Origin of the sequence: Streptomyces sp. NRRL S-340 (assembly GCF_000720185.1) — a bacterium.
Classification (GTDB): domain Bacteria; phylum Actinomycetota; class Actinomycetes; order Streptomycetales; family Streptomycetaceae; genus Streptomyces.
Genome location: NZ_JOIY01000013.1, coordinates 1 through 57,671, shown reverse-complemented (window position 1 = coordinate 57,671; position 57,671 = coordinate 1). Strand labels below are relative to the sequence as shown.

Annotated in this window: 43 protein-coding genes and 1 pseudogene (1 of these 44 running past the window's edge); 20 read left to right on the top strand and 24 right to left on the bottom strand. The window is 73.6% G+C overall.

The features are described from left to right. Window positions 1-804, bottom strand: the 5' portion of a protein-coding gene (locus IG64_RS12545; protein WP_037855091.1) for an amino acid permease. The gene continues 615 nt to the left of window position 1, outside the view; the window shows 804 of its 1,419 coding nt (coding positions 1-804); its start codon is at window positions 802-804; its stop codon lies off the left edge, out of view. Window positions 805-1,310: 506 nt separating this feature from the next. Here IG64_RS12545 and IG64_RS12540 point away from each other — a divergent pair. Further along, window positions 1,311-2,372, top strand: coding sequence for an ABC transporter permease (locus tag IG64_RS12540; protein ID WP_199811575.1), 1,062 nt, complete (start codon window positions 1,311-1,313; stop codon window positions 2,370-2,372). Between the two features lie 150 nt (window positions 2,373-2,522). Beyond that, a complete protein-coding gene (locus tag IG64_RS12535) occupies window positions 2,523-2,885 on the top strand; it encodes a DUF1330 domain-containing protein (protein WP_037855088.1) in 363 nt (120 codons plus the stop codon). 197 nt (window positions 2,886-3,082) lie between these two features. Here IG64_RS12535 and IG64_RS12530 read toward each other — a convergent pair whose 3' ends face one another. Further along, a complete protein-coding gene (locus tag IG64_RS12530; RefSeq protein ID WP_078883947.1) occupies window positions 3,083-4,096 on the bottom strand; it encodes a LysR family transcriptional regulator in 1,014 nt (337 codons plus the stop codon). A 186-nt stretch (window positions 4,097-4,282) separates the two neighbouring features. On the opposite strand from IG64_RS12530, the gene snpA reads away from it, so the two are divergent. Both snpA and IG64_RS12520 read left to right on the top strand, forming a co-directional pair. Beyond that, complete coding sequence (gene snpA / locus IG64_RS12525; RefSeq protein ID WP_037855086.1) at window positions 4,283-4,984, top strand: snapalysin; 702 nt, start codon at window positions 4,283-4,285, stop codon at window positions 4,982-4,984. Between the two features lie 243 nt (window positions 4,985-5,227). Beyond that, window positions 5,228-5,926, top strand: coding sequence for a class I SAM-dependent DNA methyltransferase (locus IG64_RS12520; RefSeq protein ID WP_037855085.1), 699 nt, complete (start codon window positions 5,228-5,230; stop codon window positions 5,924-5,926). 16 nt (window positions 5,927-5,942) lie between these two features. Here IG64_RS12520 and IG64_RS12515 read toward each other — a convergent pair whose 3' ends face one another. After that, window positions 5,943-6,680 carry an SAM-dependent methyltransferase gene (locus IG64_RS12515; RefSeq protein ID WP_037855084.1) on the bottom strand — a complete coding sequence of 246 codons (738 nt, stop codon included), beginning with the start codon at window positions 6,678-6,680 and terminating at the stop codon, window positions 5,943-5,945. A 184-nt stretch (window positions 6,681-6,864) separates the two neighbouring features. Between IG64_RS12515 and IG64_RS12510 the strand changes: the two genes are divergently transcribed. Next, complete coding sequence (locus tag IG64_RS12510; protein ID WP_037855083.1) at window positions 6,865-7,449, top strand: TerD family protein; 585 nt, start codon at window positions 6,865-6,867, stop codon at window positions 7,447-7,449. Between the two features lie 36 nt (window positions 7,450-7,485). Here the strand turns inward: IG64_RS12510 and IG64_RS12505 are convergent, their stop codons facing one another. The 6 genes from IG64_RS12505 to IG64_RS12480 all read right to left on the bottom strand — a co-directional run bounded on the left by IG64_RS12505 (window position 7,486) and on the right by IG64_RS12480 (window position 15,277). Further along, window positions 7,486-8,103, bottom strand: coding sequence for a DinB family protein (locus tag IG64_RS12505; protein WP_037855081.1), 618 nt, complete (start codon window positions 8,101-8,103; stop codon window positions 7,486-7,488). 197 nt (window positions 8,104-8,300) lie between these two features. Further along, window positions 8,301-10,628 (bottom strand): GH92 family glycosyl hydrolase, encoded by a 2,328-nt coding sequence (locus tag IG64_RS12500; RefSeq protein WP_037855080.1) that lies wholly within the window; start codon window positions 10,626-10,628, stop codon window positions 8,301-8,303. A 362-nt stretch (window positions 10,629-10,990) separates the two neighbouring features. Then, window positions 10,991-11,971 (bottom strand): hydroxyacid dehydrogenase, encoded by a 981-nt coding sequence (locus IG64_RS12495; RefSeq protein ID WP_037855180.1) that lies wholly within the window; start codon window positions 11,969-11,971, stop codon window positions 10,991-10,993. Window positions 11,972-12,087: 116 nt separating this feature from the next. Continuing rightward, window positions 12,088-12,969, bottom strand: coding sequence for a carbohydrate ABC transporter permease (locus IG64_RS12490; protein ID WP_037855079.1), 882 nt, complete (start codon window positions 12,967-12,969; stop codon window positions 12,088-12,090). Beyond that, window positions 12,966-13,940, bottom strand: a complete 975-nt coding sequence (locus IG64_RS12485) for a carbohydrate ABC transporter permease (protein WP_234438484.1) — start codon at window positions 13,938-13,940, stop codon at window positions 12,966-12,968. The genes IG64_RS12490 and IG64_RS12485 overlap by 4 nt, the downstream gene beginning before the upstream one ends. Further along, entirely contained in the window at window positions 13,937-15,277 is a 1,341-nt protein-coding gene (locus IG64_RS12480) for an ABC transporter substrate-binding protein (protein WP_037855078.1), read from the bottom strand. The genes IG64_RS12485 and IG64_RS12480 overlap by 4 nt, the downstream gene beginning before the upstream one ends. 298 nt (window positions 15,278-15,575) lie before the next feature. On the opposite strand from IG64_RS12480, the gene IG64_RS12475 reads away from it, so the two are divergent. Continuing rightward, window positions 15,576-17,528: a DUF2264 domain-containing protein gene (locus tag IG64_RS12475; protein ID WP_037855076.1), complete on the top strand. Its 1,953-nt coding sequence runs from the start codon at window positions 15,576-15,578 to the stop codon at window positions 17,526-17,528. Between the two features lie 41 nt (window positions 17,529-17,569). Here IG64_RS12475 and IG64_RS12470 read toward each other — a convergent pair whose 3' ends face one another. Continuing rightward, window positions 17,570-19,090 carry a right-handed parallel beta-helix repeat-containing protein gene (locus IG64_RS12470; RefSeq protein ID WP_037855074.1) on the bottom strand — a complete coding sequence of 507 codons (1,521 nt, stop codon included), beginning with the start codon at window positions 19,088-19,090 and terminating at the stop codon, window positions 17,570-17,572. 201 nt (window positions 19,091-19,291) lie between these two features. Here IG64_RS12470 and IG64_RS12465 point away from each other — a divergent pair, with 201 nt between their 5' ends. The 3 genes from IG64_RS12465 (at window position 19,292) to IG64_RS12455 (ending at window position 22,515) form a co-directional block, all read left to right on the top strand. Then, window positions 19,292-20,359 carry a substrate-binding domain-containing protein gene (locus IG64_RS12465; protein WP_037855073.1) on the top strand — a complete coding sequence of 356 codons (1,068 nt, stop codon included), beginning with the start codon at window positions 19,292-19,294 and terminating at the stop codon, window positions 20,357-20,359. 235 nt (window positions 20,360-20,594) lie between these two features. Beyond that, the gene (locus IG64_RS43070; RefSeq protein WP_051812758.1) at window positions 20,595-20,870 is read left to right on the top strand and encodes a hypothetical protein; all 276 of its coding nucleotides are present in this window, start codon (window positions 20,595-20,597) and stop codon (window positions 20,868-20,870) included. A gap of 166 nt (window positions 20,871-21,036) precedes the next feature. Further along, window positions 21,037-22,515 carry a purine-cytosine permease family protein gene (locus IG64_RS12455; protein ID WP_037855072.1) on the top strand — a complete coding sequence of 493 codons (1,479 nt, stop codon included), beginning with the start codon at window positions 21,037-21,039 and terminating at the stop codon, window positions 22,513-22,515. 118 nt (window positions 22,516-22,633) lie between these two features. On the opposite strand, the gene IG64_RS12450 is transcribed toward IG64_RS12455, so the two are convergent. Next, a complete protein-coding gene (locus IG64_RS12450) occupies window positions 22,634-24,262 on the bottom strand; it encodes a phosphodiester glycosidase family protein (RefSeq protein WP_037855070.1) in 1,629 nt (542 codons plus the stop codon). Window positions 24,263-24,764: 502 nt separating this feature from the next. Here IG64_RS12450 and IG64_RS12445 point away from each other — a divergent pair. The 5 genes and pseudogenes from IG64_RS12445 to IG64_RS12425 all read left to right on the top strand — a co-directional run bounded on the left by IG64_RS12445 (window position 24,765) and on the right by IG64_RS12425 (window position 31,309). Further along, window positions 24,765-26,291, top strand: a complete 1,527-nt coding sequence (locus IG64_RS12445; RefSeq protein ID WP_051812757.1) for an MFS transporter — start codon at window positions 24,765-24,767, stop codon at window positions 26,289-26,291. Window positions 26,292-26,411: 120 nt separating this feature from the next. Beyond that, window positions 26,412-26,903, top strand: a complete 492-nt coding sequence (locus IG64_RS12440) for a MarR family winged helix-turn-helix transcriptional regulator (RefSeq protein WP_037855068.1) — start codon at window positions 26,412-26,414, stop codon at window positions 26,901-26,903. Beyond that, window positions 26,900-28,981, top strand: a complete 2,082-nt coding sequence (locus IG64_RS12435; RefSeq protein ID WP_078883946.1) for an MFS transporter — start codon at window positions 26,900-26,902, stop codon at window positions 28,979-28,981. The genes IG64_RS12440 and IG64_RS12435 overlap by 4 nt, the downstream gene beginning before the upstream one ends. 102 nt (window positions 28,982-29,083) lie before the next feature. After that, window positions 29,084-30,287: pseudogene (locus IG64_RS12430) on the top strand (cytochrome P450 family protein). Between the two features lie 230 nt (window positions 30,288-30,517). Continuing rightward, a complete protein-coding gene (locus IG64_RS12425; RefSeq protein WP_037855066.1) occupies window positions 30,518-31,309 on the top strand; it encodes a polysaccharide lyase family 7 protein in 792 nt (263 codons plus the stop codon). A 49-nt stretch (window positions 31,310-31,358) separates the two neighbouring features. Here IG64_RS12425 and IG64_RS12420 read toward each other — a convergent pair whose 3' ends face one another. Continuing rightward, window positions 31,359-32,591, bottom strand: a complete 1,233-nt coding sequence (locus tag IG64_RS12420) for an aminotransferase class V-fold PLP-dependent enzyme (protein WP_037855064.1) — start codon at window positions 32,589-32,591, stop codon at window positions 31,359-31,361. Between the two features lie 268 nt (window positions 32,592-32,859). Between IG64_RS12420 and IG64_RS12415 the strand changes: the two genes are divergently transcribed. The 3 genes from IG64_RS12415 to IG64_RS12405 all read left to right on the top strand — a co-directional run bounded on the left by IG64_RS12415 (window position 32,860) and on the right by IG64_RS12405 (window position 35,377). Further along, window positions 32,860-34,062 carry a cytochrome P450 gene (locus IG64_RS12415; protein WP_037855063.1) on the top strand — a complete coding sequence of 401 codons (1,203 nt, stop codon included), beginning with the start codon at window positions 32,860-32,862 and terminating at the stop codon, window positions 34,060-34,062. Beyond that, window positions 34,059-34,343 carry a ferredoxin gene (locus IG64_RS12410; RefSeq protein WP_037855062.1) on the top strand — a complete coding sequence of 95 codons (285 nt, stop codon included), beginning with the start codon at window positions 34,059-34,061 and terminating at the stop codon, window positions 34,341-34,343. The genes IG64_RS12415 and IG64_RS12410 overlap by 4 nt, the downstream gene beginning before the upstream one ends. A 428-nt stretch (window positions 34,344-34,771) precedes the next feature. Then, window positions 34,772-35,377: a TetR/AcrR family transcriptional regulator gene (locus tag IG64_RS12405; RefSeq protein WP_037855060.1), complete on the top strand. Its 606-nt coding sequence runs from the start codon at window positions 34,772-34,774 to the stop codon at window positions 35,375-35,377. A 405-nt stretch (window positions 35,378-35,782) separates the two neighbouring features. Here the strand turns inward: IG64_RS12405 and IG64_RS12400 are convergent, their stop codons facing one another. The 3 genes from IG64_RS12400 to IG64_RS12390 all read right to left on the bottom strand — a co-directional run bounded on the left by IG64_RS12400 (window position 35,783) and on the right by IG64_RS12390 (window position 38,585). Beyond that, window positions 35,783-36,763 carry a trypsin-like serine peptidase gene (locus IG64_RS12400; RefSeq protein WP_037855059.1) on the bottom strand — a complete coding sequence of 327 codons (981 nt, stop codon included), beginning with the start codon at window positions 36,761-36,763 and terminating at the stop codon, window positions 35,783-35,785. A 210-nt stretch (window positions 36,764-36,973) separates the two neighbouring features. Then, the gene (locus tag IG64_RS12395; RefSeq protein WP_037855058.1) at window positions 36,974-37,738 is read right to left on the bottom strand and encodes a glucose 1-dehydrogenase; all 765 of its coding nucleotides are present in this window, start codon (window positions 37,736-37,738) and stop codon (window positions 36,974-36,976) included. Window positions 37,739-37,799: 61 nt separating this feature from the next. Next, window positions 37,800-38,585 carry an SDR family NAD(P)-dependent oxidoreductase gene (locus tag IG64_RS12390; protein WP_037855057.1) on the bottom strand — a complete coding sequence of 262 codons (786 nt, stop codon included), beginning with the start codon at window positions 38,583-38,585 and terminating at the stop codon, window positions 37,800-37,802. Between the two features lie 162 nt (window positions 38,586-38,747). Here IG64_RS12390 and IG64_RS12385 point away from each other — a divergent pair, with 162 nt between their 5' ends. Further along, complete coding sequence (locus IG64_RS12385) at window positions 38,748-39,401, top strand: TetR/AcrR family transcriptional regulator (protein WP_037855056.1); 654 nt, start codon at window positions 38,748-38,750, stop codon at window positions 39,399-39,401. Window positions 39,402-39,689: 288 nt separating this feature from the next. On the opposite strand, the gene IG64_RS12380 is transcribed toward IG64_RS12385, so the two are convergent. The 4 genes from IG64_RS12380 to IG64_RS12370 form a co-directional block, all read right to left on the bottom strand. Then, window positions 39,690-41,027, bottom strand: coding sequence for a dicarboxylate/amino acid:cation symporter (locus IG64_RS12380; RefSeq protein ID WP_037855055.1), 1,338 nt, complete (start codon window positions 41,025-41,027; stop codon window positions 39,690-39,692). A 109-nt stretch (window positions 41,028-41,136) separates the two neighbouring features. Next, on the bottom strand, window positions 41,137-41,265 hold the full coding sequence (locus IG64_RS42830) for a hypothetical protein (RefSeq protein ID WP_267883403.1): 129 nt from the start codon (window positions 41,263-41,265) through the stop codon (window positions 41,137-41,139). Between the two features lie 85 nt (window positions 41,266-41,350). Continuing rightward, window positions 41,351-42,307 carry a serine hydrolase gene (locus IG64_RS12375; protein ID WP_037855054.1) on the bottom strand — a complete coding sequence of 319 codons (957 nt, stop codon included), beginning with the start codon at window positions 42,305-42,307 and terminating at the stop codon, window positions 41,351-41,353. Beyond that, the gene (locus tag IG64_RS12370) at window positions 42,304-43,296 is read right to left on the bottom strand and encodes a LysR family transcriptional regulator (protein ID WP_037855053.1); all 993 of its coding nucleotides are present in this window, start codon (window positions 43,294-43,296) and stop codon (window positions 42,304-42,306) included. The genes IG64_RS12375 and IG64_RS12370 overlap by 4 nt, the downstream gene beginning before the upstream one ends. Before the next feature lie 148 nt (window positions 43,297-43,444). Here IG64_RS12370 and bla point away from each other — a divergent pair, with 148 nt between their 5' ends. Next, entirely contained in the window at window positions 43,445-44,383 is a 939-nt protein-coding gene (bla, locus tag IG64_RS12365; protein ID WP_037855052.1) for a class A beta-lactamase, read from the top strand. A gap of 225 nt (window positions 44,384-44,608) precedes the next feature. Here bla and IG64_RS12360 read toward each other — a convergent pair whose 3' ends face one another. Continuing rightward, window positions 44,609-45,493 (bottom strand): alpha/beta fold hydrolase, encoded by an 885-nt coding sequence (locus IG64_RS12360; RefSeq protein WP_037855051.1) that lies wholly within the window; start codon window positions 45,491-45,493, stop codon window positions 44,609-44,611. A gap of 97 nt (window positions 45,494-45,590) precedes the next feature. Between IG64_RS12360 and IG64_RS12355 the strand changes: the two genes are divergently transcribed. Further along, complete coding sequence (locus IG64_RS12355; protein ID WP_037855050.1) at window positions 45,591-46,001, top strand: winged helix-turn-helix transcriptional regulator; 411 nt, start codon at window positions 45,591-45,593, stop codon at window positions 45,999-46,001. 22 nt (window positions 46,002-46,023) lie between these two features. Here IG64_RS12355 and IG64_RS12350 read toward each other — a convergent pair whose 3' ends face one another. The 4 genes from IG64_RS12350 to IG64_RS12335 form a co-directional block, all read right to left on the bottom strand. Beyond that, window positions 46,024-49,281 carry a family 78 glycoside hydrolase catalytic domain gene (locus IG64_RS12350; protein WP_037855049.1) on the bottom strand — a complete coding sequence of 1,086 codons (3,258 nt, stop codon included), beginning with the start codon at window positions 49,279-49,281 and terminating at the stop codon, window positions 46,024-46,026. A 58-nt stretch (window positions 49,282-49,339) separates the two neighbouring features. Next, window positions 49,340-52,696, bottom strand: coding sequence for a glycosylhydrolase-like jelly roll fold domain-containing protein (locus tag IG64_RS42825; RefSeq protein ID WP_267883402.1), 3,357 nt, complete (start codon window positions 52,694-52,696; stop codon window positions 49,340-49,342). Window positions 52,697-53,005: 309 nt separating this feature from the next. Further along, on the bottom strand, window positions 53,006-55,621 hold the full coding sequence (locus IG64_RS12340) for a beta-L-arabinofuranosidase domain-containing protein (RefSeq protein ID WP_037855047.1): 2,616 nt from the start codon (window positions 55,619-55,621) through the stop codon (window positions 53,006-53,008). Between the two features lie 415 nt (window positions 55,622-56,036). Beyond that, complete coding sequence (locus tag IG64_RS12335; RefSeq protein ID WP_037855046.1) at window positions 56,037-57,515, bottom strand: glutamate-cysteine ligase family protein; 1,479 nt, start codon at window positions 57,513-57,515, stop codon at window positions 56,037-56,039. Window positions 57,516-57,671: the final 156 nt, after the last annotated feature.

Sequence of the window (57,671 nt, the reverse complement as noted above, 5' to 3'; positions counted from 1 at the left end):
GGCCGCGCCCGCGGTACCGATGACGGTGGCCCGTCCGACGTTGCGCCGCGGGTTCCTCACCTCGCCCGCGCTGACGGCGGCGGACTCCACACCGAGGTAGGAGAAGAGCAGGATCGCCGCAGAGGCGGAGACGGCGCCGACCGCGCTGGTGCCGCTCGCGTTGAACGGGCCCAGGTTGTGCGGGTCGAAGAAGAACAGCCCGCCGACCGCGACCAGCAGCAGTGGCACGAACTTCAGCACCGTCGAGACGACCTGCACGGCGCCCACGTACCGGGTGCCCGCGAAGTTGGCGAGCGCGGGCAGCCACTGGATGGTGAGCGCGGCCAGGCAGGCGCTCCACCGGTGGCCGTTCACCGGGATCAGCACGTCGAGGTAGCCGACGGCGGCCACGGCGAGCGCGGCGTTCGACACCCAGGTGGTGATCCAGTACGCCCAGGCGGCCAGGAAGCCGGCGAAGTCACCGAAGGCCTCGCGGGCGTAGACGTAGGGGCCGCCGGTGCGCGGATCGCGCTGGGCGAGCCGTCCGAAGACCAGCGCGAGCGCGATGGCGCCGACGGTCAGGACGCCGAAGGCGACCAGGCTGACCGTGCCGAAGGGGGCGACGGACGCCGGGAGCAGGAAGATGCCGCCGCCGATGATGTTGCCCATGACCAGGGCGGTGGCGACGGGCAGCCCGAAGCGGCGGGCGTGCCTGCCGGCGGCGGGGTCCGGTACGCCGGCGGGGGTGTTCCCGGCCGGGAGGGCGGCCGTGGGGTTCTGCCCAGGGGCCGTGGCCGGCTGCGGGGCGGTCCCGGGGACGTGCATGGGGTGGTGCGCCTCTCGTCGAACAGCGCCCGGGATCGCCGGGCACGGCCCCATGGTCGGGCAGGGCCGGGCCTTCCTCCAAATCACACGCTTTTGTCCGGTATGAGCCCGCCTGTCGCCGGAAAAAGTGCACCCCGGCGCACTCCGGGGCGGGAATCGTACGGGAGGGCTGACAGGGGCGCTCACGAATGAAGTGCGGGCCGCCACCGGGAGGTGCGCGGAGGCGCGGCGCGGCACCCGGCGTGTGCCCGCAGGCGCGGACCGCCTCCGGGGGCGCGGCGCCCCAGGAAGTGCGGGCGGCCTTCCGGGGCGCGCTCGGCGGGGAAGTACGGGCCGCCCCCGGGAGGTGCGTCCGCAGACGCGGGCCGCCTCCGGGCCCTCGGAAGGGCGGGTCGCCCGCTGGGGTGCGCTCAGGAGGGCGGGGCGCCCGTTGGGGTGCCCTCAGGAGGGCGGGCCGGGCGCGCTCGGCGAGAGGAGTGGTGGTGGTATGACCTAGCGTGGTCGCCATGTCCGAACTGCCGCACGGTGAGCACGGTCGTCCGCCCACACCGGGAGAGCGCTGGGCCGCCTTCCGGAAGTCCCCCTTCCTGCCCGCGACCGTCCTCGCGCTGATCCTCGCCGCCGCGGCCGGGCTCTTCGCCGGCTCCTACACGTACGCCATGGCCAACCCCACCCCCCACACCATCCCCACCGCGGTCGTCGGCGCCTACGACCAGCCGAAGGGCCGGCGCTTCATCACCGGCATGGAGGAGGCGCTCGCCGCCTCGCTGAAGCTGCGCCCCTACGGCAGCCTGCCCGCGGCCCGGACGGCCGTGGACGACCAGAAGGTGTTCGCCGTGCTGGAGGTCCCCACCGGCGGCGGGCCCGTCGTCCTCGACGTGTCCGGCGCCTCGGGCGCGACCGTCGCCCAGGTCCTGGAGGAGTCGGCGCAGCAGGTGGGCCGGGCCACCGGCATCCCCGTGACCGTCCGCGATCTCAACCCGCTCCAGCACGGCGACCCGCGCGGTCTCGCGATCTTCTACATCTCGCTCGCCGCCGTGATCATCGGCTTCGTCGGCGCCATCCAGCTCAGTGTCCACGCCCGGGCACTGAACCCGCTGGAGCGCATCGCCTTCACCGTGGGCTACGCCCTGCTCGGCGGCTTCGTGATCGCGGCGGTGGTGGACTGGATGCTCGGCGCCCTGAATCTGCCGTTCGTCGAGTCCTGGCTGATCCTGGCGCTGACCATGTTCGCCTCCGGCATGGTCTTCACCATGTTCAACACCCTCTTCGGGCGCTGGGCCATGCTGCCGACGTGGGGCCTGATGGTGCTGCTGGGCAACCCCTCCTCGGGCGGCGCGGTCTCCTGGCCCCTCCTGCCCTCGCCCCTCGGCCAGATCGGCCGCTGGCTGCCTCCCGGCGCCTCGGTGAACGCCCAGCACACCGCCGTCTACTTCGCCGGGCACCAGCACGCTTTCCCCTTCCTCGTCCTCGCGGCCTGGGCCGTCGTCTCCTGCGCCGTCTTCTGGGGCTGGCGTCACCGCCACCCCGGCGGCCGCCAGGCACACCCGGCGCACGCGGCCGGCTGACGGACCGGGCTCCGGCGCACGCGGCAGGCCGGCGGGCGGGCGGCTCCGGTGCGCCGTTTACCTGACGGGTCATCGACCCCGTTCCGCCCCGGTGCGACGATCGTGGCCGTACACAGCACAGCCCGCAGGGCCGACCGACCGGAGGACGTCATGACCGCCTACGCCATCGCCCACCTGCGCGACGCCGCCCCGCACCCGGAGATCGCCGAGTACATCGAGCGGATCACCGCCACCTTCGCGCCGTACGGCGGCCGCTTCCTGGTGCACGCCACGCAGCACGAGGTGAAGGAGGGCGCCTGGCCCGGTCACGTCGTCGTCATCGGGTTCCCCGGGATCGGCGAGGCCAGGGCCTGGTGGGACTCGCCCGCCTACCAGGAGATCGCGCCCCTGCGCTCCCGCCACATCGAGGGCGACATCATCCTGGTCCCGGGCGTCCCCGAGGACTACGACCCGGCCGGCACCGTGCAGGCGATGCGCGAGGCCCTGCCCGCCGGGGGACCGGAGCGGAGCTAGCCGGACGGCGCCGGCCCGGCCGCGGGGTGTCACCGGGCGGGGTGCGCGACCCGTTCCGGGACCCCGGCCGCCGGTGCGGCCGTGCCCGGGAAGGACGGGGAAGCCGCGGCCCCCGGAGCTGCGAACAGGACGGGCGCCCGGCTCGCGACGCCCGGCCCGCACGCTCGCGGTGTCGCCGGAAGGCCCTGGCAGCTCCGCTACAAGGACCTTCCGGCGCCTTGCGCTCGCACGCACCGGACACCGCCCGCTGACCGGAACCCCCTGTTCGCAGCTCCAGGAGCTGCGTCCGCGCGGCTCAGCCACTCGCGGTACGCCGGAGCCTGGAAGGCCGCCTCCCAGTACGCCTCCTCCAGCTCGGCGTAACTGCCCTCCAGTTCCTCCTCCGCGCGGGCCACGAGCAGCAGCCGCACCCCGATCGGGTCTCCCTGGAGCGGCCGGATGGCGAGGTCCGCGCGGGGCAGCGCGGTCGGCTGGCTGACCGTCACCACCTCCCCGGTGGCGGCCAGCGAGTAGGCGGTGAGGTAGTCCCCGTGCAGCACGTCGGGCTGCAGCCCCGCCGCGCGCAGCACCCGGCACACGGCGTCCCACTCGCCGTCGACCGTCGAGTCGACCATCCAGCGGTCCGCCGCGAGATCGCACAGCCGCACCTCACGCCGCGCCGCCGCCGGATGGTCGGCGGCCAGGCAGACGAACTGCGGCTCGCGCTCCACCAGCACCCGCACGCGCAGACCGGGCGGCACGCGCAGCGGACTGCCCTCGACCTCGTGCACGAACGCCGTGTCGAGCCGGCCCGAGGCGACCATGCCCAGCAGGGCGTTCGCGGAGACGTCCATCTGCAGCGTCGGTTCGGTCCGGGGCGTACGGGCACGCAGCCGCCGCAGCCAGCCGGGCAGAGCGCGGCTCGCCGTGGCGCCGATGCGCAGGCGGCAACCCCCGACCGCGCGGGCGGCGGCCGCGCGGGTCTCGGTGACCAGCGCGCTCAGTTCGGTGACGAGGGGCCGGGCCCGGCTCAGGACCGCGTGACCCAGCGGTGTGGGCCGGCAGCCGGTGCGCGCGCGGACGAAGAGCTGACCGCCGAGCTCGTCCTCGATGCGGCGCAGCTGGGTGCTCAACGAGGGCTGTGCCATGCCGAGTTCGCGCGCCGCTCTGTGCAGACTGCCGGTGTCGGCGATGGCGCAGAGCACGCGCAGGTGCCTCACCTCGAGCTCCATGAGGGGGAGCGTAGGGCGGTGCGGCCGGACCGCACCAGATGTTCAAACCCCTACGGAACCGTACGAGTCGGCCCCCGATAGCTCCGCGCTATCCCCGGTTGCCATCATCCCGCGGGCGTTGGCCTGCCCGAGACTCGTGCGCAACCGATCGTTCACCCCACATCGAACGAGTAGGAGCCCCCCATCATGTCGCGTTCCACGACCGCCAAGTCCGCGAAGTCCTCCAGGAGACTCGTGGCCCTCGCGCTCGGACTCGGCCTGGCGTCCGCCGCGCTGGGCACCGCGATGCCGGCGAGTGCGGCCCCGGACACCGGGTCGGCCGCCTCCGCCACCACCGCCGTCGCCCGGTACACGGGCTCCGCCGGGCACGCCGCCGACAACCAGGCGTTCTTCGACGCCGTGCTGAAGTCGGTCGCCGAGAAGCAGGCCGCCCACCCGAACCTCAAGTCGGTGACCGTCTACTACAACGCCTCCCAGGCGCCGAGCTTCCGCTCGCAGATATCGAGCGCCGCCTCCATCTGGAACAGCTCCGTCTCGAACGTGAAGCTGGCGGCGACCTCGGGCCAGGGCGACTTCGCCTACTACGAGGGCAACGACCCGTCGAACGGGTCCTACGCCTCCACCGACGGCCACGGCAGCGGCTACATCTTCCTGGACTACTCGCAGAACCAGCAGTACGACTCGATCCGTGTCGTCGCGCACGAGACCGGGCACGTGCTCGGCCTGCCGGACCACTACAGCGGCCCGTGCAGCGAGTTGATGTCGGGCGGCGGCCCCGGCCCGTCCTGCACCAACCGCTACCCGAACTCCACCGAACGCGCCCGGGTGAACCAGCTGTGGGCGAACGGCCTGGCCAAGGCGCTGGAGAAGGCCGTCAGCGCGCGCTGACGCCCCGGCGGCGGCCAACCCCGCACGACCCGCGCGGACCGTGGCCCGGCCACGGTCCGCGCGGGCGTGTTGCGGCCACCACTCCTCCCGCGCGCGGTTGCGGCGGTACTGTCGCACCGTGCGGGCCCGCGGACGGTGCGGGCGGGCGCGGCGCACGGCCCGCAGCGGGGCGGCGCCGAGGGCGGGGCACGCACCCGCACCGCACGGCACGCCGCACGACCAGGCACGAGGGGGAGAGACCGCATGAACAGTCCTGCCGGCCGAAGCGGCCAGGGCACCGGGCCGCGCGACCGCACGGGTCAGGCCGAGGCCTTCGACTCCATCGGCGAGCGCTACGACGCGGCCTTCCCGCACAAGGACGGCCAGATCGAGGCGACGGACTGGCTCGTGGCGTCCCTGCCCGCCGGGGCCCGGGTCCTGGACCTGGGGTGCGGCACGGGTGTGCCGACCGCCCGGCGGCTGGCTCAGGCGGGCCTGGACGTCGTGGGCGTCGACCTGTCGGCCAGGATGGTCGCGCTGGCCCGTGCGCAGGTGCCCGGGGCGCGGTTCCATCAGGGCGACCTCGCGGACGTGCGGCCCCACGGCCCCCTCGACCTGGGCCGGTTCGAGGCGGTCGCGGCCTTCTTCTCCCTGCTCATGCTGCCCCGGGCGGAGATCCCGGGCGTGCTGTCCTCGGTCCGTGAACTGCTCGTGCCCCAGGGCCTGTTCGCGCTCTCGATGGTGGAGGCCGACGCGGACGACCTGCCCGTCGCGTTCCTCGGCAGCACGATCCGCGTCTCCGGTCATCCGCGGGGCGAACTGCGCGCGGTGGTGGAGCGGGCCGGCTTCGAAGTCGTGGAGGAGTCCTCGCGCTCGTACGCGCCCAGCGCCCCGGACCCTGCCGACGGCCCGGGAGCACCGCCCGAGGTGCAGCTCTTCCTGCGCTGCCGGCGGCTCGGTTGAGGCACCGGCCGCCGGTTCATCCCGACGTCGGGCGAAGGACCAGGCACACGAATCCGAAGCAGTCCCGGTAGACGCGCAGCCATTCCTCGCGGTGGGTGTCCGCGACCGCGAGGGCCTCGGCGCTGCCGGGGTCGGCGGGGTGGTCCAGCGCCCACGCGGCCAGCGAACCGGTCCACGCCCACTCGTAGGCGTCCAGCTCCCCGCGCGAGCTGATGTGCCCGCGGACGGGTGTCCAGCCCTCGGCCGTGACGGTGTCCATGACGGCCGGGAGTCCGCCGAGGTCCCCGAGCATCTCCACGGCCTCGGGGGAGGGCGCCCGCTCCCAGAAGCCGTCCCCGATCAGGAGCCGTCCGCCCGGCGCCAGATGGCGGCGCGCCGCCTCCAGGGTGGCGCGCAGCCCGCCGAAGGCGTGCGTGGCCCCCACGCTGAGCACCACGTCGAAGGCGTGCGCGGCGGTGAAGCCGGCCGCGTCCTCGTGGTGGAGCACCAGGCGGTCTTGCACACCGAGGGCGTGTGCGGCCTCCCGGGCGCGGGCCAGGGCGTCGCCGGAGACGTCCACCCCCTCGGCGCGCAGCCGGGGGTGCGCGGCGAGCGCGCGCAGCAGCCACTCGGCCCCGCCGCAGCCCAGGTCGAGCACCCGCGCGTCCTCGCGGGGCAGGACGCGGTCCAGCAGCAGGCGTACGGAGTCGTCGTCGAGCGGGGCGGCGATCGGATGGCCGGCGTGGGCGAGCAGCGAGATCTGAGCACGGTTCACCGGCCGAGCGTGACACGGGCCGCAGACCCGACGCATCCGCTTTTCCGGCGGCGGGCGGGCAGCGCACCGGCCGGGATGGACTTTCCCGGACGAAGGGGAGCAGGGCGGACCCGCCGTGGAACGCACCGGGCGTCCCAGGCACACTTTGGGTGTCGCACTCCCCCGACCAGAGGATGATCAACGGATGATTACGCTGACGAAGGAAGACGGCCCGGCGGACCTGGACGGTGTCACGCATCTGTCCATCGGAGTGTCCTGGGACCCCACGGCGGGCGCCAGCGGCGGCGTGATGGGCATGCTGCGCCGCAAGACGGGCACGGACCTGGACCTGATCGCCATCGCGATGCAGGGCGGGGACCCGGTGCGGCTGGCGGGTCTCGACTCCCTCGACCCCATGGGCAACGGGTCCCTGGTGCACAGCGGCGACAACCAGACCGGCCGGGGCGACGGCGACGACGAGACGGTGACCGTGGAGTTCGCCCGGATCCCGCAGCAGATCACCTCGATCGTCTTCGTGGCCGCCGCCTTCAAGAAGGGCAGCAGCTTCCAGAAGGCGCGCAACATCAGCTTCAAGGTGTACGACGCGACGGGCGGCAGCTCCCAGCAGGTCGCCGACATCTGGCCCAGCCTGCTCACCCAGGACAACGGCTGCGCCGTGGCCAAGGCGGTGCGCGTGGGCGGCTCGTGGAAGCTCGAGGTCATCAACGTGACCGGCAAGATCAAGCAGGGCGACGAGCACGCCCTGATGCGCTTCGCCGTGAGCAAGTGACCCCGGGGCCGGGACGCGGGCGCCCCGGCCGCCGGATCAGCACCGCCGGGCGCGGTGGAGATCGCGGATCAGGGCGATCTCGGCCCCGTGGTGCAGCACTTCCTGGTTGACCCACCACACGATGTCGATGAACGGCTCCTCGGGATCACTGCCGTGCGGGTAGGTGCAGTACCCCACGGTGCCGAGCGCGTCGTCGTCCACGCCCAGCAGTGCCCGCCGCCAGGCCGCGGCCGCGGCGTCGAAGGCCGCCACCGCCTCCGAGGCGCTCGCGGGGACCGGATGGACGTCCCGGTTCAGGGTGTGCGAGCCCGCCGTGTGATCGGCGCGCAGCGCCAGCATCTCGCCGAGGTGGCTCAGCCGCCAGGCGATGGTGGTGAACGGCGGCGGCCACGGGTGCGGGTACGGCGCGGCGTCGCGCCCCCACGCGCCGGCGCCGGCCAGCAGCGTGGCCCGCGGTCCGGGCCCGTCCGACCGCCGGCGCACCGACCAGCAGGCGGGCACCGGTTCCCAGAAGTACTCCTCGTCGGTCATGGGCGACACCTCGGTCCCCGTCCCGTCACCGCTGTCCACGACGGGACCCGCCAGCCGGGCGCTCAGACGCTCGCGCGCGAAGTCGAACTGTGCCAGCAGGGGGACGAGGCGGGGCGGGACCACGGGACACTCCTTGGGGGGGCGGGCCGCCCTCCGGCGAGGCGGCCGGCCCGCCACACTGTCACAGGCGGCCCGGGCGCGGCACTCGCTTTTCCACCGGCCCCGAGGACGGACCGGTGCGCCACCGGGACGGGCGCGCCGCCGGGCCGGTGTCCCGCGGTGCGCGGGCGGCCCCGCCGGTGACGGGGCCGCGCGAGCGGTCAGTTCAGCGCGGGAGGACCGGCCTGGGCGTCCGTGCCCCACGCCGAGGGCGTGCCGCCCACGGTGAACGCCAGCGACCGCATGTGCCGCAGGTCGTCCGTCGTGAGGTACGTGCGGCCGTACGCGGAGCCGTCGACACGCGCCGACTGGATGTAGTGCCGGGCGTCCGAGGTGCCCGGCGCCGTGACGGTCAGCGAACCGTGCGGGTAGTAACGCCGGTCGAGGGTCAGGTCCACCCGCTCGAAGACCGGGGTGGACAGGCCCCAGGTGTCATAGCCGGGCTGTACCGGGAAGACCCCGATCGACGAGAGCACGTTCCAGGCGGACATGGTGCCCAGGTCGTCGTTCCCGGTCATCCCGGTCGGGGTGTCCGTGAACAGGGTCAGGGCGGCGTGCACCACGTCGGTCGTCTTCCAGGGCTGCCCGGTCGACAGGTACGTGTAGGGCGCGATGAGGTCGGGCTCGTTCTGCGGGTTGTACTTGTCCGCGTTGTAGTAGTCGTACGGACCGTTCACCCACACCTCGCGGGCGGTCCCGGCCGGGTCCTTCACGAGCTGGTCGTAGGCGAAGAAGGAGTCCAGCCGGTCGTTGGCCGCCTGCTTGCCGCCGATCAGGCCGATCATGCCGGGCAGGTCCTGCGGCACCATCCACTGGTACTGCCACGCCGTGCCCTCGTGGAACCCTTCGCTCTGGGCCGGGTCGGCCGGTCCGGCGAAGGCGCCGGAGGCGTCGCGGGCACGGAAGAAGCCGGTCGAGGCGTCGAAGATCTTCCGGTAGTTCTGCGCCCGCGCGGCATAGCGCGCCGCGTCCGCGTCATGGCCGAGACCGCGGGCCATCTCGGCGAGCATGGCGTCCGACAGGGCGTACTCCAGTGTCGCGGACGGCCCGTGGTCGTAGTCGGAGTCGCCGGGCTTGGCGTGCGGGCGGCCCTTGACGTACGGCGCGAAGCCGTCGGCCAGGTACTCCTTGTTGGCCTCGCGGCCCACGGCCGGGGAGCCGGCGGGCGGGACGCCGTCGGCGTTCTTCTTCAGGGCCCGGTAGGCGCGGTCCTCGTAGCCCTTGAGGAGGCCCTGCTGGTAGGCGTTGGTCAGGAACGGGGTGACCGGGTCGCCGGTCATGATGTTCGTCTCGACCGTGCCGTAGCCCCACTTGGGCAGCCAGCCGCTCTCCTCGTCGATGTGGATGACGGAGATCGCCATGTCGCGCGCCTCACGCGGCGCGAGCAGTGACAGCAGCTGTGACTGGGTGCGGTAGGTGTCCCACAGCGACCAGTTCTGGTAGTAGGTGAAGCCCCGCGCGCGGTGCACGCGCTGGTCCCAGCCGGTGTAGCGCCCGTCGACGTCGCTGCCGACGTTGGGCGCGAGGAACGACCGGTACAGGGACGAGTAGAAGGTGCGGCGGAGCGTGTCGCCGCCGCCCCGCACCCGGACGTCGTCCAGCCGGTCCTCCCACGCGCGCTGCGCGGCCTCGCGCACCTTGTCGAAGGAACGGCCGCCCTCGGCGCGGAGGTTGAGGGCGGCTCCGCGCGCGTCGACGTAGGACAGGGCCGTCGTCGCCTCGACGGTACGGTCCTTCGTCGTGTCGAAGCGGACGTAGGCGCCGTCCTGCCCGGTCCGGGACCCGGCGGTCACGGTGGAGCCGTTCCAGGTGCCGTACGAGGTGAAGGGCCGGTCGAAGCGGGTGATCGTGTACACGGTGTACGGCTTGGTGTCCTGGCAGAAGCCGCTGCCCGTGATGGCGGTGCGCACGGTCCGGTTGTCGAGCACCTCGACCTTGGTGGAGAGCGTCCGGTGCAGCGACTGGCCCGCGTCGAGCAGGACGTTGGCCTTGTCGGTGGCCGGGAAGGTGTAGCGCTGCACGCCCGTGCGGGCGGTCGCGCTCAGCTCGGCGTCGATGCCGTTCTTCAGCCCGACCTTGTAGTAGCCGGGGCTCGCCTTCTCGGTGTCGTGGCTGAACTCCGCCTGGTACTTGGCGTAGTCGGTCTCGGTGACGTCCCCGGTGGTCGGCAGTACCGGCAGGTCGCCGCCGAGGCCGCACCCCACCCCGGAGAGGTGGACGAGCGAGAAGCCCCGGATGTGGTTCTGGGAGTGGTCGTAGCCGGTGTTGTGCCCGGTGTCCGGGGAGAACTGCACCATCCCGAACGGCACCGCCGCGCCCGGGTAGGTGTTTCCCTCGTTCTCGGTGCCGATGAACGGATTGACGAGATCGGTGAGCGGCGTGCTGCGGACGTCGGCGGCCTGGGCCGCCGGCGCGGCCAGGGCGGCGCCGAGGAGCGCCGCCGCCGTCACGGCCGTTCCCGCGCCGCGTATGCGCTGGATCCATCTCATGGGCGTCAGCCCCTCTCCGCGAGCAATCGGACAACGTTGTCAGAAGCGGCGCTCATTCTTCGTCCTGTACGTGTACTCGTCAAGAGTGGGTGCAGGCGTCACGGGCGGAGGCGGGCGTCGGGACCGGCCGCGTGGGCAAGGGCGGGGCCGGGACGGGACGGGGCGGACCCGTCGCGGCCCCGCCCCACCGGCCTTCGGGTGGGGCGGGTTGACGCCGCGTCGGCGGGCTGCGCGGGCCGACCGCCGGCCTGTCGGCAGGGCGCTGCCGCACGGGCACGCGAGCCGCACGGGCAGCGTGCGCCGCTAGGTCCGGCGGTCCGGGCCGCCGCTCGGCTGCCGCCTTCGCTCGCGCCCCGGCTCCGTCAGGCGGAACGCAGGGCGTCCTCGCGGCGGACGGCGTGTGCGAAGGGCAGTCCGGCCGTGTAGCGGGCCAGTTCGTCGGCGGCGGCAGCCGCCATGCGGTGCAGTTCGCCGCCGAGGGAGCCGGCGACGTGCGGGGTGAGGACGACGTTGGGCAGGTCGTACAAGGGCGAGTCGGCGGGCAGGACTTCGGGGACGGTGACGTCCAGGACCGCGTTGAGCCGGCCGGTGCGCAGCTCGGCGAGGAGCGCGTCCTGGTCGACGAGGGAACCGCGGGAGGTGTTCACCAAGGTGGCGTCGTCGCGGAACAGGGCGAGTCGGCGGCGGTCGATGAGGTGCCGGGTGGCGGGCAGTTCGGGGGCGTGCACCGTGACCACGTCGCTCGCTGCGCACAGCTCGTCCAGCTCCACCGCGCGGGCGCCGAGCGCGGCGGCCTCGGCGGCACCGACGTAGGGATCGTGCAGCAGCAGGTCGAGGTCGTGGGGGCCGAGCAGTTCCAGGACGCGGCGGCCGATGCGGGAGGCGCCGACGACGCCCACCGTGCGCCGGTAGTTGCCCGCCCCGGCGTAGGCCGCCTGCCAGTCGTGGTCGGCGCGCCGGGTGCGGTAGTCGTCCCGGATGCGCAGCAGCTGCTTGTTGGCGAGCAGTACGGCGGCCACGGTGTACTCGGCGACCGGCAGCGCGTTGGCCCAGGCGGCCGAGGTCACCTGGATCCCGCGCCGCCAGCAGGCCTCGGTGATGTGGTGCTTGACCGAACCGGCGGCGTGGATGACGGCACGCAGCGCGGGTGCCCGGTCCAGGACGGCCTGGTCCAGCGGCGGGCAGCCCCAGCTGCTGACGATGACCTCCGTCTCGCCCAGCGCGGCGGCGGCCCGCCCGGCCGTGAAGTCGTCGACGACGAGGCCGGGGTCGAGGTCGGCGAGCGTGGTGAGCCGGGCCAGGGTGGCCGGGTCGATCAGCCGGGGGGCGAGATCGGTGTGCATGGCCAGCAGGGTGCGCGGGCGCCGGTGCTCCGAGGGGGCCGGGGCCGGCTGTGCGGCGGGTGCGGTCGGGGGGTTGGACACTCGGGTCTCCGGTACGTGTGCGGCAGGGGCGGACGTCACTTGACGCTGCCTGCGGTGAGGCCGGCCTTCCAGTGGCGCTGCAGGGCGACGAAGGCGATGACCAGCGGGACGATGCCGAGCAGGGAGCCGGTGACGACCAGCGGGTAGTACTCGGGGAAGGCGTGGGACTGCGTGTTCCAGCTGTACAGGCCGAGGCTGACGGGGAAGAGCCGGTTGTCGGAGAGCATCACCAGGGGCAGGAAGAAGTTGTTCCAGATGGCGGTGAACTGGAACAGGAAGACCGTGACGAAGCCGGGCATCACCATGCGCAGACCGACCGACCAGAACGTCCGCAGCTCCCCGGCGCCGTCGATGCGGGCCGCCTCCAGTACCTCGCCCGGCACGTATCCGGCGCAGAAGACACGGGCCAGGTAGACCCCGAAGGGGTTGACGAGACTGGGGACGAAGACGGCCCAGAAGGTGTTGACGACGCCCAGCTCGGAAGCCAGCAGGTACATCGGCAGGGCCAGCGCGGTCGTCGGCACCAGCACGCCGAGCAGCACCAGGCCGAAGAGCTTCTCCTTGCCGGGGAAGGCGTAGACGTGGAAGGCGTATCCCGCGCACACGCACACCAGCGCGCACAGCACGGCGCCGATCCCGGCGTACAGCAGGGAGTTGAGGTACCAGCGGAAGTAGATGCCGTCCCCGGCGGTGGCCAGGGCGTGCAGGTTGGCGCCGAGGTGCCAGGTGGAGGGGGACAGGGAACGGCCGCCGAGCAGGTCGCCGGTGTTCTTGGCGGCGGCGGTCAGCAGCCAGCCGAGCGGCAGCAGGGTGTACGCGGTGGCCAGCACCAGGGCGCCGTTGACGGCGGTCCTGGACAGGGACCAGGGGCGGCCGCGCCCGCGGGCGGCACCGGACCGTGCGGTGGCGGTGGTCATACGGCGGCCTCCGTGGCGTGCTGGGACCGGGCCCGCCCGCCCCGGCCTCGGGTGGCGCGGGTGACGACGAAGGAGAGCGCGGCGGCGGCCAGGGCGAGCAGGACGGAGGACGCGGCGGCCAGGCCGTAGTCGTGCCGCTCGAAGGCCGCGGTGTAGGCGTACATGTTGGGGGACCAGGTGGAGACGACGCTGGGTGTGGTGCCGTGCAGGATCATCGGCTCGGTGAACAGTTGCAGCGAGCCGATGACGGTGAACAGGCCGACCACCGTGAGCGAGGAGCGGATCAGGGGGACCTTGATGCTGAGCGCGGTGCGCAGCGGCCCGGCGCCGTCGACCACCGCGGCCTCCAGCACCTCGCGCGGGATCGCCTGCAGCGCGGCGAAGAAGATCACCATGTTGTAGCCGGTCCACTCCCACACCGCCATGTTGACGACGGCCGGCAGGGGGTGGCCCAGCAGATCGCTCTGGCCGCCGAAGGAGTTCAGGGCGCCGATGACCGGGCTGATGCCCGGGGTGTACAGGTACACCCAGACCAGTGCGGCGATGGTGCCGGGCACCGCGTGCGGCAGGAACAGCGCGAGCTGGAAGAAGCGGCGGGCCCGCACCAGCGCGGAGTCCAGCAGCAGGGCGAGGACCAGGGCCAGCGCCATCATCAGCGGGATGTACAGCAGGCAGTACTGGAGCAGGTTGGCGAAGCCGCCGCGGAAGGCGCCGTCGCCCAGGGCCCGGGTGTAGTTGCCGAGCCCGGTGAAGACGGTCTCGCCGCCGCCGAAGCCGAGACCGGAGCGGTGCTCCGCGTACAGGCTCAGGTAGACGGCGTAGCCGATCGGCACCAGGGTGGCGGCGGTGAAGAGCACGAAGAACGGGGCGAGCAGTACGGCGGGTGCTCCGTACCGCCGCCGCCGGACGGCAGCGGTACGGGAGGGTGCGGCGGCGACCGCGCGGGCGGCCGTGGGAGCGGTGGGCGTCATCGGGCGGAGACCTTCAGACCACGGGTCCTCATCTCGGCGACGGTGTCCTTCTGCGCGGTGGCGAGCGCCTGGGCGATGGTGCCGGAGCCGGAGGAGAGCTTGCCGAAGGAGTCCTTGAGGGAGTTGTTGGTGACGCCCATCGCCGGTCCCCAGGTCCACTTCTGCCCGATGGACCGCGCGGCGCTCTTGTAGACGGCGTAGATGTCCTGGCCGCCGTAGAAGGCGGTGGAGAAGGCCTTCGCGGCGACCGGGACCAGCTCGGGGTCGGCCGGGTAGGCCGAGGACTCGCCGGAGGAGATCCGGGCCTGGATGCCCTGCGCGGTCGTGGTGGCCCAGGTGGCGAACTCCACGGCCGCCTTCGCCTTCTTGCTGTCCTTGGAGACGGCGAAGGTGCTGCCGCCGAGCATGCCGCTGGCCGGAGCGCCGTTCCAGGAGGGCAGCGGGGCCACGGCCCACTTGCCGGACTGGTCCTGGGGCAGGGTGCCCTTCAGCACGCCGCCGCCCCAGGAGGCGCCGAGGTAGCCGGCGGTCTGCCCCTTCTGGAGCGAGGCCGTCCACTGCTGGCTGAACGAGGGCTGCACCCGGACCAGGTCGTCGTCGATCATCTTCTGCCAGTAGGCGGCGACCTTCTGGGTGTCCGCCCCGTCGAGACCCACCTGCCAGGTGTCGCCCGAGGTGCCGAACCAGGGGGCGCCGGCCTGCCACGCCATCGCCTCGAAGGTGGTCGGGTCGTCGGGGAAGAAGGTGGCGATGCGGCTGCCCGGCTCCGCCTTCTTCAGCTTCTGGGCGGCAGAGCGGAACTCGTCCCAGGTCGTGGGTGCCTTGATGCCGGCCTTGGCGAACAGGTCCTTGCGGTAGTAGAAGGCCTGCGGCGCGGCGTCCAGCGGGAGCGCGTACGTGGCACCGCCGAGCGTGGTCAGCTGCACCGCCTGCGGCAGGTACTTGGCCTTCAGGTCGGAGCCGACGTACTGACTGATGTCCTGGACCGCGCCCTGGCTGACGAAGTCGGGGAGCTGCGGGTACTCGACGTTGAAGACGTCGGGCGCGTTGCCGGCCTTGACCGCGTTGGACAGCTTGGCGTAGCCGCCGGCCGCGCCGGAGGGGATCTCCTCGTAGGTGACGTGGACGTCCTTGTGGGAGGCGTTGAAGGCGTCCACCACCTGCTTGGTCCCCTTGGCCCAGCCCCAGAAGGTGATGTCGGCGGGCTTGCCCGCACCGGCCGACGGCCCGTCGTCACTCCCGCCGCAGGCGGCGAGGAGGGTGGCGGACAGGGCGGCGGCGGTGAGGGCGGCGGCGGCGCGGAGGGCTCTGCGACTGCGGGCAGGGGCAGCGGACATGGCTCGGCTCCTGGGAACGAGACGGGTGGAAGGTACCCGGTGGGAACCGGCGGCGACGAGGCCTGCCGGACTCCGTGGCCGTCGGGCCCGGGTAGGCACATCTTGAGAACACATCCGATCGAAGTCAATACCTTCCGATCGAACGATCAGAGCTGATCAGTGGCATCGCGGTCGCATACGGGCTCATTCCTCGCTTTCCCGGATGTCGCCACCCCACCATCCGATCATTCGATCGCCCGCATTGACGATCGATCGGACGCCTCCTAGATTCGGCATCCCCGAGCCAGGAGCCCTCGCCATGCCGCACCCGCCCTTCCCGCCCGAGGACCGCGCACTGAGCCCGTACACCGGGTGGACCCGTGCCCACTGGGAGGCGGTGGCGGACCGGCTGCTCGGCGCGGCGCTGCGGCACGCCGGCCCGGAGCACGCCCTGATCGCGCTGCCGGGCCCGCGCCCGAGCCGGTCCGGTCCGCGCTCGGACGCGCTGGAGGGCTACGCCCGTACGTTCCTGCTGGCCGCGTTCCGCGTCGCGGGGGCCGGCGGCGGGGACCCGCTGGGACTGCTCGACCGGTACGCCGAAGGCCTCACCGCGGGCACCCGCCGCCCCACGGCCGACCGGGAACTGACCGGACGCGACCCGGTGAGCTGGCCGGCGGTCACCGACCGGGGGCAGGCCATGGTGGAGGCGGCCTCGGTGGCACTCGCCCTGCGCCTGACCCGCCCGTGGCTGTGGGACCGCCTCCCCGGGCCGGAACGCGCCCGCGCGGCCGACTGGCTCGCCGGCGCCCTGCGCCACACGCCCGTCGACAACAACTGGTGGCTCTTCCAGGTCACCGTCGGCGGATTCCTCGCCGAGGCGGGCCACCACACGGAAGCCGCGGAACGCGCCGTGGAACGGGGCCTGGCCCGCATCGAACGGTGGTACCTGGGCGACGGCTGGTACACCGACGGCCGCCCGCGCGCCATCGACCACTACAACGGCTGGGCCTTCCACCTCTATCCGGTGCTGCACGCCCACCTGTCGGGCGCCACGGACCTGCTCGACCGCTTCGGCACACGGCTCGCGGCCCACCTGCGCGGGTACGCGCACACCTTCGGCGCCGACGGGGCCCCGCTGCACCAGGGCCGCTCCCTCGTCTACCGGTTCGCCTCGGCCGCCGCGCTGTGGGCCGGAGCCCTGACGGACCACAGCCCGCTGACCCCCGGCACCACCCGGCGCCTCGCCTCCGGCGCCCTGCGTCACTTCCTCGACCGGGGCGCCACGGACGAGGACGGCCTCCTCACGCTCGGCTGGCACGGCCCCTGCCCGCCGCTGGTGCAGTCCTACTCGGGGCCCGCCTCGCCGTACTGGGCGAGCAAGGGCTTCCTCGGCCTGCTGCTGCCGGCCGGCCACCCGGTGTGGACCGCGGCCGAGGAACCCGCCCCGGCAGAGCGGGCCGACACCGTCCTCGCGCTGCCCGCGCCGGGCTGGCTGGTCCAGTCCACCGCCGCCGACGGGCTCGTACGCGTGCACAACCACGGCAGTGACGACCAGCCGGCCGGCGAAGTGCTGCCGGACGATCCGCTGTACGCCCGCCTGGCGTACTCCACCGCCACCGGTCCCGTCTTCGAGGGCACCGCCGACAACCACTTCGCGCTGCTGGCCGGCGACGAGGCGAGCGAACGGGGCCCGATCCGCCCGCTCGGCGCCGGCTCCGGCTGGGCGGCCTCCAGCCACCGGCCCCGCGTCGGCGGCGCCGAACTGCCCGGCGTCACCGTCACCTCCCTCGTCCTCGTGGCCGGCGACCTGGAGGTGCACGCACACCTGGTCCGCGGCGCCGCCACCGGGACCGGGGTCCGGCACACCGGGTGGGCCGTGGCCGGGCACGCGGTGGGGACCACGTCCGACGGCGGGCGGGCGCGGGCCCGGGCCGAGCGCCGGGCAGGGGGCGCGCTGCTGTCCGAGGCCGTCGTGCTGCACGGCTTCCACACCGCCCGGGCACGGCCCCTGCCCGCCGGAACCGCCTTCGGGCCGTCGGCGGCGGTGCCGGTGCTCACCGGCACGGTCACGGGGGAGCGGTGCCTGTTCGTCTCGGCGATGCGGCTGACGGGCACGGACGCCGCCGCGCCGCCCGCCGTGCGGATCACCGCCGAGGCCGTGCCGCAGGGGCACCGGCTGCTCGTCCGACTGCCCGGCGGCGACCGCGAGGTGCTGTTCCACGCCGACGCGGTGACCGTCACCCCGGCCCGGCCCGGGGCCGGCCAGGGGTGACGGCAGGGGTGACGGCCAGGGTCAGGACCGGTGTCCGGCGGTCACAGCCCGGGTCCGTTGTAGGCGCCGCGGTCGGGCTTGGCCGTGGCCGAGACCGGGGCTCCCCAGTAGTCGAGGCCGCCGTTGTCCGCGACGACACCGCCGTTGCGCAGCGCGGGCGAGGTGGCCTCGAGACGGTAGCCGTCGGCCGAGGCGAGGGTGTCGCCGCCGGTGCCGGGGGCGACGAAGCCCGGGTCGCCCACGATGCCGTTGGCGGTCGGCCGCGGCACACCCTGGAAGACGTTCCACTGCCAGGAGACGCCGGGCCCGGTGGGCAGCCGGGAGTCCGCGCCGCCCACCCAGATGTTGTTCTCCAGCAGGCTGTCGGCGGGCACGGAGACGTCGAGCTTCCTGCCCGGGCAGTAGACGACGTTGTTGTAGAAGCGCAGCGCCGAACGGCCGCCCCCGGCGCCCACCATGCGGCAGTCGTTCTGGGAGACGTTGTAGCGGACCACCTCGGTCGCCCCGCCCACGGTGCCGCAGCCGTCGCAGTCCAGGAAGAGCCCGCCGGCGTTGTCGCGGCTGAAGTTGTACTGCACCGTGCAGTGGCCCGTGTTGCCCCAGTCGCAGTCGAACGCCTCGCTGTCGTAGGCCGACATGACGCTGCCGTACACGACGTTCTTCTGGATCGTCGCGTCGTGGTCGCCGAGCACCCAGATCCCGGCGAAGTTGCCGCCGGTCCACGGGTAGGCGCCGGTACCGAGACCGGCCGCCGTGTTGTACTCGATCAGCGGTGACTCGGCGTAGGAGACGATGATGCCGTCGCCGCCGACCGCGCTGACCGTGTTGTGGTCGACGAGGACGTTCTGGCCGAGGCGGGTGTTGACCGAGCCGACGCGGACCTTGATGCCGCCGCCGCCGCAGTTGCCGACCCGGGTGTCGTGGACGTGGACGTCGCTGAGCAGCGACCCGGTGCCGGACGCGCCCGTGCGGATGCACGCGGACAGCGAGAACGCCGTCGCGTGGGAGGCCTTGTCCGTCTCACCCGCCACCTTGTCGACGATCAGTCCGTCCACGTCGAACCCGGAGTGCGTGCGGCCGTCCGTGGACTCGATGAGCAGCCCCTGCCGCTGCGCGGGAGTGCCGGCCGGATCGGTCAGTTCGAGTGCTTTGATGCTCCAGTGGTCCTGGTTGGTCAGGTGGAGGGCGTTCTCCGCCCCGTCCGCGTCGATGACCGGGGCGGGGCCGGTGCCGTAGGGGGTGATGGTGACGGGTGCCTGCGCGGTGCCGCTGCCCCGCGGCGCGAGCGTGCCGTGGCACGTCGTGCCCGACGCGACGGCCAGGGTGTCCCCGGGCCCGAAGGTGAGGGCGTTGACGGAGGCCAGGGAGTTGTACGGAGCGTCCTGCGTGCCGGTGCCGTCGGCGGCCCGCGAGCAGTCCAGGTGCACGACGGTGCCGGTGGCGGCGGAGGCCCGGGCGGGCGCCGGGGTGGCGGGGGACGCGGTGGCGGGGGAGGCGATGAGGGCGCTGGCGGCGGCCAGGGTGGCCGCGACGAGGCCCGTGCCCAGGGATCTGATGCTCATGGAGAGGCTCCTCCTGCGCTGGTCGGGGCCCAGAAGCTAGGAGCACGACATGACCGCGTCAATACAAATGAACCAGGTGATCGATTTTCGATCAGAAACCGATCTAATGAATGATCCTCTTGTCTCTGCTTGAGCAGTAGATCACTCGGAGATCGAATGATATTCTCCGAGGGACGTCGGACCGATGAGAAAGGGACCGCCATGTCGATCGCGGCGGACGAGCGCCGGACGCGGATCCTGGAGATCGTGCGCAAGCTCGGCACGGTCCGGGTGACGGATCTCGCGGCCCGTCTGGACCTGCCGGCGGTCACCGTGCGCCGCGATGTCGCCGCCCTCGCCGACGGCGGCCTGCTGCGCCGTGCGCACGGCTCGGTGTCGGTGCCCGAGGAGCGCTTCGGTGTGCCGGTCGACGGTCGCACCCTGGGCCTGGTCGTGCCCGCGGTGAGCCACACGGTCAGTCAGTACTTCGACGAAGTGATCGCCGGAGCGCGTGCCGCCGCCGCCGACGCCGGGGCCCATCTCGTGCTCGGCATCTCCTCCTACGACTCCTACGACCCCCGCGCGGACCGCGCCCAGGCGGAGCAACTGCTCAGGTCGGGCGCCGAAGGGCTCATGCTCACGCCCAACTGGACGTCCACGGACAACCCCCAGGACTGGCGCTGGCTCCACGAACTGCCCGTGCCCACCGTGCTGGTGGAACGCCGGGCCGCCGCCGGGACGCCCGCCGCGGAACTCGACTCGGTCAGCTCCGACCACCACCACGGAGTGCTGCTCGCCCTGCGCCACCTGGCCGCGCTGGGTCATGGGACGGTCGTCCTCGCCGCCCGCCGCGACACCTGGACCGCGATGAAGGTGCGCAGCGGCTACGCCGAGGCCTGCGAGTCGCTGGAGCTGACACCGCAGCCGGTGATCGACATCGACGACCCCGCCACCGCTCCCGAACTGGTGAGCCGGAAGCTCGCCGAGGGGGCGGAGAAGGGGGTGCGGGCCGCGCTCGTGCACAACGATCAGGACGCCATCCAGCTCCCGGCGCTGCTGCGGGCGCGGGGTCTGTCCGTCCCCGAGGACCTGGCGCTGATCAGCTACGACGACGTCTTCGCGGCCCTCGGCGCGCCGCCGCTGACCGCCGTGGCCCCGCCCAAGAGGGCCGTCGGCGCCGCGGCCGTCGACCTCCTCCTGCGGCGGCTGCGCCACGGGGCGTCCCTCCCGGTCCACCGGGTGGAACTGCTTCCCGAGCTGAAGGTGCGCGCGTCCTGCGGGGGCGACTGACCCCCGGCCGGCCGGCGTGACCACCTGGGCGACACTCGCCGGAGCGGCGGCGCACGTCGCCCCCTTCGGGAAGCACCTCGGCGCGGCCACCGGCCCCCGGCGAGGACAGGGCGGCGGTCACCGGCCTGGTGCGCCGGATCCCGGACGGTGACGAGCGGGACCCGGTGCCCACCCACGAGCTGTCCGCCCTGGCCGCCCGGCAGCCCGCGTTCCGTGAGCTGACCCGAGCTGACCCGTGCCCGGATGCAGGCCGGCCGGGGTCCTGGAGCGGCACTTCGACGATCCCGTGACGGCCTGCCAGCTCGACGCCCTCATCGAAGGCCTGTCCGTCCACCGGGCGCTGGACACCGCACCGCACGACCGGGCGCCGGCCGCGGACACGGTCGCCCGGACCGCCGCGTCCGCCTCCACTCCCCGGGCCGCCTCCCGGCCCGCCGAGGCTGCCGCTCCGGGCCGGGCCGGACCGCCCGCCGAGGCGCCGTCCAGGCCGTTGCCGACCGGGGGCGAGTAGACGGCCCCCCGGCCACCGGACCGATCTGCCTGCGGACTATCCGATCTGCCTGCGGACTATTGGCAATCCATTCATCAGCCCATAGTCTGCATAGCCATATGCAGTCGGTCCGAGCGCTCGCCCGGCCAAGCGACATCGTCCAGCGCCTACCAGGACGGAGCAGTACATGGCCCAGGCAATTGTGGAACGACGATCCATCGACGTCGTCCCGGACGAGGAGCGCCACGGCACGGCGTTCTCGCAGTTCACCCTCTGGCTGGGGGCCAACCTCCAGATCACCACCGTGGTCACCGGCGGCCTCGCCGTGGTCCTCGGCGGTGACGTCGTCTGGTCGCTGGCCGGCCTGCTGGCGGGCAACCTGCTCGGCGGCGGGGTGATGGCCCTGCACTCGGCCCAGGGGCCCCGGCTCGGACTGCCGCAGATGATCTCCTCCCGGGCCCAGTTCGGGGTGCGCGGCGCGGTCGTACCGCTGGTGCTGGTCGTCGTGATGTACGTCGGCTTCTTCGCCAGCGGGTCGGTCCTCGCCGGTCAGGCCGTCGGCAAGCTGACCCGTCTCGGCCCGGTCCCCGGCATCATCCTCTTCGCGCTGGTCACCGCCGTCATGGCGACCGTCGGCTACCGCGTCATCCATGCGCTGGGCCGGGTGGCCAGCGTCGTGTGCGCGCTGAGCTTCCTCTACCTGGGCGGCAGGCTCCTGAGCAGGATCGACCTCGGGCACGTCGCGCACCAGCACCACTTCACCCTGCCGATGTTCCTGCTCGCCATGTCCCTGTCGGCGTCCTGGCAGCTGGCTTTCGGCCCCTACGTGGCGGACTACTCGCGCTATCTGCCGCGGACGACCTCGCCCCGGGCGACCTTCGGCTGGACGCTCGCCGGGACCGTGCTCGGCGCCCAGTGGTCGATGGCCTTCGGCGTCGTGGTGGCCGCGACGGCGGGCACGGCCTTCCTCGACGACCAGGTCGGTTATGTCGTGAGCCTGGGCGGCGCGGGTCTGATCGCCTCCTTCCTGTACTTCGTCATCGCGCTGGGCAAGCTCACCGTCAACGTGCTCAACACCTACGGCGGCTTCATGTCGATCGTGACCAGCGTGAGCGGATTCCGCGGCCGGCGGGTCCTGTCGCAGCGCGGCCGTACGGCCTACATCGCGGCCATCATGGTCGCGGGCACGGCCGTCGCGCTCGCCGGACGCAACTCCTTCCTGGACTCCTTCGCCGACTTCCTGCTCTTCCTGCTGACGTTCTTCACCCCGTGGTCGGCGATCAACCTGGTGGACTACTACCTCATCTCCAAGGAACGCTACGACCTGCCCGCCCTGTCCGACCCCCACGGCCGCTACGGCGGCTGGCGCTGGGAGGCCCTGCTCGTCTACGGCATCGGACTGGCCGCCCAGTTCCCCTTCCTGTCCACGAGCTTCTACACCGGTCCCCTCGTCGGCCCGCTGGGCGGCGCGGACATCTCCTGGATCGTCGGCCTGGTCGTCCCGGCCGTGCTCTACCGGTTCCTCGGCGCGCGGCGGAACCGCCCGGAGCCCGCTCCCGGTGCCGGCGGCCCGGCGGAGGCGTCCGGTGCGGCCGGCGGTACGCGCCGCCCGCTCGCGCCCACCGACCCGGCGGCCGCCGCCCCCGCCGCGCCGCAGGGGGAGTGACCGGTTCCACCGGGCGGCCCGGCCGGACCGCCCGGCCGCGCGGACCGCGCGGCCGAGGCCCCCTGCGACGGGGCCGCTCCGGACCGGGCGCCGCGCACCGGGCCCGCCCCGGCGCGGGTCACCGGCGAGGCGCGGACGGCAGCACCTGGAGGGTGCCGCCGACCGCACGCTCGCCCGTCGTGTCCGAGGGACTGGTGACCAGGACACCGCCGACGGCCATGGCGGTGGAGCCGCCGCCGTCGAGGGCGAGCGCGTCCACGGCGCCGAGCGAACGCATGAACGAAGCCGCTTCCTGCAGGGTGAAGCCCTCGCTGCCGCCGCCGGTCCGGCGGCCGTCCACCGTCGCCAGGATCAGCCGGCCCCGGGCGTCGACCCCGGCCATGGTGCGCGGCTGGCGGGCGTTCGCCCAGGCGTAGCCGAACGACAGGTCCCGGGGGTCCACGACCCCCTCCGTCGCCGCGTCGATGTCCGTACGGCCGCGGCGGACCAGAGTGGGGGCCGCGCTGACGACGCTGTCACCGCGCTCCAGCCGCACCGGCCGGCCGGCGGTGTCGCGGACGTCCGCGCGGACATCGATCCGTTCGCCCCGGTGCGCGTGAGCGGTCAGCCAGCCGGCGGCCGGGCCGATTCCCTGGACGACCGTTCCGTGCGCCGGGACCGAGCCGCCCCGGGCCCCGGCCGACACCACGCGGCCCGCCGCGTCCAGCACGGCCTGGGCGCCGGGCCCGGTGGGCAGCGGAGCGCCGAACTCGTCCGTGAACAGCACCAGTTCGTCGGAGATGTGGCAGGTCACGTCCTGCCAGGGCCGCTCGCTGGGTGTCACCCCCGGCCGCCCGCAGTCGCGGACGAGCCCGGGTGTCCGGTTGATGCCCTGGACGTCGTGGTGGCGCGCACCCGCGGACACGGTGACGGCCGTCGTCAGGTCCGCCACCCGCGCCCGCTTCCCCCCGCCCTCGACGATCAGCGCCGCCCGGGAACCGGCGGCCATGGACTGCAGGACACCGTCGTCCGCGCTGAGGCCCGACTGCGTCCCCTGGACGCCGTCGGCGTCGGAGGTGACGAAGAACCCCCCGTTGACCCCCACCAGGGAGCCCAGTCTCGCGGCGACCGACGAGGTGGTCGCGCGCTGGGCGACGTTGCCGTCGTGGGTGCCCCGGACGGTGCCCGTGAACCTGCGCGGGTCGACGACGGCGACGTGCACGTTCTGCCGGTCGGCGGGCTGGTCGGCGTCGTAGCCCGTCCAGTCGACGGCGGTGTGGAAGCCCGCGGCCGTGACCGTCCGCGCGACGGTGCGCGCGGCGGCCTCGGTGGCGTACGTGCCGATCCTGACGCGCATGCCCATGACGCCGTGCGGGGTGTCGGAGTACATGGGCCAGTACACCTTCTCCACCCGCGGCGGGTGGCCGGCCGCCCGCAGGCGCGCGGCGGTGTCGTCGGCCCAGTACCGCGTGCCCACCGGCGCCCAGGTCGCTGCGCCGCTGAGGCGGCCGGTGGCCGGCGCCTGGACCGTGACCGTCCACACCGGCTCGGCGCCGGCGTTCCCGAGGGCGGCGCTGCGCACCTCGACGCCCGGTGCGAGTGCGGTGGCCGTCCACCTGACCGCGGACGCGGCCGGGCCGGTGGCGGCGGTGCCGGGCACCGCGGCCCGGGCCGTTCCCCACAGCCCGCCCGACGTGACGACGGCGAGCGCCGCGCCGGTGCTCAGCAGGGCTCGCACCCGCGCGGCGGACCTGTGCTGGAGACCCATGACGTCCTCCCTCTCCGATGGCTGTGCCGGCCGGGACGGCCGCGGCCGCCCGGGCCGTGTCGCCGCCTGTTCCGACGATGAGAACCGCCGGGCGCAGCAACCGCTGCTCCCGGCGGTGACGGAGCGGGGAACACTCGGCGAACAGCTGTACGGCGAGCACGGCGCCCCGCCCGGCACCGGGCGCGCCCGCGGGCCACTCAGGCCGGGCCGGACCCCGGGGCGGTCCGCCCCGCGACGGACCCGACAGCGGCCCGTCCCGGGGCGGACTCCGAGCGTCGCAGACAGTAAGAGATCTGTCACCGTATGTGCGTACGGCATCACCGCCGCGGGCGGCGGACGGCGCGCCGGGCGGACCGCGACGGGCGCGCCGGACGGTGCGTGAAGAGCGCACATCGGGGCAGCCGACCCACCACGGAGGTTGCCGATCTTCAGCAGAATGCCAATACATTACAAACACCGGAAAACGGACGAACAGCGAGTGAACGGGCAAGGTGGCGTGGTCATGGATGTGACACCCGACGGACAGGCCGGACCCTCCAGCGGGGAGCGCCTCCGGGAGACCGTCGCGCACCTGCCCCAGCAGGTCCGCGACGAGCTGACCCGCAGACTGAGGCGCAGCCGGCGTGCGCTGCGCAAGGAGGACGTGCAGGTCGTCGAGCCGCCCCTGCTCAGGCGCGCGGTCGGGGCCTCCGCCCTCGGCAACTGCATGGAGTGGTTCGACTTCGGCGTCTACAGCTACCTCGCCGCCACCATCGGGAAGGTCTTCTTCCCCGGCGCCTCACCCGGCGCGCAGGTGATCTCCTCCTTCGCGACCTTCGCCGCCGCCTTCGTGGTACGGCCGCTGGGCGGCCTCTTCTTCGGGCCCCTCGGAGACCGCCTCGGACGGCAGAAGGTCCTCGCCACCACCATGATCATGATGGCGGCCGGCACGTTCGCCATCGGCCTGATCCCCAGTTACGGCACGATCGGCATCGCCGCGCCCGTGCTCCTGCTGCTCGCCCGTATGGTCCAGGGCTTCTCCACCGGCGGTGAGTACGGCGGAGCCACCACCTTCGTGGCCGAGTACTCGCCCGACCGCCGCCGCGGCTTCCTCTCCAGCTGGCTCGACTTCGGCACCTTCGTCGGGTACGCCCTGGGCTCCGCCCTGGTCACCGCTTTGAACTTCCTGCTCAGCGACGGCCAGATGCTCTCGTGGGGCTGGCGGATCCCCTTCCTCATCGCCGGCCCGCTCGGCGTCATCGGCCTGTACATGCGCCTCAGACTGGAGGAGTCGCCCGCCTTCCAGCAGCAGCTCGACGAGCACGAGAAGAGCCTCGCGCAGAAGTCGGCGGGCAGCGAGTTCAGGACCATCGTCAAGAAGCACTGGGCGGCCCTGCTCATCTGCATGGGCATCGTGCTGCTCTACAACGTCACCAACTACATGGTGACCGGGTACCTGCCCACCTACCAGACGGAGACCCTCCACCGCTCCAGCAGCTCGGCCGACCTCCTGGTCCTGCTGGGCATGGTGTGGATCGTGCTGCTGATCACCTTCATCGGCCGCCTCAGCGACCACGTCGGCAGGCGCCCGGTCTACGCCGTCGCCGCCGCCGCGATGATCGTCCTCGCCGTCCCCGCCTTCCTGCTGCTCAGGATGGACGGCACCTGGCCGCCGATCGCGGGCGTCCTGATCCTGTCCACCCTCCTGGCCTGCTTCGCCGCCCCCAGCGCCGCCACCCTGCCCGCGCTCTTCCCCACCGCCGTCCGCTACGCGGCCATGGGCATCGGCTTCAACTTCGCCGTCGCCGCGTTCGGCGGCACCACCCCGCTGGTCACCGCGGCCCTGGTCAACGCCACCGGCGACGACCTGATGCCCGCCTACTACCTGATGCTGGCCGGCGTCATCGGCCTGGTGACCGTCAAGTTCCTGCCCGAGAGCGCGCAGGTGCCGCTGCACGGTTCGCAGCCGATGGTGGGCTCCGAGGAGGAGCAGCGCGAACTGCTCTCCACCTCCGAGGAGCTGTACCGCGCCACCCGCGGGACGCGGTAGGGGCGGGAGAGGCGGGGGAGGCCACGGCCGGCGGACGGAAGCACCGGACCGCTTCCCGCCCCCCTTTTCCTTACCGTCATTTGATAGGACACCTATATAGGAGCGTGATACGAAAGAAGGGTGGACCAGTCGCACTCCGCACCCGGCGCGCAGGACACCGCACGGGCCCTGGCCGACCTGGCCTCGGCGGTGATCAGGGCACTGACGGACCGGCGCGGGCTGAGTCTGACCGCCGCCGCCACCCTGGCCCGGCTCGAACGCGACGGTCCGGCCCGGCTGACCGCACTGGCCGCCGCCGAGGGCGTCACCCAGCCCTCCATGACGCAGCTGGTGCAGCGGCTGCAGTCGCAGGACCTCGTGGCGCGGGCCGACGACCCCGGCGACGGACGGGTCAGCCTGGTCACCCTCACCGGCACCGGCCGTGCCGTCCTCGCCGAGCGCAGGCAGGCCCGCGACGCCCGGCTGGCCGAGCTGCTCACCGCCCTGCCCGCCGAGGAACAGCAGGCGCTGGGCGCGGCGATGCGGACCGCCCTGCCGCTCGTACGGCGGATGCTCGGGGAACGCGAGCAGCCCACGCCTCCCGGACACCGGCCCGCCGGGAGCACACGATGACCACCGTCCAGCAGCGCGGCCCCAGGTCGTGGACCGGCGTGGACCACCCCGGCTACAAGTGGGTGGCGCTGACCAACACCACCGTCGGCATGCTGCTCGCCACCATCAACAGCTCGATCGTGCTGATCTCGCTGCCCGGCATCTTCACCGGCATCCGCCTCGACCCGCTCGAACCCGCCAACGTCAGCTACCTGCTGTGGATGCTGATGGGCTACATGCTCGTCACCGCCGTCCTGGTGGTCGCCCTGGGGCGGCTCGGCGACATGAAGGGACGGGTGCGGATCTACAACGCCGGGTTCCTCGTCTTCACGCTCACCTCGGTGGTCCTCTCGCTCGACCCCTTCCACGGTGGCGGCGGGGCGCTGTGGCTGATCGGCTGGCGCATCGTGCAGGCGGTCGGCGGCTCGATGCTGATGGCCAACTCCGCCGCCATCCTCACCGACGCCTTCCCGGCACGGCAGCGCGGCATGGCCCTGGGCGTCAACATGGTGGCCGGCATCGCGGGCTCGTTCCTCGGCCTGGTCCTGGGCGGCGTGCTCGTCACCTGGAACTGGCGCTCGGTGTTCTGGGTCAACGTGCCCATCGGCCTGATCGGCACCGTATGGGCGTACAAGTCGCTGCACGAGACCGGTGTGCGCAGGCCGGGACGGATGGACTGGTGGGGGAACGTCACCTTCGCCGCCGGGCTGACGGTGCTGCTCGCCGCGATCACCTACGGGATCCAGCCCTACGGCGGTCACACCATGGGCTGGACCAACCCGTGGGTCCTGGCCGGGCTGACCGGCGGGGTGGCGCTGCTCGGCGTCTTCTGTCTCGTCGAGACCAAGGTGCCCGAGCCGATGTTCCCGCTCGGCCTGTTCCGCAACGCCGCCTTCGCGGGCGGCAACGCGGCCACCCTGCTGGGCGCGATCGCCCGCGGCGGACTGCAGTTCATGCTCATCATCTGGCTCCAGGGCATCTGGCTGCCCCTGCACGGCTACGACTACGCCGACACCCCGCTGTGGGCCGGTGTCTACATGCTGCCGCTGACCATCGGCTTCCTGCTCGCCGGGCCGGTGTCCGGTGCGCTGTCCGACCGGTTCGGGGCCCGGCTGTTCGCCGCGTCCGGGTTCGTGGTGATGGCGGCGTCGTTCGCCGGACTGCTCGTCCTGCCCAGCGACTTCGGCTACTGGGTCTTCGCCGGACTGATCCTCCTCAACGGCCTCGGCGGGGGCCTGTTCGCCGCCCCCAACACCTCCGTCATCATGTCCAGCGTGCCCGCCGACGCGCGGGGCGCCGCCTCCGGCATGCGGGCCACCTTCCAGAACGCCGGCATGGTGCTGTCCATGGGTGTCTTCTTCTCGCTCATGGTCGCCGGGCTCTCCGGAACCCTTCCGCACTCGCTGGCCTCGGGCCTGACCGGCCAGGGCGTCCCGGCGGGCGCCGCCCACACGGTCGCCGAACTGCCCCCGGTCGGCGTCCTGTTCGCCGCGTTCCTCGGCTACAACCCCATCCAGCACCTGCTCGGACCGGACATCCTCGGCCACCTCTCCCCGTCCGCCGCCGCGCACCTCACCGGCCGCGAGTACTTCCCGCACCTGATCGCGCAGCCGTTCCACCACGGCCTCGTCGTCGTCTTCTCGCTCGCCATCGCCATGTCCCTGGCCGCCGCGGCGGCCTCGCTGGTCCGCGGCCGCGCGGGCACCCCGGCACCGGCCGCGCCCGTCGCCGGGACCGCCGCCGTGCCGCGTCCGGTGGGTCCCGGCTCGGTGCCCGGCACCCGGCCCGCGCCGCGGGAGCGCGTACGAGAGGCCGCCGACGGCCCGTCCGCCGGGGCCGCCGTCCTGCACGGCACGGTCCGCGACCCGGACTCCGGCCGGCCCCTCGCCGGCGCCCGTGTCACCGTGCTCGGCGCGGCGGGCGAACCGGTGGACTCGGCGACGACCGCACCGGACGGCACGTACACGGTCACCGGCCTCGCCCCGGGCGCCTACACCGTCGCCACCGCCGGCGGCCCGCCCCTGTCCGCCGAGGTCGTCGTCGGCGACGGCGCCACGACCGTCCGCGCCGACCTCGGCCCCGGCCGGCGGCCGGGCTGACCCCGCCGGTGCCACGCCCGGACCGGCGCGAGGGCAGCGGCCCGGCCCGGTGAGGGGCTACATTCGGTGGGTTACGGGGGCCGTGAGGAGGGGGCTGTGTCCATGAGCACGAGCATCGTCGATCTCGCCGCGCTCGGTGAGCCGTTCACCCGGGATCCGTACCCGGTGTACGCCCGGTTACGGGCGCAGGGCCCGGTGCACCGCATCCGGATGCCCGAAGGGGGGAGCGGAGGCCTGGCTGGTCGTCGGGTACGAGGCCGGGCGCGCCGCGCTCGCCGATCCCCGGCTCACCAAGGACTGGGCGAAGGCGTCGCCCGCGCTGCCGCTGGGGCCGGTCTCCTCCGGGCCCCACATGCTCAGCTCCGACCCGCCGGACCACACCCGGCTGCGCAGGCTGGTCGCCCGCGAGTTCACCGCACGCCGGGTGGAGGAACTCGCCCCGCGCGTCCAGAAGACCACCGACGCGCTCCTGGACCGGATGCTCGCCGCCCCCGACGGGCGGGCCGACCTCGTCGAGGCCCTGTCCTTCCCGCTGCCCATCTCCGTCATCTGCGAACTCCTCGGCGTCCCCGACCTGGACCGCGCGTCCTTCCGGGCCTGGTCGAACGACGCGATCGGCGCCAGTGACGTCACGGAGCGCAAGGCCGCGGCGGCCGCGATGGCCCGGTACATGCGGGAGCTGGTGAGCGGCAAGCGGCAGCGGCCGGGCGAGGACCTGCTGAGCGCGCTGATCCAGGCCGAGGACGACGACGGCGACCGCCTCTCCCACGAGGAACTCGTCGGCATGGCCTGGCTGCTGCTCGTCGCCGGCCACGAGACCACCGTCAACCTCATCTCCAACGGCGTCCTCGCCCTGCTCACCCACCCCGCTCAACTGGCCGCCCTGCGCGCCGACCCCGGCCTGATCGACGCCGCCGTCGAGGAGATGCTCCGCTACGACGGCCCGCTGGAGACCCCCACCTACCGCTTCACCACGGAACCCGTGACGATCGGCGGCACCGTCGTGCCCGGCGGCGGTGAACTCGTCCTCGTCGCCATCGCCGACGCCAACCGGGACCCGGCGCGCTTCGCCGGACCCGAGCGCTTCGACATCTTCCGCGACGCCCGCGGCCATGTGGCGTTCGGCCACGGCATCCATCACTGCCTGGGCGCGCCGCTGGCCCGCCTGGAGGCGCGCATCGCCGTGCGGACGCTGCTGGAACGCTGCCCCGGCCTGGCCCTCGACATCCACCCGGCGGCGATCACCTGGCGCCCCGGGCTGATGATCCGCGGCCCGCGCAGTCTGCCGGTGCGGTTCACCCGGTGACGCGGGGGCGCGGCGGCGCCCCGGTCCGCCGGCGGGGCGCCGCCGCCCCGCCGGCACACCCTCCCGCCGCCGTACCCCCGGCCGTCCCGCCGCCGTACCCCTCCGCACCCCTTGACGTGTCAGGTTCAGACCTTTAGGTTCCCGGGTCACCGGCAGTGCATGTACACGTTCGATGTTCAGCCGGTTGAACAGTTCGGTCCGGCACCTTCCCCCCACCGGCAGGAACCCCCATGACCTCGTCCCAGCGCTCCCGGATCGTCGCCGCCGCGACGGTCGTGGCACTCACCGGCACCCTGGCCGTCCTCGGCGCGGGCGGCGCGAACGCCGCCGACCCGAAGGTCGCACCGGGCGGCAACTTCGACCTGTCGACCTGGCAGCTCCAGGAACCGGTCGGCTCACCCGGGTCCCCGACCACCATCCCCTCCGCACGGCTCCAGGGCCCCGACGGCTACCAGGACGCGTACTTCTACACCGACACCCGCGACGGCGCGATGACCTTCTGGGCACCCGAGAAGGGCGTCACCACGCCGAACTCCCACTACGCCCGCTCCGAACTGCGGGAGATGAACCGCGACGGCAGCGCCGCCGACTGGCCGCTCAGCGGCACCCACCGGCTGAACGCCACGCTCCGCGTGGTCTCCGTGACCTCCAACGTGTGCGTGGGACAGATCCACCTGGGCACCGGCGGCTCCTCCACCAAGCCGCTGGTGGAGCTGTACTACCGGGCCGGCGGTGACATCGTCCTCGGCACCGAGAACTCACCCGACGGCGGCCAGACGCTGCACACCGTCGGGCACGTCTCCACCGGCAAGACGTGGCGGTACACCATCGCCGTCTCCGGCGGCGACACCATCGACCTGACCGTCGACGGCAGCACCACCCACTACGCCATCCCCTCCTCGTTCCGGCCGTACAAGCAGTACTTCAAGGCCGGTTCGTACAACCAGTCCTCCTCCGACAGCACCACGAAGGGGGCCCGGGTCGCCTTCTACGGCCTCACGGTCAGCCACAGCCGGTCGTGACGGACCACGCGCGCGGTGCCGGGCGGCCGCCGGGGCGCGGGCCGGCCGCTCAGCTCCGGGCGCGGGCCGCTCGTGCCCACTGCCGCACGAGCGGGACGCAGGACTCGGCGAAACGGTCGTAGTCGGCGGGGGTGTTGTAGACGTGGGCCGACAGCCGCAGGTACCCCACCCCGCCGAAGCTGGTGAAGGCGGCCTCCGCGCCCAGTTCGGCGGTGGCCCGGTCGCGCAGGGCGTCCGCGGCGATGCGGCTGGTGCCCAGGCCCTCGGGCAGGCGGACCAGGCGCATGCCGGGCACGGGCATGCCGACGTCGGTTGCCTCCGCCGTGCCCGGGGATCCGGCGAACGCGGCGGCGATCACGCGGGCGCCGTAGTCCGCCAGTGCGTCCATGTAGCGGCGGGCCGCCCCCCAGCCCCAGGTGTCCGCGACGAAGTCGAGGGCCGCCGGGGCGGCGAGCGGGCCGGTGGCGTCCAGGGTGCCCTGCTGGTCGAACCGGTCGGGGAACGGCTCGGCCGCGGCCCAGGAGTCGATCAGCGGGTACAGGTGCTCGCGCAGCGGCCCGCGCGCGACCAGCGCCGCCGTGCCGCGCGGTGCGCAGCCCCACTTGTGGAGATTGCCGACCCAGGCGTCGCAGACCAGCCCGTCGAGCGGGGCGGCCAGCAGGCCGGGCGCGTGCGCGCCGTCCACCAGCAGTGTGACGCCGCGCCGGGCCAGCTCCGCACCCACCCGTTCCACCGGCAGCGCGCGGGCCGTCGCGGAGGTGATCTGGTCCAGGACCACCAGCGCGACGTCGTCGTCCACCTCGGCCATCACGGCCTGGTGGGCCTGGTCCGCGTCGGCGGCCAGCGGCACCCGTGCCGTGCGGACCCGGCGGCCCCAGCGGCGGGCGAGGCGCTCGGCCCCCATGGTGACCGCGCCGTAGCCGTGGTCGGTGACGACGACGTCGCCGCCGGGGCACGCGGCCAGGGCGGCGTAGACGACGCTGGCGCCGGCGCTGGCGTTCGGCACCAGCGCGAGGTCCGTGGCCTCGGTCCCCAGATGGCGGGCGACGGCGCCCCGGGTCTCGGCGATCCGGGCGGGCAGCCGCGGGAACCAGACGACCGGCGCGCGCTCCATCTCGGCCCGCAGCTCGTTCTGCCGGTGCTGGGCGACCAGCGGAACGGCGCCGAACGACCCGTGGTTGAGGTGCAGCAGGCCGGGATCGAGGGACCAGGCCGCGGCGGCGGGCCGGCCGTCGTCCAGGAGCAGCGGACGGGGCGCGGTGACGACCTCGGTCTCGGTCACGGGACTCCAGCTTCCTCGGTGCCTGCCGCGGCGGACGAGGGTGCGCGGCGGCGCACCGCCTGTCATGGCTTGATCGGAACCCTCACACCCTACGCGCCGCTCCGGCGCCGCCCCGCCGGCAGCCCGTATGCCGCCAACCGGAATGCGTCCGAAAGCAATATTGCAGCGCCCTGCAAGATTGCTTACGGTTCCGATATGAACGAAATGTGATGCTCACAGCGCGCGGACAGCCCGTTGCGGATGGTTCCCCCACGAGAGGCGGCACCTCATGACCATCAGCGATCCCCAGGCGTTCCCGTTCCACGAGACCGACGAACTGCTCATCGAGCCGGAGTTCGAAGAGCTTCGCGCGAACCAGCCGATGTGCCCGGTGCGCCTGGCCCACGGCGAGCCCGCCTGGCTGGTGACCAGGTACGAGGACGTGAAGACCGTGCTCGGCGACTCGCGGTTCAGCCGCGCCGAGGCGGCCGCCCGCGACGAGCCCAGGACGCGGTACCACCGTGGTCTGAGCGGCAACATCCTGGCGTTCGACCCGCCCGAGCACACCCGGCTCAGGCGCGTGGTCGCCAAGGCGTTCACCGCCCGCCGCGTCGAGCAGCTGCGGATGCGGGCCCAGGACATCGCCGACGGTCTCGTCGACGCGATGACGGTCCGGGGCGCGCCCGCCGACCTGGTGGCCGACTTCGCCCTGCCGCTGCCCGTCACGGTCATCTGCGAACTGCTGGGCGTGCCCCTGGAGGACCGGACACGGTTCCGCCTGTGGTCCGACGCCCTCCTCTCGACCACCCGCTTCCGCCCCGAGGAGGTCGAACGCTACGCCGACGAGCTCTCCGCCTACATGGCGTCACTGGTCGCCGAGCGGCGCAAGGAACCCCGGGACGACCTGCTGGGAGTGATGGTGGCTGCACGGGACGAGGAGGACCGCCTCTCCGAAGACGAACTGGTCGCCATGGGCGTCAGCGTCCTGGTCGCGGGCCATGAGACCACCGCCAGCCAGATCCCCAACTTCGTGTACACGCTGTTCGAGCACCCCGGCGAGCTGTCCCGGCTCCGCGCCGACCTGGACCTGGTGCCCCAGGCCGTCGAGGAACTCATGCGGTTCGTGCCCCTGGGCAGCGGCGGGGTCGCGCGCTACGCGCTGGAGGACGTCGAGCTTAGCGGCGGGGTGGTGCGCGCCGGCGAACCGGTCGTCGCCTCGAACGCGTCGGCCAACCGCGACACCGCCGTCTACACCTGCCCCGAGAAACTCGACCTGACCCGCCAGGAGGCCTCGCACGTCGGGTTCGGCCACGGACCGCACCACTGCCTGGGGGCCCAACTGGCCCGGATGGAACTCCAGGTGGCCCTGCGCACGCTGCTGGAGCGCCTGCCCGGCCTGCGCCTGGCCGGCACCGCCGAGGACCTCGTGTGGAAGGCGGGGGCCGGGGTGAAGGGGCTGCAGAAGATGCTGGTGACCTGGGACGCGGCGTGACCGGCCGGGACCAGGACCCCACCCGGCGCGCTCCCGGCGGGGTCCCGGGCCAGGGCGAGGAAGCCTGGCGCGTACAGGTCGACGAGAAGGCGTGCATGGCCACCGGCATCTGCGCGGGCGTCGCACCCGGGCGGTTCCAGGTCCGTGACGGCGCCTCGCACCCGACGTCGCCGACCACCGAGCCCGCACCGGAGGTGGTCGACGCGGCGGAGTCCTGTCCCATGGAGGCCATCCTGGTGACGCACCGCGACACCGGCGTCCGTATCGCGCCCGAGGAGTAGGCGGGTACGGCGGGCGCGGCGGTGCCGGGCCCCTGCCTCGGGGCGGGCGGCCCGGCGTGCCCGCGGCCCGTCAGGTGACCGATGGCCGCTGAGGTGACTGGCGGAGCGTCAGACGGCCGATGAGGTGGTCGCTGGTCCGTGAGCGCGGCGGGTGGTGGGTGAGGTGGTCGCTGGTCCGCGCGCCGCAGAGGGTGGCCGGTGAGGTGGCGGGCGGCCGGTGAAGTGGGGCGGGTGGTCAGGGAGGCGGTCGCCGACCGGTGAGGCGGCGGGTGTTTTCCTGCGGCCGGGGTCGTCCCTGAGCCTGCCTGCGGCCCTGCGGCTCGTGCACCCGCTGCCGGCCTTGCGGCTCGTGCACCCGCTGCCGCCCGTGCGGCCGCCGGAGGTCCCGCTCCGGCCGTCCGGCTCGCCGCTCCGACTACGCTACGGCCATGACGGGCGAGACGAGGGCGTCCCACCGGGAGCGCAGCAAGGCCAGACGCCGGGAGGCCATCAGGCGTGCGGGAATGCGCCTGTTCGCCGAGCAGGGCTACGAGGGGACGACCATCGCCGACATCGCCGAGGCGGCCGACGTCGCGCCCCGCACGGTCTCCCTGTACTTCCCCTCCAAGCACGACATCGCCCTGTCCGTGCCCGACGAGATCGCGGCCCGGCTCACCGCCGTCTTCAGGGACCGGCCCGACTCCGGGTTCCTCGATGTCGTCGACACCTGGCTCAGGGGCGAGGCCGACGCCCTGGACCCGGAGGTCGTGGCGCTGCTCACCGCGATGTACGAGGCCAACCCGGCCCTGCGGGCCCACGGCAGCAGCCAGATCACCGAGGCCGTCCGCATCACCGGGCCCGCCCTGGCCGCCGCCACCGGACTGCCCGGCGACCATCCGGTGAACGCAGTCGTCGGAGCCGCCGTCGGCGCCGCGCTGAGCCAGTACTTCGCCACCATCCTGCAGAACGAGGACGCGGCCGGAACACACCGGCTGTTCATGGACTGTCTGCACGCCCTGGTCGACGCGGCCCGTCGCGGCGCCCCCGGCGTCTGACGCGCGGAGCGCGGGCCGGCCCGCTGGCTCTCCGCCGAGCAGCCTTGTGAGGCAAGGGCCTTGTGATGGTCTGCCGTTGGTCCTTGTCCCTCCGCGCCCGTGCGGGCCGTGGGCCTTCGAGGTCCTGTCCGTCGCCGCGGCCGCCTGCCGCACTCCGTGTCGTCCGCCCCGCGCCGGCACCCCGGCCCGGGGCGCGGTGTTCCGCGGGCACTCGCCGCGACCGCCGTCGCGGCCTGGGAGACCGGCGCCTGCGGGCACCGGCACGGCATCACGGCTGCGCCCCTGCCCCTGCGGTGAAGCGCTGCCTTGGCCCCTTCCGGGAGGCCGCCGGTGCCCTGCCCGGAGCCGGGAGGCCGTCTGCCCCGCCCGGCAGGCAGACGGCCCGCCGGGCAGGGCGGCCGTGTGTCAGGAAGCCGGGCCGGCCGGCGGCTCGCCGGTGACCGCGGCCTCGTACAGCGCGCGGACGGCGGTGCCGAAGTAGGCGCTGTAGGACACCTGCGAGGTGTTGCCGCCGGTGTGGTAGCCGCCGATCACCCCGATCACCGCCCAGCCGCCGGGCCACGGCACCAGCATCGGCCCGCCGCTCGTCCCGCCGACGAACGCGTCGCAGGCGATCCGCGGGAACGTGCCCGGTTCGGCCGGGTCGTCACTGGCCCACGCCGTCGTCCAGCTCCAGCACTCCAGCGGCTCGGCGGCCCCCGCCGGGTAGCCGATCATCCGCACGGGCGCGTGGAGGTAGCCGGTCCCGGTGAGCAGCCGCACCGCGCCGACCGCGTCCTGCAGCAGCGTCCCGTTCTCGTCGGGCTCCGTGACGGCGAGGGCGACGTCGTACTCGGCCCCGGCGTGCGCGCCCAGGTCGTAGTACCGCTGCGGCACGTAGACCCCGTCGGCGCGGACCGGGAAGATCCCGAAGGGCTTGAGCCCGTCGTGGTACTGCGGCACGAAGCCCAGGTGCCGCTTCGCGGACGCGCCGGCGTAACTCTTCAGGCAGTGCCCGGCGCTGAGCACCAGCGACCGGCCGGGGCTGCGCACCACCGAGCCGCTGCAGGTGCGGCCGGTGCCGGTGGCGTCGGTCCAGAAGAAGGTGCCGGCCTGCGGTATGCCGGTGAAACTCCTGCTGGGCGGGATGTACTCGCCGGGCCGGGGCCCGTCCACCGCCGCTGATGCGGCGACGGCGGCCGGAGCGGACTCGGTGCCCTTGGCGGGGTCGCCGGGCAGGGCGGCGGCCATTCTGGCCGGGGTCCAGTAGGCGTCGAGCCGGGCCGCGGCGGGGTCGGGGCCGGCCGGATCGCCGCCGGCGAAGGCCGCCGGGGCGAGTCCGGCACAGAGCAGCAGAGCCGACGCGCACGCGGCGGCGTAGCGGACCATCCTTGTACTGCGCACCATCAGTTCCCCTCGGAGCGGACACAAGTGACGGTTCACCCTACGGTCCGGCCGTACGTCCGTCCGCCCTTGCGTGCCGACGCTTCCTGACGGTCCGTCGCGGCCCCGTTCCGCGCCTGCTCGCCCATCCGTGGAGGACGTGCTCACTCACCTGTGGAGGACGTGCTCACCCACCCGTGCCGGACGTGCTCTCCGACGCGCGTCCGCCCTGCCTCACCGACCCATGACGTACTTCACCGTCGGCCCGGCGGTCCAGCCGCCGTCCACCGCCAGCTCGGCGCCCGTGACGTACGAGGCGGCGTCGGAAAGCAGGTACACGACGGCGCCCGCGATCTCGTGCGGTTCACCGACCCGGCCCATGGGCGTGTTCGGGTACCTGCCCTCGCCCTGCTCGATGCCGGCGGAGGCGGTCATCGGCGTGCAGGTCATGCCCGGGTGCACCGAGTTCACCCGGATCCGGGCCGTGCCCAGTTCCACCGCACCGATCTTCGTCAGCCCCCGCACGCCCCACTTCGAGGCGCCGTACCCGGCGGTCAGGGCGAGCCCCGTCAGCCCTGCCGCCGACGAGACGTTGACGATGGAACCGCCGCCGCACTCCTTCATCGCGGGGATCACGGTCCGCATGCCGATGAAGACACCCGTGAGGTTGATGTCGAGCACCCTGCGGAAGTGCTCGACCGACTCGGACTGCAGCAGCTGCCCGGTCGAGACGCCGGCGTTGTTGACGAGTCCGTGCAGGCCGCCGAACTCCGCGACGGCGAAGTCGGCGACCTGTCGCCAGTCCTGTTCGCAGGTGACGTCGTGGCGCAGGAAGCGGGCGTGCGGGCCGAGGCCGGCGGCGGTGGCCTCGCCCTCGCTCTCCAGGACGTCGGTGATCACCACGTCGGCTCCGGCGGCCACCGCCTGCCGGGCCGCCTCGGCGCCCAGGCCGCGGGCTCCGCCGGTGACGACGACGGTCTTTCCGGTGAGGTCGTTCATGTCGTGCTCCTCTAGATGCGGCCCGCGCGGGCACGCGCCCGCGCGGGCGGCCGGCGGCCTGTCAGTAGTGGGTGCCGCCGTCGACGCGGACCTCGGTGCCGGTGATGAACCGTCCGTCCTCGCAGGCGAGCATCGCGACCACGGACGCCACCGTCTCCGGGCCGGCGAAGCCCTCGCCGAGGGCCGGTTCCAGCTTCACGAAGAGGCTCATGTCGGCGTCCTCGGGCAGCCCCGGGCCCGCGCTCTGCCCGCTGGCGCCGCTGCCGTCGGTCATGCCGGAGGAGATGGAGCCGGGCTGCACGGCCGTGAACCGGATGCCGCGCCCCGCGTACTCGGCGGCCAGCGCGTGCGTCATCGACTGGATGCCGCCCTTGCTCGCCGCGTACGCGGCCATGTAGGGGTGGGCGAACACCGCCGAGGTCGAGCTGAAGTTGACGACCGCCGCGTCCCGGCCCTCCAGCAGGGCCGGTATGCACTCGCGGATCACCAGGAAGGTGCCGACGAGGTTGACCTGCAGGACGCGGGTGAAGGCCTCCAGGCTCGTCTCGTGGGTGTGCGAGGAGCGCAGGATCCCGGCCGCGTTGACCAGTACGTCCAGACCCCCGAGCGCGGCGAGGGCCGTGGCGACGCCGTCGCGCACCGACGCCTCGTCCGCGATGTCGACGACGGCCGTGGTGAGCCGGTCCGCGTCGGTGCCCGCCTTCGCGGCGGTGTCCAGCAGGCCCCGCTCGCTGACGTCGGCGGCCACGACGGTGCCGCCCTCCGCGAGGACGCGCAGCACGGTGGCCTGGCCGATGCCCGAGCCGCCGCCGGTGATCAGCGCGCGGCGGCCTTCATAGCGGTTCATGTGTGTCTCCAACCCGGTCCCGCCGGTCACCGGCGGGACCTTGCGGCGCCGGCCCTCTTGCCCGCCGGCGCTCCCGATGCCGACACGGTACGCCCGAGTGGCACGTTTTGCCACCTCGTCCTGACGTGTCGGCCCGCGGCGGTGGGGCGTAGGCTTCTGCGGGTGAGCACCAAGCCGTCCGTGACCCTGACCGAACGCCGCAAGGCCGCCACCCAGCTCGACATCGCCCACGCCGCGGCGGAACTCTTCGCCACGCGTGGCCCCGACGGCACCACGGCCGAGGAGATCGCCCTGCGCGCGGGGGTCGCGCTGCGCACCTTCTACCGGTACTTCCGCTCCAAGCAGGACGCCGTGAGCCCGCTGCTCGCCGACGGCGCCGACCGCTGGCGGGCCCTGCTGGAGGCGGCCGAACCCGGAACACCGCTCCAGCGGGCGCTGGAGGACGCGGTCGGGCAGGCGCTCGCCACGCCCGACGAGGAAGCCGAGCGGGCGCTGCTGCGCACCCGGGGGCTGCTGCGCGCGGCGGCGGACGATCCCGCGCTGCGGGCTGTCTGGTACCGCGTGAACCAGGAGTCGGAGGAGCGGCTCGTCCCCGTGCTGGCCCGGCTCGCGGGGCCGCGGGCACAGCCGCTGGAGGTGCGGCTGGCGGCGGCCGCGGCCACCGACGCGATCCGGATCGCGCTGGAGACCTGGGCGGCCACCGACGCCGGGACGCAGGGCCCCGACTCACCCGTGGGCCTGGCCACGCGCTGTCTGCGCGGGCTCGTCGGCGGCATGGAGCCCTGGGGACGGGAGGCCGCGGCGGAACCCCGGTAGCCCTGTCCGCCTGCCCCCGGAGCCGGACCCGGCAGGCCGTCCCGCCGGGCCGCGGGGCGGGACGGCGGTAGGCCCGCCCGCCGGGCCGCGGGGCGGGACGGCGGTAGGCCCGCCCGTCGGGCCGCGGGGCGGGACGGCGGTAGGCCCGCCCGCCGGGCCGGGCTCCGGGCGCGGGACATCGCCGTCCGCGGAACCCTCGTCGCCGTCCGCAAAAAACCCTCGGCCCCGCCGGAATGGATCCGGCGGGGCCGAGGGGACGTACGCCCGGGCGGGGCGGCGGGGCGGCCGTCAGCCGGCCACCGGTGCGGCCTGCTTCGGCTCGCTGTACACGCTCTCCACCTCGTCGACCGGGGAGGCCGACGCGCTGTCGTACTTCGCGTGGTCGAGGATCTTCTCGCGGGCGGCGACGATGACCGGGATGAGGGCCTGGCCCGCCACGTTGGTGGCGGTGCGCATCATGTCCAGGATCGGGTCGATCGCGAGCAGCAGACCCACGCCCTCCATCGGCAGGCCGAGGGTGGACAGGGTGAGCGTCAGCATGACCGTCGCTCCGGTCAGACCGGCGGTGGCCGCCGAGCCGATCACCGAGACGAACGCGATGAGCAGGTACTCCTTGACGCCCATGTGCACGTGGAAGATCTGCGCCACGAAGATCGCGGAGATCGCCGGGTAGATCGCCGCGCAGCCGTCCATCTTGGTCGTCGCGCCGAACGGCACGGCGAAGGAGGCGTAGTCCTTGGGGACGCCGAGGCGGATCGCCGACTGCTGGGTGACCGGCATGGTGCCGACCGAGGAGCGGGAGACGAACGCCAGCTGGATGGCCGGCCAGGCCCCCTTGAAGAACTGCAGCGGGTTCAGCTTGCCGACGGTGGCGAGCAGCAGCGGGTACACACCGAACAGCACCAGGGCGCAGCCGACGTAGATGTCCACGGTGAACGTGGCGTAGTTGCCCAGCAGGTTCCAGCCGTACTGCACGATGGCACGGCCGATCAGGCCCGCGGAGCCGATCGGGGCGAGCAGGATCACCCACCACAGGGCCTTCTGCAGCAGCTCCAGGATGGACTCGGACAGGGTCAGGATCGGCTGGGCCTTCGGGCCGATCTTGAGGATCGCGACACCGGCGACGACCGCCATGAAGACGATCTGCAGCACGTTCAGCTCCGTGAACGGCGTCACGACGTCGGTCGGGACGATGCCCGTCAGGAAGTCGAGCCAGCTTCCGGCGTGCTCCGGCTTGGCGCCGTCGGCCGCGGTCAGGTCCGAGCCGGAACCGGGGTTGGAGACCAGGCCGATCACCAGGCCGATCACCACCGCGATCAGCGAGGTGATCATGAACCAGAGCAGGGTGCGGCCGGCCAGGCGGGCCGCGTTGTTGACCTTCCGCAGGTTGGTGATCGACACCATGATCGCGAAGAAGACCAGCGGTGCCACCGCCAGCTTCAGCAGCTGGACGAAGATGCCGCCCACCTTGTCGAGGGTGGTGGCGAGCCAGGACACGTCGTAGGTGCGGGCGACGAAACCGAGGACCAGGCCGACGACGAGGCCGATCAGGACCTGGGCCCAGAAGGGGACGGGTATCCGGAAGCCGGACTTCGCGGGCTTCGGATCAGCGGTGTTCGCGGACACGGACACACTCCAGTAGGAACGCGTGGGGGCGGGACGAGCGGGACGTACGTACAGGAAGCAGCGACCGTGAAGAAGTGTCAACGGCGCCGCCGCACCGGGGAGTTCGCGATCAGGCGCGACAAGCCGCGGACATGCAGCGGCAGAGATCGACGTGCAGGCGCGCCACGAGCCGTACGCCCGTGACGGCGCGGCGGACGCCTGTGGAGGCGTCGGCGCGGTGCGCGGCTGCTGTCTTCATGACAGGAACGTTAACACTTGAACTTTGAGAACCTCAAAGCGAGCCTTTGGTCAACGCTGACCATGGCCGGCGCCCGCCCCCGGGGTCAGCGCCGCAGGGCCTCGAACGCGTCGCGCGCGCCGGTCCCGATCGCGAGGTCGATGTCCGGTGCCTGGCCGGCCCTGCGGTCGGAGCGGGTGAGGGCGGCGATCGCCACCCGGTGGCCGGAGTCGGCCTCCACCACTCCGATCTCGTGCCGCAGGTGCAGGAACGTGCCGGTCTTGCCGCTCACCCGGAGGGCGTCGGCGCGAAGCTCGCTCGCCAGCCGGTGCGTGAAGACCTGCGCCCCCATCAGCCGGCGCAGCTCCGCGGTGGCGGAAGGCCGGGAGATCTCGTCCCGCCAGACCCGTTGCAGCAGTTCCACGAGCGCGGCGGCGCTACCGGCGTTGGCGCGGGCCGGATCCAGTGTCTCGATGGTGTGCCGCCCCGAGCGGTCGTCGCGCACGGCCAGCTCCAGTGCGAGGGAGAAGTCCCTCCCCGCGGCCCCGGCGGCGCACTCGTACATGCGGTTCATGCGGTGGCGCACCCGCAGGTCCCCGCAGCCCCAGGAACGCAGGCGGGCGTCGGCCTCGGCCGCCGGGACCAGACCGAAGAGCGCGTCCGCGGCGGCGTTGTCGCTGACCGTGAGCATCATGTGCAGCAGGTCGCCGACGGCCACGGTGGCCGGGTGCCGGAACGCCGCCAGCCCGGTGGGCCCGACACTGCTGGTGGCCGGGTCGAGCGTCACCCCGAGCCCGGCGTCGAGGTCGCCGGCCGCGATCCGGTCCAGCACCACCAGGGCGAGCGGCACTTTGACGACCGAGGCGAGCGGCAGCGGCACGTCGGCGTCGAACCCGAGCTGCTCACCGGTGTCGATGTCGCGGGCCAGGAACGAGCCGCGCACACCGATGGCCGCCCAGTCCGCGGCGATCGCCTCGGCGACGTCGAGGAGCGCGCCCTCACCGACGAGGTGCGCGGGCCGGCGCGGCCGGTGCTCGGGCGGATGCGGCGGGCCGGCGCTCATCCGCGGGCCGCCAGCCGTGCCGCCGCGTCCTCGTCCGCCCCCGGGGGCGGGCCCGCCGGGGGCGGCGCCGTCCCGGCACCGACCCCGGCGGCCAGCAGGGACACCAGCCAACGGGGCACACCGCCCGTCCCCGGCTGCCGGTGGCTCGCCCGGGGGGCGTAGCCGCGGTGCAGGGACGTGTCGTGCAGCGGCGCCCAGGCGACCCCGTGCCGCCGCGCGAACGGTTCGGTGCACAGCAGCCGCACCCGTCCGGCCAGGGTCTCGGCGAGCGCGGTCGCCACCGGTCCGGCCGGGCGCAGCAGGCCCTCGGGCAGCCCCGCGCGCGCGACGGCCCGGGCGAGCCGGTCCGCCGCGAAGGGCACCTGGTCCTCCGCCGTGGTGAGCAGGGCGAGCGCCGTCGGCCGACCGCCCGCCGCGTCCCGGCTCCGCCGGGGCCGCAGGTCCTCCAGGTGGACCGCACGGGGACGGGGACCGGGCGGGGCGCCCCGCGGCGAGTCCGCCGCGGGCGCGGAACCCACACCGAGCGGCACTCGCAGCGGGGCGTCCTCCGGCGGGACGCGCACCAGTGCGTAGGCCAGGGACCCGTCGGCCAGGCCGGCCTCCCGCGGCTCGGGGCCCAGTTCCCGTACACCGAGCGTGACGCCGTGCTCGGCGCCCGCGCGGATCACGCGGGCCAGCGCCGCCGGGCCGCAGTCCGGGGGCACCGCGACGACACGCACCGCCGAACGCCGGGCCGACCGGGCGACCTGCCGCAGCCGTTCGGCCCGGTCGAGCACGTCCTGCGCGTACGGCAGCAGCAGTACGCCGAACTCGGTGGTCGTCACCTGGCGGCGCGAGCGGTCGAACAGGAGGCCGCCGAAGTGTTCCTCGAGCGTCTTGACGCGGCGGCTGAGGAGGGGCTGGGCGATCCCGAGCCGGTCGGCGGCGCGGGAGAAGCTCGCCTCGTCGACGGTCGCGACGTAGGCCTCCAGGTGAGCGAGCAGGTCCATGCCGCTTTCATAGCAATAAGTTATGTGATCTTCAATGTTCACTCTTGGACATGAGAGGTCTCCTGCTGTTTCGCTGTTCCCCGTCGGCGGCCCGGACGGCCGGCGGCACAACGACGCGACAGTGAACGGACGACGGGAGACCCCTCGCATGACGAGTGACAGCCCTCTGCGGCGGCGCGGCCTGTTCAAGGCCGGCCTCGCCCTCTCCACCGCCGTGCTCGCCCCCGCCGTGACGGCCGCACGGGCGACGGCCGCACCGGCCGCGACCGGTGCGCCCCTCGCGAGCGGAGCGCGCGCGGCCGTGGACGAACTGCGCGCGCTGGAGGAGCGGTACGCCGCCCGGCTCGGCCTGTACGCCCGCAACGCACGCACCGGACAGACGCTCTCCCACCGGGCGGGGGAGCGGTTCGCGATGTGCTCGACGTTCAAGGCGTTCGCCGCCGCGGCCGTCCTGCGCGACCACGACCGCTGCGCGCCGCTCGACAAGGTCGTGCACTACCCCCCGGCGGACGTCCTGGACAATTCCCCGATCACCAAGGACCACGTCGACAGCGGCATGACCGTGGGCGAGCTGTGCGCGGCGGCGATCCAGTACAGCGACAACACGGCGGGCAACCTGCTGCTGCGCGAGCTGGGCGGACCGGCGGGCCTCACCCGCTTCTTCCGGTCCCTCGGCGACCGGGTCGGCCGCCTCGACCGCTGGGAGCCCGACCTGAACACCGCCGTACCGGGCGATCCGCGGGACACGACCACGCCCGAGGCGATCGCCACCAGCCTGGAGCGGGTGACCCTGGGGCGGGCGCTGACGGGCGGCGACCGCGAGCAGCTCGTCACCTGGCTGAAGGGCAACACCACCAGCGCCGAACGCTTCCGCAGGGGTCTGCCGAAGGGCTGGGTCGTCGGCGACAAGACGGGCACCGGGGACTACGCCTCCGCCAACGACATCGGGGTCGCCTGGACGACCCGCGGGACCCCCGTCGTGCTGGCGGTGCTCACCTCGAAGCCGGCGAAGGACGCCGCCGTGGACAACGCCCTCGTCGCCGAGGCGGCCGGCCTCGTCGCACGCACCCTCGCCCCGGGCGAGTGACGACCGGCACACCGCACTGGCCCCGCGTCCGCGTCCTCTGACCAGTGTCAGAGAACGGACGCGGGACAGATCGGACAGGTACTGCGCACACCACTGGTTCGAGAAGCGGAGCACGCCGTCGCCGGCCGGGGAGGCCGGCACGCGCTGACGAGCGGCTCGGCGGCCGGCGCGGTGACGGGCGCGGCGGCCGGCGCGGTGACGGGCTCGGCGGCCGGGACCGGACGGTCAGGCGGGCGCGAGGAACGGCAGCAGCAGGTCCAGCAGGGCCGAGGGGCGGTCGAGCGGGATGAGGTGGCCGCAGTCCTCCAGGACGTGCCCGGTCAGCCGGTCGGCATGGGGCCGAAGCTGCTGTTCGAGCGCGCGGCCCACCGGGTCGGCGCCGATGGTGAGGGCGGGGACCGCCAGCCGGCCGGCGGCCACGGCCGCGCGGATCTGCCGGTCGCTGTCCGGCAGCGCCCGGTAGGGGCCCAGCGCCCCGCGCAGCGCCCCCGGACGGGCGTACGCGGCGACGATCGCGTCGCGCACCTCCTGCCGCACGCCGCGCCCGAGGGTGCCGCGATCGAGGAACCAGTCCACGTACGACGCCTCGTTCCCGGCCAGAACGGACTCCGCGAGGCCCGGTTCGCGGTGGAAACCGAACCACCAGGGCGGCCCGCCGGCCAGGAAGTCCCCGGCGCCGGGCAGGCTGCCCAGCAGCGACTCCATCAGCACCACCCGCCGCACGAGGCCGGGCCGCCGCATGGCGAGCAGGAAGGCGGGGGGAGTGCCGGCGTCGATGCCGACCACCGCGGCGGAGGTCACACCGAGGGCCGCCAGCAGACCCTCGGCGTCGGTCGCCAGGGTGCCCGCGTCGTATCCGTCCGCCGGACGGTCGCTGTCCCCGAATCCGCGCAGGTCGGGGGCGATCACGCGGTGGCGGACGGCCAGCGGCCCGAGGACGTCGGTCCACAGCCGCCAGGTGTGCGGGAAGCCGTGCAGCAGCAGGACGGCCGGGCCCCGGCCGGCCAGCGCCACGTTCAGCCCGACGCCGCCCACCGTGACCCGGCGCAGTTCGACGTCGACCGCGGCGCCCGTGGCGTCGGCCGGTCCCGTCGTGTCCGTCGTGCCCATGTGCGCTCCCTTGAGTAACCGATGGTGACAAGGAAACCGTAGGAAACTAATCTGGACCGGCCAAGACCGCACTTCTGCATCAGGTGGTGAGTTCCAGGTGACTTCCCAGGTCACGGACGTCCCCGCCCCCGCCCCGGGGCGCGGTGACCTGTTCGACCCGCAGTGCCCGACGCGCGGGCTGCTCGACCGCATCGGGACGAAGTGGACGTCGATGGCCGTCAAGGTGCTGGCGCGGGAGCACCCCGGCGAGGTGCGCTTCAGTGAGCTGCAGCGCCGGATGCCGGGTGTCTCGCACAAGATGCTGTCGGTCACCCTGCGGAACCTGACGCGCGACGGTCTGGCCGTACGCCGGGTCGAGCCGTCCGTCCCGCCCGCCGTGCACTACCGGCTCACACCGCTCGGACTCTCCCTGGAGAGCGTGCTCGCCGCGGTCCGGACCTGGGCCGAGGAACACATGGCCGAGGTGGACCGGGCGAACCGGGCGAGCCTTCGGGAAGAGGACGGGTGAGGCGGGCGGTGGGGCGGGCCGGTCAGCCGGCCGGCATCACCGTCCGGAACTCCCAGTGCCCCGACCCCACGTGGTACACCGCCTCCCCGGCGGCCGGGCGCGGCGGCCGGGCGCCCGCCGGGGCGTCGGCCTGCCGCCCGGCGGCGGAGGGGACGTGGATCTCGGCGGTGCTGCCGGCCGGGACGTCCACGCTCAGGCGGAACCGGTCGCCGTCGCGCTGCCAGGCGGTGCGTGCGAGACCGTACGGAGTGCGGTACGAACCCGTCGCCGAGGTCATGCCGCCCTCGACGGCGGGGTCCACCAGGAGTTCGGAGTAGCCCACCGAGCGGGCGGTCTGGTCGATGCCCGCGACACGGGTGGTGAACCAGGAGTCGATCGCGCCGAGCATGAAGTGGTTCTGCGACTGGCCGGGACCGCCGTCCCAGGACTCGCCGAGCGTCGTGTTTCCGGCCAGGACCTGGTAGCCGTAACCCGGACTCGTGGTCCGCGTGGCGATCCGGTGGACGACGTCGTCGCGGCCCGCCGCCGACAGCACGCGCAACGCGGCCGGCAGGGAGATCTCACCGAGCAGCAGATGATCGCCGGCGGCCTCGACGGACGCCGTGAAGTGACCGAGGAGACGGTCCCGTTCACCCGCCGGATAGGCGCCCATGTCCAGGGCGAGGGCCTCGGCGCCCTGGCCGCCGCCGCCGAACGTGCCCGTCGCCGTCGAGTAGTACTTCTCCGACAGGGCCCGGACGCTCGCGTCGGCCTTGGCCCGGTACGCGTCGGCCGACGCCGTGTCGCCGAGCAGTGCGGCGATCCGGGCGAGCGTGTCCGCGACCCGCCAGTAGCCGTAGGTGCCGGCCACCGCGCGCGGGAAGGTGCGGTCGGGTGTGAACCAGTCGCCCAGACCGTAGTCCAGGACGCCGTCGGAGACCTGGCCCTCCAGGAAGGCCGCGTACCGCTTCATCCGCGGGTAGTAGGTGCGCAGCGTGTCCCGGTCGCCGTAGGTCGTGTACAGCTGCCAGGGCACCAGCACGAAGGCGCCGCCCCAGTTGGCGTCGTTGCGGTAGGCGCCGGGCAGGCTGGTGTACTCGGGAACGGTGCTCGGGATCAGCCCGTCCTCGGTCTGCGCGTCGGCCATGTCCCGCACGATCTTGCGGAGCTGGGCCTGCATGTCGAAGTTGCCCGCGAGCGCCGGGAACACCAGCTGGTCCTGCTCCAGCCAGCCGAGCTTCTCCCGGCTGGGGCAGTCGGTCAGGACGCTCATCATGTTGCCCTCGATCGACCGGCGGATCAGCGAGTGGATCGAGTCGATCAGCGGGTCGGAGGTGGTGACCTCACCGGCGGAGGCGTTGTCGGTGCGCAGCACCATGCCGCGTACGGTGACCTTCGCACCCGCGGGCACACCCTTGAGTTCCAGGTAGCGGAAGCCGTGGTAGCCGAACTCCGGGTGCCAGGTGGCCGTGCGGGCGGAGCCGGTGGTGTAGCTGTCCCACAGGGGTGCGCCCACGTTGCTGACGGACTGGAAGGCGTGGCCGTCCTTCAGGCTCTCGGCCGGGTAGACACGTATCTCCGTCCCGGTGGGAGCGGCGACGGTGATCTCGGGCCAGCCGGCGATGTTGCGGCCCACGTCGAAGACGCGGCTGCCGGCGGCGCCGGCGACCTCCTTGCCGGTGAGTGTCTCCACCACCCGGATCGGCTCGGTCTCCCGGGCGCTGAGCACGGCCGGGTCCCGCGCGGTGCCGGGCGCGGCCGCGGTGACGGCCCGCCGCCACCCCGAGCGGTCGCCGTCCGGCCGGTCCCAGTGCGCGATCTCGCGGCGCGCGTCGTGGTCCTCGCCGCCGTACCAGTTGGACGAGGTGGTCGGACCCAGCGCCGTGCGCCAGTCGTCGCCGCTGGTGACGGTGCGGACGCTGCCGTCGGCGAGCGTCACCTCCAGCCGGGCGATGAGCTCGGGGTCGCTGATGCGGCCGTACAGCTTGCGGTAGCGGTCGGCGGTGCTGACCACATCGGCCATGCCGTTGCCGAGCGCCACACCGAGGGTGTTGGCGCCGGCGCGCAGCCGGCCGGTGACGTCGTAGGTGGCGTACTGGACGCGCCGCGTGTAGTCGGTGTTGGCCGGTTCGAGCACGGCGTCGCCCACGGGCTTCCCGTTCAGCGTGGCGTCGTGGACACCGAGCCCGGCGATGTAGAGGCGGGCGCTGCGCACCGCGCGCGGCAGCGTGAAGTCGCGGGCGAGCAGGGGAAGTCCGGAGGGCAGGTACGGCCTCGGCGGCTGCCGGCCGCTCACCCGGGTCAGGGCGGTGAAGGGTCCGTCGGCGGTGTCCGCGGCGGACAGCGCGTACTCCGTGGGGAAGTTCGGGACGCGGCCGTCGTCGGTGAGGACGTCGGCCCGCGGGTAGAGGGCGACCTGGTCGAAGGCCTTGGCCGTCTTCAGGTCGAGGGTGAGGGTGACGGGTCGGTCGGAGACATCGGCGGAGGTGTGGGCGGCGCTGGAGTATCCGGCCGCGGTCTGCAGGGCGCTGTTCGCCAGCCCGTCGACGGCCAGCGCGGGCTCCCAGGTCTTGCGGACCGTGTTGCTCTCCGACGCGGTCACCGCCGCGCCCCGGGCCAGGCCCGTCGCCGAGGTCACGGAGTCGCGGACGTCGATCTCACCCAGTTGCAGCCGCCAGGCGCGGGCGGGGAACGCCTCCGCGAGGGGCAGGCCCAGCCGGGTCACGTCCAGACGGACGTAACGGGACGTGGTGCGGGGCACCTTGACGACGACGGGCTCGATCTCGCGTCGGCTCAGCTGCCAGTCGGGGTGCGTGATCCACTGGGCACCCCAGTCCGACGCCCGGGTCAGACCGGTCTCGAACACCGCCGGAACACTCCACCCGGAGGCGTGGCGCCCGCCCCGCGACCAGAGCCTGACGCGCCAGTACACGCGGGTGCGGGAGCCGAGGGCGCGGCCGTCGTACGTCGTCTCCGGCACGGACGAGACCACCTTGCCCGAGTCCCACAGGTCGGGCCGGCCCGAGTTCAGGCGCTGCTGCGACGTGGCGGCCTGGACGCGGTAGGCGCCCTGCAGCGCGTTCGCGGCCCGTGCGGTGAGCCGCCAGCTGAGGTCGGGCGTGGTGTCGTCGATGCCGAGCGCCTGGCCGAGGTGCTGGGTGCGCAGGGCGGCCGGCGTGACGGGCGGGCCGGGTTCGGCCGTGGCCTGCGCGGCGCCGGTCAGCACGGTGGCGAACGCGGTGAGGGCGGCGGGCAGGGCGAGGGCCCGGCGGCGGCTCGCGCGGGGGCGGCGTCTGAGCATGGCGCTCCTTCGGACGTGCGGGCAGGTGTACGGGGACCGGACCGGGTACGGCGGTACGTCAGACACGGGTGAGGTCGGTGGTGACGCGACGGCGGAAGCGGAGCGTGACCGGGCCGAGCAGGCCCGACGGCAGCGGTTTGTTCCGCTCGTTGGACAGGGTGTTGGCGACGCGGACCGCCAGCCGGTTGCGGCCCGGCACGAGCCGGTCGGTGACGTCGGCGGCGAACGGCGCCCACAGCAGCGGTTCCAGCGCGGTGCCGTTGACGCTCACGGACGCCACGTCACGTACGTCACCGAGGTCGAGCAGGACACGCCGTCCGTCCAGGAGCTGCCGGGCGACGTCGACGGTGGTGGTGTAGGTGCCGCTGCCGGAGAAGAGCGGGTCGTACGCCGTCCAGCTGCCCAGCGGCCCGGTGACCGGGCCGGCGCCCTCCCGCTCCAGGGCCAGCGTCCACTCGTCCGTGACGGGAAGCGGAGCGAGCGGGTCGTCCACCCGGACCGTCCCCGCGTAGGTGTGCGTCCCGTCGGTGCCGGTGAGGCGGTGGACGCCGGGTGCCGCGGCCTCCACCGTGACCCGCAGGGCACGGCCCGCCCGCCGCACGGCGACGACGGGCAGCGGCGAACCCGTCAGGCGGGGTACGGGCGATCCCGCAGGGCGGACCACGACGATCCGGGTCTCGTAAGGGGCCAGGGAGAGCGGCAGGCGCACGCCCCGCTGCGAAGTGCGGTACACCGGTGCGGGGCCGGTCTCACCCGTGCGCGGGTCCCACAGCTCGGGAACGCCGGTCACGGGGAGCGCGGCGGTGGTCTCGACGGCGGTGCCGCTCTCGTTGTTCAGCAGGAACGCCGTGTCCGTGCCGCGGGTCACGCGCAGCACGCGTACCGCGTCGCAGGCGGGTTCGAGCACGGCGGCGGCGACGCCCGCCTCGTGCACGGCGGCCCGCAGCCCCGAGACGTCCGCCACCCGCACCGCGCGCCCGCCGCCCGGCCGGCGGCAGCCCGGCACCGCGTCACCGAAGAGGCCGGTCAGCTCACGGGCGAGGGAACGGTCGTTGCCGTCCGCGTCGTCGGCGGACAGCTCACCGACCGCGACGACGGTGCCTCCCGCGCGCACGAACGCGCCGAGCGTGCGCACGCACGCCACGTCGAGCGTCGGGGTCACCGGCAGCACCACCACGTCGTACCGGGCGGCCCCCACGGCCAGCCGCCCGCCCCGCACCCGGCCCTGGCTCAGCAGCTCCTCGTCACCGGCGAGCGCGCCCTCGTGCAGGAGGTCGAAGTCGACCTGCGCGCGTTCCAGGGCGTAGGCGGCGCCGGAGAGGGCGCCGTCGGCCTCGCCCTGCCGGTCGGTGCCGGTCCACTGCTCGGCGGCCCGCTGCGGCTGGAGCAGGGCGGTACGCGCCCCGGAGGTGCCGCGGCCCATCTCCATGACCCGGCCGATCCACTCCGCCAGCGGCCGCATCGCCCACCACCACGGCGCCCTCGGGCCGAACGGCGGCGGGAAGTACACCCGGGTCTCGTCGGTCCACAGGGCGTGCAGCACCGCGAGGTTGACGCCACGGGCGGCCTGCGCGCCGACGGCCGCGTGCACGAACGAGGGCGTCACCTGCCAGCCCATGTTGCCGAACATCTCCATCAGGGCCCGCTCCCGGCCCTGCTGGTGCGCGGCCGACACCGGGTTGCGGGGGATCATCGTCTGCTGTCCGGCGACGTACTCGGCGGTGATGATGTCGCCGCCGGGCACGTGCGCCCACTGGTTGACCTTGTGCAGGTCGCCGGTGGAGGGGATCCGCTTGGCCGGTGCCGTCTCGTCGTACAGCGGATTGGTGATCAGGGCGACGCCGCGCTCCTCGCACCAGCGGGCCTGGCGCCGGAAGTAGCGGGCGAACCGGTTGGACACGGCCTGCCAGTAGTGCCCCCGGGCGATCCGGCCGCGCCGCCCCAGGTCGTCGAAGGCGGCGGCGTACGCCACTCCCGGGGTGACCCCGGTCTCGCGCAGCGCCCGGTCCAGGGCGGGCGACCACGGCAGGCGCTTGAAGTGCGCCTCGGCGGAGGCGAAGAACGGCTCGTCGTCCCAGAAGCCCGGGATCACCGTGCCGAAGTAGCGCCCGAAGCGGCGGTGGTACTCGCCGGGGACGATGTCCAGGAACAGCTCCACCGGCTCGTCGTCGAGGAGGTCGGCGTAACTGCGGCTGTAGCCTTGCGTGTCGTCGACGAGCGGCACACCGCCGAACAGGTCGACCTGCCAGCGGCCCGCCGGGACCTGCCACGTGCCGCCGTCCGTGAGCCGGGCCGTCAGGTCGACGACGTCGGCGGCGTCGGCGGAACCGGCGGGCCGGGCCGCGGCGGCCGAGGCGGGCGCGGCGAGGCCGGCCCGCTCGGGGAAGTCGCCCGCCGCGTCCGGGGAGTCGAAGGACGACGTGTAGAGGGTGGTGCCGTCGGCCGCCGTGACGGTCAGGCTGTCCCACAGGCCGCGCTCGCCGCCGGCCGCGCGCACCCCCGCACCGCCCGAGGCGTACCGGTCGTCGGTGACGGTGCCCTTGTCGCGGCCGTCCAGGGTGACCGACAGGGTGGCACCGCGGACGGTGACGGCCACCGTGTGGAACTTGGTCCTGTTGAAGCCGTCGGTACGGGTGCTGCGCAGCAGCTCCACCGGTTCGGCGCCGCGGGCCAGGCGCAGCACGGTGACGACGCCGCTCTGGTCGAAGCCGACCGCGTACCCGTCGAGGCCGTCCGCGGAGGCCCGGACGACGAGTGCGGCGGCGGTGCGGTCGGCCTTCGCGCTGCCGGTGACGGTGCAGTCCGTCCAGCCGTCACCGCCGCGCAGCACGGCGGCGCCGTCCAGCACCCCGGCGTCGGCGACGAGCCGGCCCGCCTCCACCCCCACACCGGTGCTGCGGCGCAGATCGAGCACGGCGGGGCCCTCGACCACGGCGGTGGACCGCCACAGCGCCTTCAGCCGCAGGTCGGGCCGGGGCTCGTAGGTGCGTGAGCCCACCGTGCCGCCCTTGACGATGTACTCGCCCGCCCGGCCGCTCGGGAAGTGGTCGTCGTTGAACAGCCACACCCGCATGCCCGTGCGTTCCGCGGTGCGCAGCACGTGCCCGACGATGTCGAACCAGCCCTCGGTGAAGAACGCGGGTTCCATCTCGGCGTTGTCGAAGGAGAAGAGCACGACCTCGTACATGCCCTTGTCCCGCAGGTCGGCGAGCTGGCGGTCCACCAGATCGGGGGTGACCGGGCCGTTCCAGTACCAGTAGACGGTGGGCCGGCTGTCCCTGGCGGGGTCGGCGAAGCCGTGCTCGGTGTACCGGGCCGCGGCGGCGGTGCGCTCGGGCGCCGCGCCGTCGGGAGCGGCGGAGGCGGGGGCGGGCAGGCCCGTCGCGAGGACGGTCCCGGTGGCACCGGCCGCCACGACGAACGTCCTTCTGGACAGGGGGTTTTGGGGGAGCGGAGCGGACATGCGAGGCCCTTCTGCGAGGTGCGGCGCAGCACGTGCGTAAGCGGGAGAGGGAAGGAGGTGCGCGGAGGAGGCCGGGGCGGGGGAATGTGCGCCGGCTTGGAGTTGCGAACAAAAGGGGCGCCCGGCTCGTGACGCCCGGCACGCACGCTCGCGGCGTTGCCGGAAGGCCCTGGTAGCTCCGCTGCAAGGACCTTCCGGCGCCTTGCGATCGCACGCACCGGACGCCGCGAGCTGACCGGACTCCCCTTTTGTTCGCAACTCTTAGCCGGCGGCCTGCCGGGCCACCTCCGTCGCGCTCAGCGCGCGGTTGTGCAGGCGGAAGTCACGCACCGCTCCGTGCAGGTACGGGTGGGTGCTGTTCTGCGAGCGGCCCAGGTAGTTGCGCGTGGTGGCGCCGAGCAGCAGCGGTCCGGACACCATGGCGGTGTTGCGCCCGGCCTCGGTGCCGTCCACGTAGAGGACCCCGGTGCCGCGCCCCAGGGTCAGGGCCACATGGGTCCAGCGGCCGACGGGCAGCGGTCCGGCGGCGTCGACGACGTCCTCGCCGTCCATGCCGGCGATCTTCAGCGCGGCACGGGCGCGTCCGGCGCCGGTGGCCGCGGCGAGGAACAGGTACGTCTCCTTGTGGAAGCCGAGGTCGAAGACGCGGGCGGAGGCCGCGAGGCTGTCGAGCCGCACCCGCACACCGACCGTCAGTTCCTCCAGGCCGCTCAACAGCCCTGCGGGCAGCGCGAGATGACCGTCCTTGCCGTCCAGCGACACCGAGGTCACGCCGTCCTCGCGCAGCCAGGCGGCACCGCCGCTCAGCGTGGCGTCGGGGAAGGAACGGGTGGCGTCGGCGGCCGAGGCACCGCTGCCCTCCGCCAGCGGGAAGCGGGCTGCGTCCCGTGCGCGGGACGGGCGCGGACTGACGGCCCAGTAGACGTTGTAACGCTGGTGCTGCACCTCGTGGAACGGCCGCAGGGCGACCGTGCGGCCCCCGGCGGTGGCGGTGAACCGGGTGGAGCTGCCGGGAACGGCGCGCAGGGTCGACGGCAGGACGGTGGGAATCGTGGCGAGCGGTGTGTCCCCGTACTCGCCGGCCAGCACGAGCGGGCCGAGGGACAACGAGGCCACCTGCGGATTGTCGGGGGCGGGCCGCCAGACCGGTGTGCGCGGCAGGGCCAGCTCCACGGTGTCACCGGCACGCCACAGGCGTTCCACCGAGACATAGGTGCCCGGCCGCAGGCGCGTGCGCACCTCGCGGCGGTTGACCTTGAGCACGGCGGCCCGGCCGGTGTCGGCCACCCAGGACGGCACGCGGATCTTCAGCGCGAGGCGCGCCCTGCCTTGCGTGACGGTCAGCCGGGTCCGGTCGCCCGCCGGTTCCACAGCGTCCTGACGAAGCGTCAGTCCTTGCTGTTCCCAGCGGACTTCGGAAGGAATGAACAGGTTGACGTAGAGCGCGGGCCGGGTGCGGGGATCGCGGGTGCGGAAGTAGATGCTGTCGGCGAACTTGGTGTGCGTCTCGAGCCCCGTGCCGTGGTCGCACGAGAAGTTGTCGTAGTCGCCGCTGTAACTTCCCGGCGCTGCGCCGAGGCCGCCCTTGGGCTGCCGCTCGGATCCCGCCCACAGCCCCGTGTAGTACGTGACGAACCCGTGCGCGGAGTCGGGGTCCTGCTCGCCGAGCATCTGGTTGACCAGGGTCAGCTCGTAGTGGTCCATGTACTCGGCGCGCTCCGGGCGGTGCAGGAAGAGCTGCCGGCCCAGCTTCAGCATGTTGTAGCTGTTGCAGTTCTCGCAGGTCACCTCGGACAGCCGGCCGGCGATCTCGCCGGGCGGGCCGAAGAGTTCCCGGTCGGAGTTGCCGCCGACGGTGTACGAGTGGTGGCGTGCGACGGCCGTCCAGAAGGTGTCGGCGACGGTCAGGTACCGCGCGTCACCGGTCGCCTCGTAGGCCGGCACGGCACCGACCACCTTGGCGATCTCGGTGTTGGCGTGCCGGCCGGCGAGTTCGTCGCGTCCGGCGGCCAGCGGCGCGTAGAGGTCCTCGTGGTCGAACCGCCGGGCCGTGCGCAGATGGGCGGGGTCGCCGGTCTCCTGGTGGAGCCGGGTCAGTACGTCGTTCATGCCGCCGAACTCGACCTTCAGCACCGTCTGCATGTGCTCCCGGGACAGCGGCGCGGTCCGCGCGTCCACCCAGGCCGCCTTCTCCAGCAGGACCGTCAGCGCCTCCCGGTTCCCGCTGAGGCGGTACTGGTCGAGCAGCCCCGCCATGATCTTGTGCAGCGTGTAGTAGGGCGCCCAGGGCCTGCCGCCGGCCTCCAACTGGTCGAAGACGGACTCGGGGAAGGCGGACAGGTAACCGCGGTGGTGACCGGCGGCGGGCGCGGCCCGCTGGCACTCGGCGAGGGCCGAGACCAGGGCGCGGCCCTTGCGGGCGTACGCGTCGTCCCCGGTACCGGCGTGCGCCTGGGCCAGCGCGCTGAGCAGGTGACCGGTGGTGTGCCCGCGCAGTTGCACGTCGGGGGCCTCCCAGCCGCCGCAGGGCTCGGCGGCCGAGGGCAGCTCGACGGTGCGCCGGAAGGTGTGCAGGAGCCGGTCGGTGTCGAGGAAGAGCAGGTACGCACAGGTGCGGCGCATGTTGGCCAGGAACGGGCTCTCCAGCAGGCGCACTTCGGACAGGCCGAAAGGGGCGAGGACCGGTGCGTGCGCGGGGCGGGCGGGCGCGGTCCGCGCCGCGGACGCCGCGGTCGCGGGGGCGGCGGCCGTCCCGGGCGGGGGTGCGGGCACGGCGTGGGTGGTGGGGGAGGGAAGGGCGGTGACGGCCGCCGCGGCCGAGGCCGTGCGCACCACCTGACGGCGGGACGGACCGGACGGGACGCGCTGTGCAGGCAACGTTCCGTGCTCCCTTCGAAGGATCGGCGAGGACTCGGGCGGACAGGTTCCGCCGCCCGAGTGGGAGAGAGGATTGAATCGTTTAACTTCGTCGCGGGAGACGGTAGGTCTGGCTAAGTGGAGCGTCAAGGCTTCCAGCAAAGGGAAATTGACCAGGAATTGAATCGTTCAATGAAACGGGGCGGCGACGATCGCGCCGAGTGACCGGGGCCCGTCGGAGCGGCCGGGCCGGTGCGGGGCGGGCGAGCCCTGCCGGTGCCGGGCGGGGGCCCGCTGCCGGTACCGGACGTAACCGCTGTCGCCGGGCGGGCCGCCGTCCTTGCCGGGCCGGCCGCTGTGGCCGTCCGCGCTTGCCGGGCCGCCGTCCGTGCCGGGCGGGCCGCCGCTGCCGGTGGGGGGCGGGGCGTGGCCCGGGTCAGTCCACCGGCCAGGTGTGCACCGGCGCGTTGAGGTGCATGTAGTCGATGTACAGCTGCGTCATCCGGCGCAGCGACTCGTGGCGGCCGGCGCGGCCGGCGGCGTCGAGGTGGTGGAACATCTCCTTCTGCCAGACCGCGCCGTTGCGGCCGGTGACACACCGCTGCTCGATGATGCCGAGCAGCGGCTCGCGCCAGGCCTCGTCCATCCCGGAGAGTTCCAGTCCCTTGTGCGCCATCGGCAGCAGCCGGCGCAAAACCAGTTCGGGCACGGGGACCTCGCCGGTGCCCGGCCAGTACAGCCGGCTCTCGATGCCGTGCCGCGCGGCCGTGTGGAGGTTCTCCTGCGCGGCCGAGAAGGACATCCGCGACCAGACCGGCCGGTCCTCCTCCACCAGAGCCCGGGTGATCCCGTAGTAGAACGCCCCGTTGGCGAGGGTGTCGGCGACGGTCGGGCCCGCGGGCAGCACACGGTTCTCCACCCGCAGGTGCGGCTTGTCCTGGGCGACGGCGTAGACCGGGCGGTTCCAGCGGTAGATGGTGCCGTTGTGCAGGGTCAGCTCGGCCAGTTCGGGGATGTCGCCGCGGTCCAGCGTCTCGGCGGGATCCTGCTCGTCGCACAGCGGCAGCAGGGCCGGGAAGTAGCGCACGTTCTCCTCGAAGAGGTCGAAGACGCTGTTGATCCACCGCTCGCCGAACCAGACCCGCGGCCGTACCCCCTGCACCTTGATCTCCTGCGGCCGGGTGTCGGTGGCCTGCTCGAACAGCGGGATCCGTGTCTCGTGCCACAGCTCCCTGCCGAACAGGAACGGCGAGTTGGCCGCCAGCGCCACCTGGACCCCCGCGACCGCCTGCGCCGCGTTCCAGTAACCGGCGAACTCCTCCGGGGACACCTGGAGATGGAACTGCGTGCTGGTGCAGGCGGCCTCGGGAGTGATCGTGTCCGCGTAGGTGCGCAACCGGTCGACGCCGTCCACCTCGATGTGCAGGTCCTCGCCCCGGGCCGCGAAGACCTGGTCGTTGAGCAGCCGGTAGCGCGGGTTCTCCGACAGTGCCGCCTGGCCCACGTCCTCCTGCCGCAGGGTGGGAAGGATGCCGATCATGATCAGATGCGCGCCGACCGACCTGGCGCGCCGGTCCGCGTGGTTCAGCGCGGCCCGGATCTCGGTCTCCCAGGCGTCGGGGCCGCCCGCCGTCAGCGCCCGGGGCGGGATGTTGGTCTCGAGGTTGAACCGGCCCAGCTCGGTGGACCACGCCGGATCCGCGATCGCCTCCAGCACGTCGACGTTGCGCATCGTCGGCTCGGCCCGGTCGTCGACGAGATTCAGCTCGATCTCCAGCCCCACCTGGGGACGCTCGGACTCGAACCGCGACTCCCGCAGCATCTGCGCGAACGCGTCGAGACAGTCCTGCATCTTGATCCGGTACCGGCGGCGGTCCTCGCGGGTGAAGACCATTGCCGGGACGTCCCGTCCCATCGGCGCTCCCCGGTCGACTCGGCCCCTCCTCGGACACCTGTCCCCCCAGCGTCGCACCACCGGCCCGCTCCGACCACGCGGGCCGTGGGGAGGCGGGGAGGCGGGGAGGCTGGACGGCGGGGGAGAGACGGAGACGGAGAGGCGGGAGGCGGGGAG

Coding starts and splice junctions, on each gene's coding strand:
- IG64_RS12490 (WP_037855079.1), bottom strand. CDS start 12,969: ATGACCACCGCCACCGCACGGTCCGGTGCCGCCCGCGGGCGCGGCCGC.
- IG64_RS12520 (WP_037855085.1), top strand. CDS start 5,228: ATGAACAGTCCTGCCGGCCGAAGCGGCCAGGGCACCGGGCCGCGCGAC.
- IG64_RS12535 (WP_037855088.1), top strand. CDS start 2,523: ATGACCGCCTACGCCATCGCCCACCTGCGCGACGCCGCCCCGCACCCG.
- IG64_RS12500 (WP_037855080.1), bottom strand. CDS start 10,628: ATGAGATGGATCCAGCGCATACGCGGCGCGGGAACGGCCGTGACGGCG.
- IG64_RS12405 (WP_037855060.1), top strand. CDS start 34,772: ATGACGGGCGAGACGAGGGCGTCCCACCGGGAGCGCAGCAAGGCCAGA.
- IG64_RS12425 (WP_037855066.1), top strand. CDS start 30,518: ATGACCTCGTCCCAGCGCTCCCGGATCGTCGCCGCCGCGACGGTCGTG.
- IG64_RS12475 (WP_037855076.1), top strand. CDS start 15,576: ATGCCGCACCCGCCCTTCCCGCCCGAGGACCGCGCACTGAGCCCGTAC.
- IG64_RS12510 (WP_037855083.1), top strand. CDS start 6,865: ATGATTACGCTGACGAAGGAAGACGGCCCGGCGGACCTGGACGGTGTC.
- IG64_RS12390 (WP_037855057.1), bottom strand. CDS start 38,585: ATGAACCGCTATGAAGGCCGCCGCGCGCTGATCACCGGCGGCGGCTCG.
- IG64_RS12435 (WP_078883946.1), top strand. CDS start 26,900: ATGACCACCGTCCAGCAGCGCGGCCCCAGGTCGTGGACCGGCGTGGAC.
- IG64_RS12485 (WP_234438484.1), bottom strand. CDS start 13,940: ATGACGCCCACCGCTCCCACGGCCGCCCGCGCGGTCGCCGCCGCACCC.
- IG64_RS12470 (WP_037855074.1), bottom strand. CDS start 19,090: ATGAGCATCAGATCCCTGGGCACGGGCCTCGTCGCGGCCACCCTGGCC.
- IG64_RS12445 (WP_051812757.1), top strand. CDS start 24,765: ATGGATGTGACACCCGACGGACAGGCCGGACCCTCCAGCGGGGAGCGC.
- bla (WP_037855052.1), top strand. CDS start 43,445: ATGACGAGTGACAGCCCTCTGCGGCGGCGCGGCCTGTTCAAGGCCGGC.
- IG64_RS12370 (WP_037855053.1), bottom strand. CDS start 43,296: ATGGACCTGCTCGCTCACCTGGAGGCCTACGTCGCGACCGTCGACGAG.
- IG64_RS12415 (WP_037855063.1), top strand. CDS start 32,860: ATGACCATCAGCGATCCCCAGGCGTTCCCGTTCCACGAGACCGACGAA.
- IG64_RS12455 (WP_037855072.1), top strand. CDS start 21,037: ATGGCCCAGGCAATTGTGGAACGACGATCCATCGACGTCGTCCCGGAC.
- IG64_RS12540 (WP_199811575.1), top strand. CDS start 1,311: ATGTCCGAACTGCCGCACGGTGAGCACGGTCGTCCGCCCACACCGGGA.
- IG64_RS12495 (WP_037855180.1), bottom strand. CDS start 11,971: ATGCACACCGATCTCGCCCCCCGGCTGATCGACCCGGCCACCCTGGCC.
- snpA (WP_037855086.1), top strand. CDS start 4,283: ATGTCGCGTTCCACGACCGCCAAGTCCGCGAAGTCCTCCAGGAGACTC.
- IG64_RS42830 (WP_267883403.1), bottom strand. CDS start 41,265: ATGAAGACAGCAGCCGCGCACCGCGCCGACGCCTCCACAGGCGTCCGC.
- IG64_RS12465 (WP_037855073.1), top strand. CDS start 19,292: ATGTCGATCGCGGCGGACGAGCGCCGGACGCGGATCCTGGAGATCGTG.
- IG64_RS12360 (WP_037855051.1), bottom strand. CDS start 45,493: ATGGGCACGACGGACACGACGGGACCGGCCGACGCCACGGGCGCCGCG.
- IG64_RS12450 (WP_037855070.1), bottom strand. CDS start 24,262: ATGGGTCTCCAGCACAGGTCCGCCGCGCGGGTGCGAGCCCTGCTGAGC.
- IG64_RS12400 (WP_037855059.1), bottom strand. CDS start 36,763: ATGGTGCGCAGTACAAGGATGGTCCGCTACGCCGCCGCGTGCGCGTCG.
- IG64_RS12530 (WP_078883947.1), bottom strand. CDS start 4,096: ATGGAGCTCGAGGTGAGGCACCTGCGCGTGCTCTGCGCCATCGCCGAC.
- IG64_RS12335 (WP_037855046.1), bottom strand. CDS start 57,515: ATGGGACGGGACGTCCCGGCAATGGTCTTCACCCGCGAGGACCGCCGC.
- IG64_RS12395 (WP_037855058.1), bottom strand. CDS start 37,738: ATGAACGACCTCACCGGAAAGACCGTCGTCGTCACCGGCGGAGCCCGC.
- IG64_RS12480 (WP_037855078.1), bottom strand. CDS start 15,277: ATGTCCGCTGCCCCTGCCCGCAGTCGCAGAGCCCTCCGCGCCGCCGCC.
- IG64_RS12350 (WP_037855049.1), bottom strand. CDS start 49,281: ATGCTCAGACGCCGCCCCCGCGCGAGCCGCCGCCGGGCCCTCGCCCTG.
- IG64_RS12375 (WP_037855054.1), bottom strand. CDS start 42,307: ATGAGCGCCGGCCCGCCGCATCCGCCCGAGCACCGGCCGCGCCGGCCC.